The 55480-nt window shown below is 57.8% G+C and carries 63 protein-coding genes (1 of these 63 cut by a window edge); 41 read left to right on the top strand and 22 right to left on the bottom strand.

The window, feature by feature from the left end; all coding sequences use genetic code 11:
• Positions 1–225: 225 nt before the first annotated feature.
• The 11 genes from FDY93_RS10805 to FDY93_RS19965 all read left to right on the top strand — a co-directional run bounded on the left by FDY93_RS10805 (position 226) and on the right by FDY93_RS19965 (position 6499).
• Positions 226–612 (top strand): tautomerase family protein, encoded by a 387-nt coding sequence (locus FDY93_RS10805; RefSeq protein ID WP_138235772.1) that lies wholly within the window; start codon positions 226–228, stop codon positions 610–612.
• An 85-nt stretch (positions 613–697) separates the two neighbouring features.
• Positions 698–928 carry a hypothetical protein gene (locus FDY93_RS19600; protein WP_220446166.1) on the top strand — a complete coding sequence of 77 codons (231 nt, stop codon included), beginning with the start codon at positions 698–700 and terminating at the stop codon, positions 926–928.
• A gap of 5 nt (positions 929–933) precedes the next feature.
• Complete coding sequence (locus FDY93_RS19605; protein ID WP_220446167.1) at positions 934–1146, top strand: GNAT family N-acetyltransferase; 213 nt, start codon at positions 934–936, stop codon at positions 1144–1146.
• Between the two features lie 85 nt (positions 1147–1231).
• Positions 1232–1720, top strand: a complete 489-nt coding sequence (locus FDY93_RS10815) for a GNAT family N-acetyltransferase (RefSeq protein ID WP_138235773.1) — start codon at positions 1232–1234, stop codon at positions 1718–1720.
• A gap of 259 nt (positions 1721–1979) precedes the next feature.
• Entirely contained in the window at positions 1980–2519 is a 540-nt protein-coding gene (locus tag FDY93_RS10820) for a hypothetical protein (RefSeq protein ID WP_138235774.1), read from the top strand.
• 63 nt (positions 2520–2582) lie between these two features.
• Positions 2583–3248 carry a phytanoyl-CoA dioxygenase family protein gene (locus tag FDY93_RS10825; protein WP_138235775.1) on the top strand — a complete coding sequence of 222 codons (666 nt, stop codon included), beginning with the start codon at positions 2583–2585 and terminating at the stop codon, positions 3246–3248.
• A 118-nt stretch (positions 3249–3366) separates the two neighbouring features.
• Positions 3367–3609, top strand: a complete 243-nt coding sequence (locus FDY93_RS10830; protein WP_220446168.1) for a 2-hydroxymuconate tautomerase — start codon at positions 3367–3369, stop codon at positions 3607–3609.
• Positions 3610–3989: 380 nt separating this feature from the next.
• Entirely contained in the window at positions 3990–4385 is a 396-nt protein-coding gene (locus FDY93_RS10835; protein WP_138235776.1) for a DUF1801 domain-containing protein, read from the top strand.
• Positions 4386–4548: 163 nt separating this feature from the next.
• On the top strand, positions 4549–4785 hold the full coding sequence (locus FDY93_RS10840) for a hypothetical protein (RefSeq protein ID WP_138235777.1): 237 nt from the start codon (positions 4549–4551) through the stop codon (positions 4783–4785).
• Positions 4786–5330: 545 nt separating this feature from the next.
• Entirely contained in the window at positions 5331–5999 is a 669-nt protein-coding gene (locus FDY93_RS10845) for a M15 family metallopeptidase (protein ID WP_138235778.1), read from the top strand.
• A gap of 143 nt (positions 6000–6142) precedes the next feature.
• Positions 6143–6499, top strand: coding sequence for an MmcQ/YjbR family DNA-binding protein (locus FDY93_RS19965; RefSeq protein WP_138235779.1), 357 nt, complete (start codon positions 6143–6145; stop codon positions 6497–6499).
• 67 nt (positions 6500–6566) lie between these two features.
• On the opposite strand, the gene FDY93_RS10855 is transcribed toward FDY93_RS19965, so the two are convergent.
• Complete coding sequence (locus tag FDY93_RS10855) at positions 6567–7577, bottom strand: hypothetical protein (RefSeq protein WP_138235780.1); 1011 nt, start codon at positions 7575–7577, stop codon at positions 6567–6569.
• A 77-nt stretch (positions 7578–7654) separates the two neighbouring features.
• Here FDY93_RS10855 and FDY93_RS10860 point away from each other — a divergent pair, with 77 nt between their 5' ends.
• From FDY93_RS10860 to FDY93_RS10900, 10 genes are all read left to right on the top strand, one after another.
• The gene (locus FDY93_RS10860) at positions 7655–8311 is read left to right on the top strand and encodes a phosphoribosyltransferase (RefSeq protein WP_138235781.1); all 657 of its coding nucleotides are present in this window, start codon (positions 7655–7657) and stop codon (positions 8309–8311) included.
• A 139-nt stretch (positions 8312–8450) separates the two neighbouring features.
• Positions 8451–8897: a dienelactone hydrolase family protein gene (locus FDY93_RS10865; RefSeq protein ID WP_220446169.1), complete on the top strand. Its 447-nt coding sequence runs from the start codon at positions 8451–8453 to the stop codon at positions 8895–8897.
• A 4-nt stretch (positions 8898–8901) separates the two neighbouring features.
• Positions 8902–9114, top strand: a complete 213-nt coding sequence (locus tag FDY93_RS19610; RefSeq protein ID WP_220446170.1) for a hypothetical protein — start codon at positions 8902–8904, stop codon at positions 9112–9114.
• A gap of 3 nt (positions 9115–9117) precedes the next feature.
• Positions 9118–10083 carry a ribose-phosphate diphosphokinase gene (locus tag FDY93_RS10870; RefSeq protein ID WP_138235782.1) on the top strand — a complete coding sequence of 322 codons (966 nt, stop codon included), beginning with the start codon at positions 9118–9120 and terminating at the stop codon, positions 10081–10083.
• A 1-nt stretch (position 10084) separates the two neighbouring features.
• Positions 10085–11899 carry an adenosylcobalamin-dependent ribonucleoside-diphosphate reductase gene (locus tag FDY93_RS10875; protein ID WP_138235981.1) on the top strand — a complete coding sequence of 605 codons (1815 nt, stop codon included), beginning with the start codon at positions 10085–10087 and terminating at the stop codon, positions 11897–11899.
• Between the two features lie 124 nt (positions 11900–12023).
• Positions 12024–12704 (top strand): HAD family hydrolase, encoded by a 681-nt coding sequence (locus FDY93_RS10880; RefSeq protein WP_138235783.1) that lies wholly within the window; start codon positions 12024–12026, stop codon positions 12702–12704.
• A 69-nt stretch (positions 12705–12773) separates the two neighbouring features.
• Positions 12774–13229 (top strand): GFA family protein, encoded by a 456-nt coding sequence (locus tag FDY93_RS10885; RefSeq protein WP_138235784.1) that lies wholly within the window; start codon positions 12774–12776, stop codon positions 13227–13229.
• A 96-nt stretch (positions 13230–13325) separates the two neighbouring features.
• Positions 13326–13697, top strand: coding sequence for a VOC family protein (locus tag FDY93_RS10890; protein WP_138235785.1), 372 nt, complete (start codon positions 13326–13328; stop codon positions 13695–13697).
• A gap of 478 nt (positions 13698–14175) precedes the next feature.
• The gene (locus FDY93_RS10895; RefSeq protein WP_138235786.1) at positions 14176–14499 is read left to right on the top strand and encodes a hypothetical protein; all 324 of its coding nucleotides are present in this window, start codon (positions 14176–14178) and stop codon (positions 14497–14499) included.
• Between the two features lie 187 nt (positions 14500–14686).
• Positions 14687–16075: a glutamine synthetase family protein gene (locus FDY93_RS10900; RefSeq protein ID WP_138235787.1), complete on the top strand. Its 1389-nt coding sequence runs from the start codon at positions 14687–14689 to the stop codon at positions 16073–16075.
• A gap of 85 nt (positions 16076–16160) precedes the next feature.
• On the opposite strand, the gene FDY93_RS10905 is transcribed toward FDY93_RS10900, so the two are convergent.
• Complete coding sequence (locus FDY93_RS10905; RefSeq protein WP_138235788.1) at positions 16161–17429, bottom strand: 6-phosphofructokinase; 1269 nt, start codon at positions 17427–17429, stop codon at positions 16161–16163.
• 364 nt (positions 17430–17793) lie between these two features.
• On the opposite strand from FDY93_RS10905, the gene mpl reads away from it, so the two are divergent.
• The 5 genes from mpl to FDY93_RS10930 all read left to right on the top strand — a co-directional run bounded on the left by mpl (position 17794) and on the right by FDY93_RS10930 (position 23561).
• The gene (gene mpl / locus FDY93_RS10910) at positions 17794–19191 is read left to right on the top strand and encodes a UDP-N-acetylmuramate:L-alanyl-gamma-D-glutamyl-meso-diaminopimelate ligase (protein ID WP_138235789.1); all 1398 of its coding nucleotides are present in this window, start codon (positions 17794–17796) and stop codon (positions 19189–19191) included.
• A gap of 31 nt (positions 19192–19222) precedes the next feature.
• Positions 19223–19849, top strand: coding sequence for a flavin prenyltransferase UbiX (locus FDY93_RS10915; RefSeq protein WP_138235790.1), 627 nt, complete (start codon positions 19223–19225; stop codon positions 19847–19849).
• 16 nt (positions 19850–19865) lie between these two features.
• Positions 19866–20138 (top strand): Rdx family protein, encoded by a 273-nt coding sequence (locus FDY93_RS10920; protein WP_138235791.1) that lies wholly within the window; start codon positions 19866–19868, stop codon positions 20136–20138.
• Positions 20139–20204: 66 nt separating this feature from the next.
• On the top strand, positions 20205–22853 hold the full coding sequence (locus FDY93_RS10925) for an efflux RND transporter permease subunit (protein WP_138235792.1): 2649 nt from the start codon (positions 20205–20207) through the stop codon (positions 22851–22853).
• A 60-nt stretch (positions 22854–22913) separates the two neighbouring features.
• Positions 22914–23561 carry an esterase/lipase family protein gene (locus FDY93_RS10930; RefSeq protein ID WP_171018963.1) on the top strand — a complete coding sequence of 216 codons (648 nt, stop codon included), beginning with the start codon at positions 22914–22916 and terminating at the stop codon, positions 23559–23561.
• Here FDY93_RS10930 and yjgA read toward each other — a convergent pair.
• The 12 genes from yjgA to FDY93_RS10990 form a co-directional block, all read right to left on the bottom strand.
• Positions 23528–24058: a ribosome biogenesis factor YjgA gene (gene yjgA / locus FDY93_RS10935; protein ID WP_138235793.1), complete on the bottom strand. Its 531-nt coding sequence runs from the start codon at positions 24056–24058 to the stop codon at positions 23528–23530. The genes FDY93_RS10930 and yjgA overlap by 34 nt on opposite strands.
• A 37-nt stretch (positions 24059–24095) precedes the next feature.
• Positions 24096–25463, bottom strand: a complete 1368-nt coding sequence (gene mgtE / locus FDY93_RS10940; RefSeq protein WP_138235794.1) for a magnesium transporter — start codon at positions 25461–25463, stop codon at positions 24096–24098.
• Between the two features lie 73 nt (positions 25464–25536).
• Positions 25537–25806 (bottom strand): HPr family phosphocarrier protein, encoded by a 270-nt coding sequence (locus FDY93_RS10945; RefSeq protein ID WP_138235795.1) that lies wholly within the window; start codon positions 25804–25806, stop codon positions 25537–25539.
• Between the two features lie 69 nt (positions 25807–25875).
• A complete protein-coding gene (rapZ, locus tag FDY93_RS10950; protein ID WP_138235796.1) occupies positions 25876–26736 on the bottom strand; it encodes an RNase adapter RapZ in 861 nt (286 codons plus the stop codon).
• 117 nt (positions 26737–26853) lie between these two features.
• Positions 26854–27315, bottom strand: a complete 462-nt coding sequence (gene ptsN, locus FDY93_RS10955) for a PTS IIA-like nitrogen regulatory protein PtsN (RefSeq protein ID WP_138235797.1) — start codon at positions 27313–27315, stop codon at positions 26854–26856.
• A gap of 51 nt (positions 27316–27366) precedes the next feature.
• The gene (gene hpf, locus FDY93_RS10960) at positions 27367–27660 is read right to left on the bottom strand and encodes a ribosome hibernation-promoting factor, HPF/YfiA family (protein WP_105101695.1); all 294 of its coding nucleotides are present in this window, start codon (positions 27658–27660) and stop codon (positions 27367–27369) included.
• Between the two features lie 181 nt (positions 27661–27841).
• The gene (locus FDY93_RS10965; RefSeq protein ID WP_138235798.1) at positions 27842–29320 is read right to left on the bottom strand and encodes an RNA polymerase factor sigma-54; all 1479 of its coding nucleotides are present in this window, start codon (positions 29318–29320) and stop codon (positions 27842–27844) included.
• 241 nt (positions 29321–29561) lie between these two features.
• Positions 29562–30287, bottom strand: a complete 726-nt coding sequence (gene lptB, locus FDY93_RS10970) for an LPS export ABC transporter ATP-binding protein (protein WP_138235799.1) — start codon at positions 30285–30287, stop codon at positions 29562–29564.
• Positions 30288–30356: 69 nt separating this feature from the next.
• On the bottom strand, positions 30357–30920 hold the full coding sequence (gene lptA / locus FDY93_RS10975; protein WP_138235800.1) for a lipopolysaccharide transport periplasmic protein LptA: 564 nt from the start codon (positions 30918–30920) through the stop codon (positions 30357–30359).
• Positions 30907–31470 carry an LPS export ABC transporter periplasmic protein LptC gene (lptC, locus tag FDY93_RS10980; RefSeq protein ID WP_138235801.1) on the bottom strand — a complete coding sequence of 188 codons (564 nt, stop codon included), beginning with the start codon at positions 31468–31470 and terminating at the stop codon, positions 30907–30909. Before lptC ends, lptA begins: the two co-directional genes overlap by 14 nt.
• Positions 31471–31548: 78 nt before the next feature.
• Positions 31549–32121, bottom strand: coding sequence for a KdsC family phosphatase (locus FDY93_RS10985; protein ID WP_138235802.1), 573 nt, complete (start codon positions 32119–32121; stop codon positions 31549–31551).
• 39 nt (positions 32122–32160) lie between these two features.
• A complete protein-coding gene (locus FDY93_RS10990) occupies positions 32161–33132 on the bottom strand; it encodes a KpsF/GutQ family sugar-phosphate isomerase (protein ID WP_138235803.1) in 972 nt (323 codons plus the stop codon).
• A gap of 459 nt (positions 33133–33591) precedes the next feature.
• On the opposite strand from FDY93_RS10990, the gene FDY93_RS10995 reads away from it, so the two are divergent.
• From FDY93_RS10995 to hisD, 5 genes are all read left to right on the top strand, one after another.
• Positions 33592–34263, top strand: coding sequence for an MlaC/ttg2D family ABC transporter substrate-binding protein (locus tag FDY93_RS10995; RefSeq protein ID WP_246068548.1), 672 nt, complete (start codon positions 33592–33594; stop codon positions 34261–34263).
• A gap of 116 nt (positions 34264–34379) precedes the next feature.
• Positions 34380–34616, top strand: coding sequence for a BolA family protein (locus tag FDY93_RS11000; protein WP_138235804.1), 237 nt, complete (start codon positions 34380–34382; stop codon positions 34614–34616).
• Between the two features lie 66 nt (positions 34617–34682).
• Positions 34683–35945 (top strand): UDP-N-acetylglucosamine 1-carboxyvinyltransferase, encoded by a 1263-nt coding sequence (gene murA, locus FDY93_RS11005; protein WP_138235805.1) that lies wholly within the window; start codon positions 34683–34685, stop codon positions 35943–35945.
• A gap of 133 nt (positions 35946–36078) precedes the next feature.
• Positions 36079–36717 (top strand): ATP phosphoribosyltransferase, encoded by a 639-nt coding sequence (hisG, locus tag FDY93_RS11010; RefSeq protein WP_138235806.1) that lies wholly within the window; start codon positions 36079–36081, stop codon positions 36715–36717.
• A gap of 72 nt (positions 36718–36789) precedes the next feature.
• Positions 36790–38106: a histidinol dehydrogenase gene (gene hisD / locus FDY93_RS11015; protein WP_138235807.1), complete on the top strand. Its 1317-nt coding sequence runs from the start codon at positions 36790–36792 to the stop codon at positions 38104–38106.
• Positions 38107–38215: 109 nt separating this feature from the next.
• Here hisD and FDY93_RS11020 read toward each other — a convergent pair whose 3' ends face one another.
• Positions 38216–39358: a S1C family serine protease gene (locus FDY93_RS11020; protein WP_138235808.1), complete on the bottom strand. Its 1143-nt coding sequence runs from the start codon at positions 39356–39358 to the stop codon at positions 38216–38218.
• Between the two features lie 170 nt (positions 39359–39528).
• Here FDY93_RS11020 and sat point away from each other — a divergent pair, with 170 nt between their 5' ends.
• A complete protein-coding gene (sat, locus tag FDY93_RS11025; RefSeq protein WP_205828019.1) occupies positions 39529–40719 on the top strand; it encodes a sulfate adenylyltransferase in 1191 nt (396 codons plus the stop codon).
• Positions 40720–40819: 100 nt separating this feature from the next.
• On the opposite strand, the gene FDY93_RS11030 is transcribed toward sat, so the two are convergent.
• Positions 40820–41272: a Z-ring associated ZapG family protein gene (locus FDY93_RS11030; RefSeq protein ID WP_138235809.1), complete on the bottom strand. Its 453-nt coding sequence runs from the start codon at positions 41270–41272 to the stop codon at positions 40820–40822.
• Positions 41273–41527: 255 nt separating this feature from the next.
• Here FDY93_RS11030 and zapE point away from each other — a divergent pair, with 255 nt between their 5' ends.
• The 8 genes from zapE (at position 41528) to FDY93_RS11070 (ending at position 48920) form a co-directional block, all read left to right on the top strand.
• Positions 41528–42667: a cell division protein ZapE gene (gene zapE, locus FDY93_RS11035; RefSeq protein ID WP_138235810.1), complete on the top strand. Its 1140-nt coding sequence runs from the start codon at positions 41528–41530 to the stop codon at positions 42665–42667.
• Positions 42668–42790: 123 nt separating this feature from the next.
• Positions 42791–43219, top strand: coding sequence for a 50S ribosomal protein L13 (gene rplM / locus FDY93_RS11040; RefSeq protein WP_138235811.1), 429 nt, complete (start codon positions 42791–42793; stop codon positions 43217–43219).
• Between the two features lie 15 nt (positions 43220–43234).
• On the top strand, positions 43235–43627 hold the full coding sequence (rpsI, locus tag FDY93_RS11045) for a 30S ribosomal protein S9 (protein ID WP_138235812.1): 393 nt from the start codon (positions 43235–43237) through the stop codon (positions 43625–43627).
• 514 nt (positions 43628–44141) lie between these two features.
• Positions 44142–44741: a ubiquinol-cytochrome c reductase iron-sulfur subunit gene (gene petA / locus FDY93_RS11050; RefSeq protein WP_138235813.1), complete on the top strand. Its 600-nt coding sequence runs from the start codon at positions 44142–44144 to the stop codon at positions 44739–44741.
• On the top strand, positions 44738–46939 hold the full coding sequence (locus FDY93_RS11055; protein WP_138235814.1) for a ubiquinol-cytochrome c reductase: 2202 nt from the start codon (positions 44738–44740) through the stop codon (positions 46937–46939). The genes petA and FDY93_RS11055 overlap by 4 nt, the downstream gene beginning before the upstream one ends.
• A gap of 122 nt (positions 46940–47061) precedes the next feature.
• The gene (locus FDY93_RS11060) at positions 47062–47691 is read left to right on the top strand and encodes a glutathione S-transferase N-terminal domain-containing protein (RefSeq protein WP_138235815.1); all 630 of its coding nucleotides are present in this window, start codon (positions 47062–47064) and stop codon (positions 47689–47691) included.
• A gap of 23 nt (positions 47692–47714) precedes the next feature.
• Positions 47715–48107 (top strand): ClpXP protease specificity-enhancing factor, encoded by a 393-nt coding sequence (locus FDY93_RS11065; RefSeq protein WP_138235985.1) that lies wholly within the window; start codon positions 47715–47717, stop codon positions 48105–48107.
• Positions 48108–48305: 198 nt separating this feature from the next.
• Positions 48306–48920 carry a Yip1 family protein gene (locus FDY93_RS11070; RefSeq protein WP_138235816.1) on the top strand — a complete coding sequence of 205 codons (615 nt, stop codon included), beginning with the start codon at positions 48306–48308 and terminating at the stop codon, positions 48918–48920.
• A 117-nt stretch (positions 48921–49037) separates the two neighbouring features.
• Here the strand turns inward: FDY93_RS11070 and FDY93_RS11075 are convergent, their stop codons facing one another.
• Together FDY93_RS11075 and FDY93_RS11080 are read right to left on the bottom strand one after the other, a co-directional pair.
• Positions 49038–51047 carry a M48 family metallopeptidase gene (locus FDY93_RS11075; protein ID WP_138235817.1) on the bottom strand — a complete coding sequence of 670 codons (2010 nt, stop codon included), beginning with the start codon at positions 51045–51047 and terminating at the stop codon, positions 49038–49040.
• 14 nt (positions 51048–51061) lie between these two features.
• Positions 51062–51658, bottom strand: coding sequence for a LemA family protein (locus tag FDY93_RS11080; RefSeq protein WP_138235986.1), 597 nt, complete (start codon positions 51656–51658; stop codon positions 51062–51064).
• A 330-nt stretch (positions 51659–51988) separates the two neighbouring features.
• Between FDY93_RS11080 and FDY93_RS11085 the strand changes: the two genes are divergently transcribed.
• Entirely contained in the window at positions 51989–53167 is a 1179-nt protein-coding gene (locus FDY93_RS11085; protein ID WP_281282510.1) for an acetyl-CoA C-acyltransferase, read from the top strand.
• Between the two features lie 80 nt (positions 53168–53247).
• Here FDY93_RS11085 and FDY93_RS11090 read toward each other — a convergent pair whose 3' ends face one another.
• The 4 genes in view from FDY93_RS11090 to FDY93_RS11105 are tightly spaced (at most 55 nt apart) and all read right to left on the bottom strand, a layout consistent with a single transcriptional unit that may run on beyond the window.
• Positions 53248–53847, bottom strand: coding sequence for a BON domain-containing protein (locus tag FDY93_RS11090; protein WP_138235819.1), 600 nt, complete (start codon positions 53845–53847; stop codon positions 53248–53250).
• Positions 53848–53850: 3 nt separating this feature from the next.
• Positions 53851–54444, bottom strand: a complete 594-nt coding sequence (locus FDY93_RS11095; RefSeq protein ID WP_138235820.1) for an SIS domain-containing protein — start codon at positions 54442–54444, stop codon at positions 53851–53853.
• 28 nt (positions 54445–54472) lie between these two features.
• The gene (locus FDY93_RS11100; protein ID WP_138235821.1) at positions 54473–54832 is read right to left on the bottom strand and encodes a YraN family protein; all 360 of its coding nucleotides are present in this window, start codon (positions 54830–54832) and stop codon (positions 54473–54475) included.
• 55 nt (positions 54833–54887) lie between these two features.
• On the bottom strand, positions 54888–55480 hold the end of the coding sequence (locus tag FDY93_RS11105; protein ID WP_138235822.1) for a penicillin-binding protein activator. It continues 1324 nt past the right edge of the window; only the last 593 of its 1917 coding nucleotides appear in the window; its start codon lies beyond the right edge, outside the window — the gene reads right to left on this strand; the stop codon is at positions 54888–54890.

Genomic DNA, 55480 nt, shown 5'->3' on the forward strand with positions numbered 1-55480 from the left:
GCAATTCACTTCTTGGCGGGAGTAAAATGCCCCTAGTATCGCAGATCACCTCCAGTTTTAGGTGATGTGTCGCGGTTAGTATATGAATCCGGGGTGCATAACAAACAGTGGCAGAGCGACAGCCAACGCTACGCACCTTTTGTGTTACTCGCTGGTGCTCAAACATTAACACAAAATGCGCTCCGCGCTGCCTGCGCTGGGCGTTACACGTTCTAAGGAGTCGACATGATTGTAATTTATGGAATCAAGGAAAAACTTAATCCAATAAAAGCAAAGTTGTCTGATGTTATTCATGGTTGTATGCAATCTGTTCTCGGTATGCCGGAGGATAAACGAGCACATCGATTCGTGCCCTTGGAACAAGATGATTTCTATTATCCGGGTGGTAGAAGTGATGGCTACACTGTCATCGAAATAAACATGATGGCAGGTCGCAAGCCTGAGACTCAGAAAAAACTTATTAAAGCTCTATTTCAAGAAATCGAAAGTCAGCTTGCTTTGTCTCCGATTGATGTTGAAATTACGATCAAAGAACAGCAGCCATATCAGTGGGGCTTTCGAGGCATAACAGGTGATGAAGCAAATGACCTCAAGTACAAAGTAAACGTGTAACAAGCGGCAGCAGTTCGCAGCCCATGGCTGCCGGACTCGCTACGCTCGCCGCTGTGCCGGGCATTAGTAGCTACGAGCTGAGAATATGGAGATTCAGAAAGCAGATTTGCGTGATGCTGAAGAAATTTTGAAAATTCAGCATGCCGCCTTTCAATCGGAGGCTGAGATTTACAATGATTTTGAAATCCCTCCTTTAACGCAGACCGTGGATGATCTAAGAGCTGATTTCGCCAATAAGACGGTTCTAAAGGTGATAAAAGGCAAGATGATAGTGGCGAGTGGCCAATATTATTCGTTGCGGGAACCTGTCATATAGGAAGAATGGCTGTACTGCCGGCGTTTCAAGGTCAAGGCATAGGTTCCATGCTATTGTCAGCACTTGAAAATTCCTGCTCAGATGCCTTGCGTTATGAATTATTTACCGGTGAGCGCAGTGAATTCAATTTATCTGTGTATAAACGTAGAGGCTACCAGGAATTCAAGAGAGCAAGTTTAGGTAAAACCACTATCATTTTTTTGGAGCGGGGTGCGTAGGCCGCTACTAACAAGCCGCTGCTGAGCACGGCGTTCGGTGTCATAAGTGGTAGTAAATTTGCGCAGTTTTCAGGAAGAAAATTCTATGAATTTAAGGCATGCAGAAGGGCAGGATCTTCCAAGAATTGTAGATATTTACAATTCTTCAATCGCATCTAGACGGTCCACAGCTGATACTGAGGTGGTAACGATGGAATCACGGCTTCAGTGGTTTCGCAAACATCATCCGGAGAGTCGGCCTTTACTCGTATACGAGCAAGAAACAGAGATCGTTGGGTGGATAAGCTTTGAAGATTTCTACGGCAGACCTGCCTATCGGCATACGGCTGAACTGAGTATCTACATTGCTCCTGAGAATCAGGGCAAGCAGCTTGGGAAAAGGTTATTACGGGCTGCTGAAGAAATGGCGCCGGAACTTGGTTTGCATACTCTGGTTGGGTATGTCTTCGCACACAACACTCCGAGCATGCGTCTACTGCACGCGCATGGGTTCCAGGAATGGGGGCGACTTCCTGATGTCGCAAAAATGGACGGTCGCAATTACAGCCTTTGTATCATGGGTAAGAGGCTTTAGGATGGCTTCAATACCGAACACCGAACGCCGCGCTGCACAGGACGGCCAACGCTATGCACCTTTGTGCTGGTCGCTACGCTCCCATTTTCGCACAAATGTGCATAGCATTGTCCAAACGTGAGCGCGGCGTTCAGGCTGTAGAAAAGCTCGAGCACTTCTTCCGTAGATTAGTTTTTCGTGCGGAGAGTGCTCTGAAATGTTTCTCGCCATGTGAATCAGGTACAGAATTCGCATAGAAGCCAGATTATCTGCACATAATATGAACAGCAAAGGGGCCGGAGCTTTTCTACAGCCTCATTATCTGTCAGAAGGAATTGAACTCATGAGAATCGTCTGGTTTTTATTGATATTGGTATTTTCATTCTCCGCAACCGCTGATCCAAGTAATGATTTTGAAAAGCTAAAATCTCTAGTTGGAGAGTGGAAGAAGGAGGGAAGTGATAGCAAAGATTTCTATATTTCATTCCAAAGTAGTGCGAACGGTAGTGTGCTTATAGAGAACTGGATTTATAAAGGTGCTTCACATTCCTTCACCGTGTATCACCTAGATGGAGAGAGCTTGCTTGCGACGCATTATTGCCCGCAGGGAAATCAGCCTAGGTTGAAACTCGGAAAATCGAGTGATCCAAATAGTATTTCCTTCGAATTTCAAGATGCTACAAACCTTAAAAGCCTTAAGGATAGTCATCAGCACTCGCTTTCTTTTGAGTTTTTAGATAACAATACAATTTTAAGAAATGAGAGCTACAGTAAAGCCGGCAAGCTAACCCCAGCGAGCCTAAATCTAGTCAGGCAGTGAGGCCAGTTAACAAGGTAAGCTGTCCCTGCCGGCGGCGTTACGTGTCTTTGAGGTTCCGTCTCTGTGTCACTAAATGAATCTGGATATAAGTTAATAAAGAATTTTCTAAGTCTTGAGATGGCTACCTCCATCATCAACGAGGTCGACTCAGAACTAGTGAGAAATCGAGGTGGCGGCATTCGCAATGCTGAAAAGAAATTTAACTTGATCAACGTGTTTGCTTACTCCGACGAAATGCTTTGTCAGGCTGAAAAATATTTAACCGGAAAGGCATCGCTTGTCAGGGCAATTCTTTTCGATAAATCACCGGAGAACAACTGGCTCGTCACTTGGCACCAGGATAAAACCGTGGCTGTATCATCCAGGTTCGAAGCTGAAGGTTGGGGACCCTGGAGCGTAAAAGAAGGAGTTCACCATGTCCAACCACCTGTCGAGGTGCTGAAAGATATGGTTGCCTTCCGTATACACTTCGATGAATCAAATTTGGAAAACGGCTGCCTTAAAGTAATACCTGGGAGCCACGCCTTGGGTATCCTTTCTCAAGACCACATACATAATGTTGATAAATCTGAGGCTGCCGTTATTGTAGAGGCTCCGGCATTGTCGGCTTTGGTCATGCGCCCTCATTTATTACACGCTTCAAATAAGGGTGCTAAGCCATCGAGGCGGCGTGTTCTACACTTGGAATATAGTAGCTATAAGTTAAAAAATGGTGTCCAGTGGGCGTAAATACGTAACAAAGAGCTGCGGGCCGAAAACTTATTTTACGCACTTTTTACGCGGTCGCTATCGCTGCCATTTTCGCGAAAAAGATGCGTAAAGTAAGCCGCGACTCAACGCGGGTTATGTGTCAGTCAGCATCAAATATACGATGAAGGTTTTTAGTATGCCGTATGTAAACGTACAAATCACAAAAGGTGCAAGCAGGGAGCAGAAGAGAAGATTGGTAGAAGAAATCACTGCTTCCCTGGTCACGAATCTGGGTAAGAAGCCAGAGCATATTCATATCGTACTTCAGGAGATCGCAGAGGAGGATTGGGGCTATGCAGGTATGCTAACTGATGACTGGAAAGAGCGGCAGAATAAGTAGCGTCAGGTATATCGGCTTCAGTTTTGCCCGTTTCGGAGAGCATGTACACCATACAATACCTAGCTGTGATGCTCCAGGAGTGCGGCCTTCCGCAGGTGTAGCAAGCAGAGTAAATCCCGGACAAGGCTGATGCCAGTGCCAACTTGGACCAATGATTGGGCGGCCACAGATTGGATGATGCGGTGCATTGACTGTATCGAAGAAAAGACGATTTACGGTCACAGAACGTCAGTGGCCGAGCCCGCCCGGAAGAATTCGATGCTAAAAAGTTGAATGCGTGATTATGTAAAGCGGGTTTGGTTAAATCTTAATTATTACAACGAACACGAAAAAAACAGAAAAGATCAGTAGACTCATTAAGTAAGGCAGGAGAACCAAATATGAAAAACATCAAGCCTTTGTCTGCGAAGAAACCGCCAGTACCAGATGATAATCATGAAATCATCGGAGAATGGATCGCGAATACCAAGCCCGCTCTGAACCCTGTCGCTTCAAGATTGGACAAGGTAATCCGGCAGGAACTTAAGGATCCCAGGTACGCAATCAAATGGGGCAAGGCCTATTACGGTTCTACACAGTTCGGATGGTGTATTGAGCTTGTGGCTTATGACGTTTCTGTGAATGTTGTTTTTCTTAATGGAAGCCAGCTCGATAACCCACCAGAACTTGGTGATGAAACACGCTACGTGAAGGTCAGAACTCTCGAGGAGGCGCAATCTACCCAAGTTCTTGAGTGGATCAAACAGTCATGCCGAATGTCAGGCTGGGCTTGGTGATATCGCTTAATTATGCGCCTCCAGCTTTGACTGTTTCCTCCCCGGTCGGTCGTAGATCAGGGCGACCGCGCGACGAGGTCATGGCTCTGGGAAATTTCAACTTAATCAACTCTAGAAAATGATTATAGGTCTCTGTTGGTATCAAAAGAATGAGTGGGAGAGAATGAAGTCTCTCTCGGTAGATCCGGATAAATTGGATGATAACTATGAGAGTTGGAAGAAAAATGCAAATTTGACAATTCTTTCTCTAAGAAGAAGTGGAGTGGTGGTTAAAAAGGTCTCTGTCAAGGCTCATGAGCTTGTGATCTGGTGTAATGAGCGAGGAAAAGTGGTCGATGGCGAGGCCAGGGCGGCCTACGCATCATTCTTGTTGGATCAGCGCAAGATCCGAAATCTATAACAAGGTCGGGTATTTTTCTCGGGGCCTTAGGCCCTTCACAGGGCAGCTTGCCTTGTGTATGTTTTGCGCAGGTCGGTACGCCCCCATCATTGCTGGCGGCGTGTGTGTCAGGGAGAAATATAAGAATGAAGTGCGTTTTATTAGCGATTGGCTTTGGGGGCTGTCCACTTCCGTAAGTGCAGTAAACAGTTCAAGTTTCTCGATAGACTTGGGCTTTGACCATGGAGGCATCGGCGTGAGATCCTTCAAGAACCAGGGCCGGGGTAAGTACTTTGGGGTTAATAAGATTCATTAAGATAACTCAGTTACAAGATGACTTTTACAAAGAAGCACTAATTGATTATGCAGTTGAGTAGAAGCTGATAGGTTTCTAATCAGGACGTTTTTTACTTGCGCTTCGTTTTGTGGTCGTAACATAAGTTGTGGTGTAAAGTGCGGAATCCTATCTTCGGAAATTCCCCCCTTTTTTGTGAAAAAGTATGCTCGAATGCTTCGCCATGCTGTGCACGGTTCTTTAGGTTCAGTCGATTTAATACTGGTGGAATATGGAAATAATTGAACTTTCGGATAAAAGGGTAAGGGATCTTCCCGTTTTTGATAATGGTGAGTGCTTGATCGACCTTAAAGAAGTTGATGAACTTTTATATGGAGAGCCACCGGAATCTGCTGATACTGAACCCGACTATCATTTCTTGCGCGAGTCGGTAGTAATTTCTCTTGTGCGAGCTCAAAAGAAGCTTCCTGATGGTTGGAAGTTTCGGGTCTACGAGGGTTACCGAAATCCAAGTTTTCAGAATAAGTTGTTTGAAGAGCAGCTTGGTAGGATTGAAGAGTCTTGGCCTGAATGGTCAAGTAGAAAGATTTATGAGTATGCATCAAGACTAGTTTCGCCCACTAAGTCATGGGATGGGGAAAGAGTAGTCTCTCCACATAGTACTGGCGGTGCAGTTGATGTTGAAATTATTGATGCTGACAACTGTGTTATAGATTTTGGAATGGAGATACGAGATTGGTTTAAAGTTGATCCGAGAATATGTACAACCGCTGCTGAGGGAATATCCTCTTCTGCAAGACGTAACAGAGCTTTGTTAAAGAGAGTCCTGGAGGATCAGGGGCTTGTTAATTACGCCAGAGAATGGTGGCATTTTTCATATGGGGATCAATACTGGGCATTTTTAAGCGGGAGGCAGTATGCAATTTATGATGAGGTCTAGGAGCCCGAGCTTAGTGTCAGAGCGCTCGTATCATTATGCGTTGCAGGCCGACAGTTCACGTTGCGCAGTACTGCTATTGTCACGAAAAAGCGGACAAAGTAAGCCGTGGGCGAACGCGGTGTTAACACGAGGATTAGCCAACAATGGACGTCGCTGAAACCAAAGAGTACTGCAGATCATTTTCTGGGGCTCGGGAAGAGGAGTTGGGTTATCCAAGGAATATTCTCTCTTTCAGCGTCGGGGGTAAAAAATTTGCTTACTTCAAGACTAGCGAACCCGAGCAATGGAGATTTAGTGTTCGGGTCAGTTCTGACCGGTACCTCGAACTTACTGACCAGGTAGGAATAAATCCAGCTAGATACATGCATAGGTTTCATTGGATCACAATAGTTGATGTGGGTTCCTGGCCTTCTGAGCTTGTCAGAGAGTTAGTCCGATGGTCTTACGGGAAGGCAGTATCTGGTTTGTCAAAAAAAGCCCGAGAGGCTGCTGGTGCTTAGCGGATTAGGAGTGGGCGTTTATCCGATAAAGGCCTCATTGTACGCGCCTGTTTGATCCGCACATTGCTCAGTTTCGCAGCTGGCGGCGCGCCGCGGCGTCAAGGTATATCCGCGTCATGCGCTGCCATTTTTTTGTAGCGGTTACTTCATTGTCCAGTAGATGTGCTGCCGCAAGTTGCGCACGCAGGAAGGCGCGGTAGCACTGGTAGAACCGCACTAGGGCTGAATCCGGCGCGCCATCGTCTGAGTAACTGCTGACGATCAATCCGCATAGGTCCGGGCGCCCCAACAGCTCGCATTCGAGGGCCAGATAACAAAGTTCATCCAGCGGATTCAGGCAGCGCAGATCGCGATTGAACTCAAGGCAGTCAATGATCTGTGGCGGCTCAGTCAGGAAGCAGTGTTCGGGACGCAGGTCGCCATGTCCCTCCACAATATGCCCATTTTCAGCGCGCCCGCCGATCAGTGCGCTGTGGGCATGAATGAAATCCACCAGGGCGGCGGCCAGTCCATCAATCTCTCCGCCATCCAGCGCCAGTTCTGGTGCGCGCAGCCCCAAGCGTACGGTTTCAACGCGCTGTCGCAACCGCGCCAGGTATTGGGTGGCGCTCAGTGGTAGCGACGCGGCAGAGCGATGGAAATCCCGCAGTCGCTGCAGCAGCGGTGCCAGCGAGTGCGCGCTGACACGGTCTATCTGCTGCGTCAGGCAGTCTTGTTCCCGCAGGCGGCGCATTTTCACCAGCCATTCTACCGGTGTGCCAGAAGGGCCGAGGGAAAGGCGGCCGCCAGCGCTCAGCCGCAGCGGCACCAGATCCAGGTAAACCCCATCCGTAAGCCGCCGGTTGAGGCGCAGTTCCTCGCTGCAGACCCCATAGCGTTTGTCCAAGCTGCTGAAATCCAGGTAGTGGAAGCACACCGGCTTTTTCATTTTGTAAACGAACTTGTCGGTCAGGAACAGCCGCGCCATATGGGTTTCTTCCAGACGTACCGAGCTGGTCCCCTCCGGATAGCTGTCTGGAGAGAGAAGGAAACGGGTCTTCTGTTCCAGGCCCGGAAGTTCGGCGTTGGCTGTGTGCATGGTTTGAATCGGCAGTTCGGTCCTGTTTGCTAGTCTAGTTGTATTACTCCTTCGCCAATTTCTACCGGCAGGTTGTTATGGAGCCGTTTGAAAATCGCATTGAGGCGGGGCGCCGGCTGGCGGAACTCCTCGGTGACTACCGCGACCGCGACGATGTCATCGTGCTGGCACTGCCGCGAGGCGGGGTGCCGATTGGGCTTGAGGTGGCGCGCCGGCTACACGCGCCGCTGGACCTGATGCTGGTGCGAAAATTGGGAGTGCCTGGTCACGAGGAGCTGGCCATGGGGGCGATCGCCAGTGGCGCGCGGGTGCTCAACGAGGAGGTCATCATCAACTGCGGTATCAGCGAGGCTGCGCTGGAGCGCGAGACCCACGCAGAGGAGGCGGAGCTTGCGCGTCGTGCGCGGCGCTACCGGGGCGACCGGCCCTGGCCGCAGCTCGAAAACCGTTGCGTCATCCTGGTGGACGATGGCATTGCCACTGGCGCCACCATGGCTGTGGCCGCGCGCGCCGTGCGGGCGCAGCGGCCGGCGGAGCTGGTAATCGCGGTACCGGTGGCGCCGCCGGCGACCATCGAGCGCTTTGCGCCGCTAGTGGATCGCTTCGTCTGCCCGTTGCAGCCGATGTCATTCTGGGCTATTGGCGCCTGGTACCGGGATTTCTCCCAGCTCAGCGACGAGCAGGTCATCGACATGATGCAGGAGGCGGGCGACTTGGAGAGCGGGCAGCCTTGAGCGAGGAAACAGCCTTGAGCGAGGAAACAGCCTTGAGCGAGGAAACAGCCTTGAGCGAGGAAACAGCCCTGAGAGAGGAAACAGCCTTGAGCGGAGAAACAGCCGTGAGCGGAGAAACAGTCGTGAGCGGAGAGCAGCCATGAGCAGAAACGTGCCGCGCAGCGAGGTGCAGATTGATACCGGCGCTGGGCCGTTGGAGGGCTTTCTGGCGCTGCCAGCGGGTGGCCAGTCGCTGGTCCTTTTTGCCCACGGCAGTGGCAGTAGTCGTTTCAGTCCCCGCAACACGATGGTCGCAGGGGCGCTCAATACGGCCGGTATCGGTACGCTGTTGTTTGATCTGCTCACCGCGGATGAACACCGGATTGACGAATTCACCCGGGAGTATCGCTTCGATATCGACCTGCTGACCCGACGCTTGGTGGATGCGCTGGATTGGGTGAAAGCCGGGCCGGAAACAAAGGACCTGCACCTGGGGCTGTTTGGCTCCAGTACCGGTGCGGCTGCGGCGCTGATGGCAGCGGCCGAACGGCCGCATTGGGGGGGAGGCGGTGGTATCGCGGGGCGGGCGCCCGGACCTGGCGGGTGACGCATTGCCTAGGGTGGCGGCAGCGACGCTGATGATCGTCGGCGGCGAGGATTATCAGGTAATAGAGCTCAACCGCGCCGCCGCTGCGCACATGCGCTGCGATCCTGTACTAAAGATTGTGCAAGGGGCCACCCACTTGTTCGAGGAGCCCGGCACCCTGGAGACGGTGGTGGCGCTCGCCATCGACTGGTTTCAGCAAACACTGCAGGATCGTTGACCTATGCGCCCGCTCAAGCTGTTCAGCCTCGACGCCGGTGCCGATTTTGCCCTGGACGTCGCCACCGCGCTCGGTGTGCCACTCGCCGCGCATGAGGAGCGTGAGTTCGTCGACGGCGAGCACAAGCTGCGCCCGCTGGATGACGTTGAAGGGGCGGACGTCTATCTGGTGCAGTCGCTGTACTCGGATCGCGCTAGCAGTGTCGATGACAAACTGGTGCGAATGTTGTTTTTTGTCGGAGCCCTCAAGGACGCCGGCGCCGCCCGCGTTACCGCGGTGATTCCCTACCTGTGTTACGCGCGCAAGGACCGCCGCACCAAGCTGCACGACCCGCTTTCCAGCCGCTATCTGGCATCCCTGTTCGAAGCCCTGGGAACCGACTGTGTGGTGACCCTCGATGTACACAATCTTGCCGCCTTTGAGAATGCCTTTCGCATCCGCACTCTACATCTGCCGGCACAGCCATTGTTCGTGGATTTCGTCGCTGAGCGGCTGCAGGGTGATGGAAACCCGCTGGTGGTGGCGTCGCCAGATGTGGGCGGCGTCAAGCGCGCGGAGGCCCTCCGCCAGGCCCTTGGCGAGCGTCTGGGTGGCGAAGTGGGGCGGGCATTTGTGGAGAAATACCGCAGCGGTGATGAACTGTCGGGGGGTGTGCTGGTGGGCGATGTTGACGGTGCCAGTGTGGTGATAGTGGACGACCTGATTGCCGGCGGTGGCACCGTGCGGCGGGCGACGGAGTCTCTGAAGCGCGGCGGTGCCGCACGGATACTGGTGCTGGCGAGCCACGGCCAGTTTTGCGGCAGCGCCCTTGCGGATTTGGCGCAACTGCCCATCGATGTGCTGGCGGTCACCAACTCGCTGCCGCAACCGGTCGGCACACAGTTGCAGATAGTGGACTGTGCGCCGCTGCTGGCGGAGGCGATCCGCCGGCTTCATCACGGTGGCCCGGCGACGCAATTGAGTGTCTGACATGGACTACTTTGAGTCCGAGATCTCCCAATTTATCTGGGAAACCAAGTATCGCTACCGCAACGGTGAGCAGATCTTTGATACCACTCTGGAAGACAGCTGGCGGCGGCTGGCGCGGGCGCTCGCAAAAGTCGAGATTAAGCGCGGGCACTGGGCGCTGCGCTTTTTTCGCAATCTGGAGGATTTCCGCTTTTTACCCGGTGGGCGCATCCTCGCTGGTGCAGGTACGGATCACCGCGTTACCCTGTTCAATTGCTTTGTGATGGGCACGATTGAGGACTCGATGGAAGCGATCTTCGAGCGCCTCAAGGAATCGGCGCTGACCATGCAGCAGGGGGGCGGCATTGGTTGCGACTTTTCCACCCTGCGCCCGGCCGGAAGCCGTGCCCACCACACCGGCAACATTGCCTCGGGGCCGGTTTCCTTCATGCGCATCTGGGACGCCACCTGCGCGACGCTGCTTTCTACCGGCAGCCGGCGCGGTGCGATGATGGCCACCTTGCGCTGTGACCACCCGGATATCGAGCGCTTTGTCGATGCCAAGCGCGATCCACGAGAGTTGCGCCACTTCAATCTATCGGTGCTGGTTAGCGATGATTTTATGGCCGCGGTGGATGACGATTGCGAATGGGATCTGATATTTCCTGAGCGGTTGCTGGAAGGGCAGGGCAGGGAGCAGGTGTTGCGCGGATGGAGCGGCGAGCCAAAGCCGTTGCCATGCCGGGTGCTAAAGCGTGTTCGTGCGCGCGAACTGTGGCAAAAAATCATGCGTGCAAACTACGACAGTGCCGAGCCGGGGGTATTATTTGTCGACCGGATTAATACTCACAACAATCTTTACTACCGCGAGCAGATCAGCGCAACCAATCCATGTGGCGAAATTCCACTGCCACCCTACGGCGCCTGCAATCTTGGCTCGGTAAACCTGATGCGTTTTGTCCAGGCTCCGTTCTCCGCGCGAGCGGATCTGGACTGGTTCGGGATTGACGAGTGTGTGGCCGTGGGTGTGCGGATGCTGGACAACGTGATCGACCTGTCCCACTACCCATTGCCATCACAGAAAAAGCAGGCCCGTGGTAGCCGCCGCATTGGTATTGGCATCACCGGTCTTGCGGATGCACTGATTGCCCTGGGGCTGCATTACGACAGCGATCAAGGGCGTGCGCTTGCCGCGAGGGTGATGGAAACCGTGCGCGACAGCGCCTACCGGACCTCCATTGCGCTGGCGGCGGAGAAAGGGGCATTCCCTTTGTATGAGCGGACCAAATTTCTTGCCGGTGCGGATGTGTGTGCCCTGCCCGAAAAATTGCGTAAGGGGATCGCCGACAAGGGGATTCGCAACAGCCATCTGATTGCCATTGCGCCCACCGGCACCATCAGCCTGCTGGCCAATGGGATTTCCAGCGGTATCGAGCCGGTATTCGATTTTCACCACCGTCGCAGGGTGCTTACCTCGGAGAGCGATTACCGCAGGTTCGACATCGTCGATCCGGTATGGAAGCTTTGGTGTGAGCGCGGAGGTGACCCCGAACAGTTGCCCTCGGCATTTGTTTCCGCACGCCAGCTGTCGCCGCTGGCGCACCTGCGCATGCAGGCGGCTCTACAAGCCTATGTGGACAACGCCATTTCCAAAACCGTGAATGTCCCAGAGGATTTTCCGTTTACTGAGTTTGAGTCCCTCTACCGAGAAGCGTTTGCGCTTGGCCTCAAAGGTTGTACCACCTTCCGCCCAAATCCGGTCCGCGAATCGATACTCATTAGCGCCAGTGAAGTAGCGGCGAGTCATTGTTGCGATATAGAGCGCGAAGGCGACTGATCATCTTGATCTAAACCTCAAGCTCCTTCATTATTCCAAGGGGCCGGGTAGGAAGCGGTTTACCGTTCCGGTGGTTTAAAAGTACGGAGTCCATTTCTTTAGCTGCCAATAGAACGGAATTCAAATGCAACTACGAGCCATTTTATTTGACCATGATGGCACACTGGTCAATTCAGAACCTGTTCACTATAGAATCTGGGCGCAGGTTCTACAGCGCTACGGGTTTACATTAACAGAGCAGCAATATAAGGCCTGCTATGCCGGTGTGCCCACCCCTGCCTCTGCGGTAGATTTGGTGCAGAAATTTGGCATTGATGTATCGCCTGATCAGCTCGCAGAAGAAAAGAGCGCCGCCACACAGGAATACCTTGAGCGGCAGGCATTTCCCTTGATGCCAGGAGTGGAAGAGGCCATATCATATTTTTACCGCGCAGGACTTAAACTTGCCGTTGTAACTGGGGCGAGTGCGAGCGGCGCGCAAACAACTCTTAGAACCAACAATTTCAACGACTATTTTACTGTGGTCGTTTCCGGGGATGATGTCCGGGCAAGTAAGCCCGCGCCAGACTGTTATATTCTGGCGCTCCAACGGCTTGGTGTTTCAGCCGCAGAGTGTCTGGCCATCGAAGATACTCAGCACGGGCTCGAAGCGGCCTTTCGCGCTGGTATTGACTGCTTGGCACTACCTACAGATATGTCCCGGTCTCAAGACTTTAGTCTTGCAGAGACGGTTCTCACTGGTATGCCGGAAGCGGTTGAGTACGTACGTAAAGTTCTCTGTGGCATGGAAACTTCGCAGCCCTAGGTGCAGAATTTCTTCATCGCTGTTTTTTTGCGCGTAGATCAGTTACGGGAAACTGGGAGATAGATAATAGTGAGCAACGTACCTCGTATAACGAAAGGCAGTTGCCGTTGTGGACAGGTGGAGTTTGAAATTGCATCCCCGCCATTGATCACGATGGCGTGCCATTGCACCGGATGCCAGAAAATGACCTCCAGTGCGTTCAGCCTGAGTTCGCTGTTTCCGAGTGCGGCGTTCTCGGTGACAGCTGGTGAGCCGGTAATCGGTGGGTTGCATGGTAGTACTCGTCATTTTTTCTGCGGGCATTGCATGAGCTGGCTGTTCACAAGGCCTGACGGTATGGATGACTTTGTGAACGTGCGCTCTACGCTGCTGGATGGTTCACAGAGCTTCCAGCCATTCCTGGAAACATACACGGCGGAGAAACTGACGTGGGCTGTTACCGGTGCAAAACACAGTTTCAGCGAATTCCCTCCGCAAGAAGAGTTTCCGGAATTGCTGCAGGAGTATGCCAGCGAAAATTCATAGATGCCGAGTTGGAGGATGTATCGCTGCGCACGGCAGCGTCATTGCTTCGCTGATGGTCTTGATTCTGTTGCCTTTTTCACACCTAAGGGGATTTGAATGGATCTTGAGTTTCAGCCGGGGAAAAATATCGCCTTGAAAATCCCGGCACATGAGTATCAGAATACGGTTCGTTTCTATCGGGATGTGCTGCGGCTTACGGAGTTGACGCCCGATGGTCCGGATGAGACCCCGAGGTTTGAGTTTGGCGGCAAGGTGCTGTGGCTCGATTGCATGCCCGGATTGAGCCAGTCTGAAATCTGGCTGGAAATCGTCACCAGTGATATCGACAAGGCTTCTGAGTATTTCAAAGAGCAGGGTTGCCATCGGCGGGACGAGATTGAACCGCTGCCGGAGGGGTTCAGAGCGTTCTGGATATCAAGCCCATCCAATATTATCCATCTGGTGTCATCGACAAGCGATGGTCTATAAGTAAGCTATAACCTGCGAGCCTGATCTGCATAATCAAGGAAAGAAAATGCAATTATCACAAAAGGAAGCATTGGAACGGTACGATGTATTTCGAGCTCGGGCGGAAGGGATAGTAAGGGAAGCCTAGCGGAAAACTTGAGGCGCGTTCAAATTTTTGTATCGGTTACTTAACCTCATGCCCACGTAGGCGATGTATTTTTTCAAGCGATTTTGGGCTCGGATTTCTCCAAGATTATGAATAGATTCTTGATTGCTGTAATTTTCCTGCTGTCTCAAAACTGCTTCGGAAGTAGCTTTGCGCAAGATGTTGTGGCAGCAGCTATTGACCGTACTAAGAGCGAATAGTTGCAAATGTCGCGACAGCAAATTTAGATGTTGCAAAGACATTTTGTGAGTTTACCCTTGGCCTTGAATTTGTTATGCATCCGGAATGGATTAAAGCTTATAGATCAGGTGAAAAAGTAATGGAGTATGAAACATGAAAAATCTTAAAATGGCACTGTTTGGTGTTCTCGTTGCCGTCGCCTTCACTGCGCATGCCAATGGATCATTCCGGCTTCCAAATGGCAAGCTTATCCAGGAAGGAAAAAGCAAACAGGAAATAATCTATATAGCCGGTGCTCCGATGTACCAAGAGGTGGAAACCATCGCGGTAGATGAAGGTGCTGGTGGGAACCCAATAAAACGGGAAATTTTAACATATCGCCTTCCCAGCTCTCTCGGTGGCATGTCATTGGTTGTGGTAACCATCGAAAACAACAGGGTGGTCGCTGTAGAGTCCAAGCAGGAAAGCAGGATCTAAACCGGGCTAAGGATGGCCGGGCCGCAAGTCAAGCGCGTAAGTGCTTGATTTGTCGTAGAGCTTTATAGGAATGGCTCCCTTGTTTTGCGGGCATCTTTTGTTCAGTCATGTTGCCATGGAAAGTCCAATTTCCACTTCGGCATTTTCCGCTACAATGCGCTGGACATTACTCATACCCGGAGTTCCCATGAGTCAGCCTGACGCACAATCCTGGCTGGATGACCTTCCCGCTGCATTTCACACCTATCTGAACGGACGCCGGCTGGATGAGGTGGAGTGCATTGTTCCCGACCTCAATGGCATGTCCCGTGGTAAGGCCATGCCGCTCAGCAAGTTCTCGCCAGACAGCCCGGTGTTCCTGCCCATATCCATTTTCTACCAGACCATAACCGGCCAGGATGTGGAGATGGATATCGAAAACCAGTGGGCCGAGAGCGATATGGCGCTGGTGCCGGATATGTCGACGGCAATGGCGGTGCCCTGGGCGAAGCAGCCGGCGCTGCAGATTATTCACGATCTGCAGGATCTGCAGGGCAATCCCATCGCTTGTGCGCCGCGCAATGTGCTGAAGCGGGTGATCGCGTTATATGCAGAGAAGGGCTGGAAGCCGATTGTGGCGCCGGAGCTGGAATTCTATCTGACCAAGCCGAATATCGACCCGAACGAGCCCATTGAACCGCCGGTGGGGCGCAGTGGCCGTTCGGGCACTTCCCTGCAGTCGTACTCAATGACAGCCATCGACGAGTACGGCCCGGTGATCGACACCATTTACGAATACGCCGAGGCCGCCGGCCTGCATATTGACTCGGTGATTCAGGAAGATGGCGCCGGACAGGTGGAGTTCAATCTTACTCATGGCGATCCTTTGTGGCTTGCGGACCAGGTGTTTTATTTCAAGCGCATCATCAAGGAGGCGGCACTAAAAAACGGGATGTTTGCCACTTTTATGGCCAAGCCCATGCGCGACCAGCCCGGCAGCGCCATGCACGTACACCAGAGTGTGGTGGATATCGACAGCGGCAGGAATATTTTCTCCGACGATGACGGCAATGCGACGGACCTGTTTCGCTATTTTATCGGTGGCACCCAGAAGCATATGCGCGAAGTGATGCCATTTATCGCTCCGAATGTGAATTCCTATCGGCGTTTTGAGTCCGAGGCGAATTCCAGTGCGCCGACCAATATCGGCTGGGGCTACGACAACCGCGCCACCGGCCTGCGGGTGCCCAATTCCGGTGCCCAGGACCGACGCCTGGAAAACCGGGTGATCGGCGTGGACGCTAACCCCTATCTGGCTATCGCCGCGAGCCTGATCTGCGGTTATCTCGGGATGATAAACCGCGTTGAGCCGGATGCACCAGCGGAATCGGAATTGGATGAAGAGCAGGAGGCGCGCTCTTACATCCCGATGACGTTCGATGAGGCGCTGCGTATTTTCGAGGGCGCGGAGGAAATCCATCAGGCGCTGGGAGAGGGGTTCTGCCAGCTGTACGCGGCAGTAAAAAGCGAGGAGATGAGACTGTTCCACCGGGAAATTTCCCCGTGGGAGCGCCAGCATCTGTTACTCAACGTATAGCGTTCTGCGGTAATTGCCGTCGCAATTAAAAAGCCCCCGCCTTCAACAGGTCGGGGGCTTTTTTTTGCGGGATAAAAACCTGGTGTCAGACCTTGAATTCTGCCGCCAGCTTTTTCTCCACCAGTACTTTCTTCAGGCGGGCATACTGGGGGATACCATTCTTGTAGGGTGGATAGTCTTCGCCCAGAATCAGTGGCTCAAGGTAGGCGCGGCCGGCGGGGCTGATGCCGAAACCGTCTTCGGAGATATATTCTTCCGGCATGAACTTTTCCACATTGGCCACTTCTGAAAGCGGGGCTTCGCCAATGCTCCAGCTATAGTCGGCTGTGCAGGTGCCGTTGCGCTCAATGGTAGGCATGATGGCGTTTTTGCCGGCCACGGCGGCTTCCACCGCGGCCTTGCCCACAGCGTAGGCCTGTTCCACATCGGTGGCGGAGGCAATGTGGCGGGCGGCGCGCTGCAGATAGTCGGCCAGCGCCCAATGGTATTTCAGGCCCAACTCGTCCTTGACCATTTTTGCCAGGGTCGGCGCGACGCCACCCAGTTGCTTGTGGCCGAAGGCATCGACGCTGCCGGCGTCGGCGAGGAAGGTGCCGTCTTCGTACTGGGCGCCTTCGGAGGCAACGATTACGCAATAGCCCTTGTCGTCGACGGTCTGCCGGACTTTGTTCAGAAACTTCTCTTTGTCGAATGCCACTTCCGGCAGCAGGATGATATGTGGGGCATCGCCTTCCTGCTCCTGTGCCAGCGCGCCGGCGGCGGCGATCCAGCCCGCGTGGCGGCCCATCACCTCAAGGATGAACACCTTGGTGGAGGTGGCGCACATGGAGGCCACGTCCAGTGCCGCTTCCTTGGTGGAAACCGCCACATATTTGGCCACGGAACCGAAGCCGGGGCAGTTGTCGGTGAATGGCAGGTCGTTGTCCACGGTTTTGGGAATGTGGATGGCCTGGATGGGGTAGCCCATCTTTTCCGACAGCTGGGAAATCTTCAGGCAGGTGTCGGCGGAGTCGCCACCGCCGTTATAGAAGAAATAGCCGATGTCGTGCGCCTTGAACACTTCAATCAGGCGCTCGTATTCGGCGCGATTCTGCTCCAGGCTTTTCAGTTTGTAGCGGCAGGAGCCGAAGGCGCCAGAGGGGGTGTGGCGCAGCGCGGCGATGGTCTCGTCGCTCTCCTGGCTGACATCGATCAGTTCCTCGCGGAGTGCGCCGACAATGCCATTCAACCCGGCGTAGACAGTGCCGATCTTGTCGCTGTGCTGGCGGGCGGTCTCGATGACTCCACAGGCGGAGGCGTTGATGACGGCGGTTACTCCGCCTGATTGCGCGTAAAAGGCATTCTTCTTCGACATGACTATCCTATGGCTGCAGTCGCGGTTTCTCGTCTTAAGTCACGCTTGCGCGTGGTGCTGGCGGGCGGCTTCTTGTGGCGGCCTCGCGCGGCGCGAAGTCTAATGTATTCATATGGCAATTGCATGGAATTGCAGAACTTCGACACGTACTGCCGGATTTGGCCGTGATAAGCTTGCGCGGCATCCATTTCCCGATCATGGCTGGCAGTATCCGCTACTGCCATATACACAAGCAAAATGCGCACCGGGCTTCATCTCGCGCGGGTCAGGCCTCCGGATTTGAGGGAATGATTGCGTGAACCGACAGTCTCAGCAGCTTCCCCACTAATGTTGCAACAGCATCGAACTGAGTGAATAAACTGGCATGCATATTCATATTTTAGGCATCTGCGGCACTTTTATGGGCAGCCTGGCCCAGCTCGCGGTAGCGGAAGGCCACAAGGTCACCGGCTCTGATGCCAATGTTTACCCGCCCATGAGCACCCAGCTGGAGCGCGCCGGTATCGAGCTGACCGAAGGCTACGACCCCGCGCAGCTGGAGCCGGCGCCCGATTTGGTGATCATTGGCAATGCGCTGTCGCGGGGAAACCCGGCGGTGGAAGCGGTGCTGGATAAGGGCTTGCCCTATACCTCCGGAGCCCAGTGGCTGTGTGACCACTTTCTTGGCGGGCGCTGGGTGCTGGCGGTATCCGGTACCCACGGTAAGACCACTACGGCGAGTATGCTGGCGTGGGTGTTGGACTTTGCGGGCATGGCCCCGGGCTTCCTGATCGGCGGTGTGCCGCGGAACTTCGAGGTGTCCGCGCGCCTCGGCGGCACGCCCTTTTTTGTGGTGGAGGCAGACGAGTACGACACGGCTTTCTTCGACAAGCGCTCAAAATTCGTTCACTATCGCCCGCGCACGCTGATCATCAACAATCTGGAATTCGACCACGCGGACATTTTTGACGACCTGGAGGCAATCCAGAAGCAGTTCCACCACCTGGTGCGCACCGTGCCCGCCAGCGGCCTGGTGGTGGCAGCGCAGGATGATGCAGTGACCCAGGTACTGGACAAAGGGTGCTGGAGCCAGGTGCAGCGTTTCGATGTGGAGCGGGACGATGGCGTGCGCCTGGGCGACTGGTGTGCGGTGAATATCGCCGCCGATGGCAGCCGTTTCGATGTGCTGCTGGAAGGCAAGCCGGTGGCTGCGGTGAACTGGCAGCAGACGGGCCTGCACAGTGTGAAAAACGGACTCGCCGTCATTGCCGCTGCCCGCCATGTGGGCGTGGAGCCCGCCATCGCGGCGGAGGCTCTGGGCGCCTTTGAAGGGGTCAAGCGGCGGATGGAATGCCTGGGGGAAATTCAGGGTATTCGCGTCTACGACGACTTTGCCCACCATCCCACCGCCATCGAAACTACGTTGAACGGCCTGCGGGCCAAGGTGGGGACGGAGCGGGTGATTGCGCTGATCGAGCCGCGCTCCAATACCATGCGCATGGGGCACCACCGCGAGCAGCTCGCACGGGCCTGCGCCGGCGCCGATCTGGTGCTCTGGTACCAGCCGGAGGGGATGAACTGGTCTCTGGATGAGGTGGTTCACCATTCCACCGTGCCGGCAAAGGTTCTCCACAGCATCGACGCTGCGGTAGAATCTGTTCTTGAACTGACCAGCCCCGGCAGTCACGTTATCGTGATGAGCAACGGCGGCTTTGGCGGTGTACACCAGCGGCTGCTCCGTGCCCTTGAGCACAAATACGGGCAGCAGACACACAGCGGATAGCCCCGCATTCCGGGGCGCAACGGATACTTCTTTGGCCGAGCCGATTTACTCCAAAACCGTCACCCTTGCGATTACCGGTGCGTCCGGTGCCCAGTACGGTTTGCGCTTGTTGCAGTGCCTGCTGGCGGCACAGGTGCGCGTGTGGCTGCTGCTGTCTGATGCCGCGCGGATCGTGATCAACACCGAAACCGAGGTGGTGCTGCCGGAAGACGAAGAGCGCACCGCTTCGTATCTGCGGGAACTCTACGGCGCGGCGGAGGACCAGTTGATCCTGTTTGGCAGGCGCGACTGGTTTTCGCCGGTGGCCTCCGGCACCGGTGCCGCCAGCAGCCTGGTGATCTGCCCGGCGAGCGGCGGCACTCTGTCGGCGGTGGCCTGTGGGGCCTCCAACAACCTGATCGAGCGGGCGGCAGACGTCGCGTTGAAAGAGCGCCGCCAACTGATTCTGGTGCCCCGCGAGGCACCCTATTCGGAAATCCACCTGGAAAACATGCTCAAGTTGACCCGCATGGGTGCGGTGATCCTGCCGGCGAGCCCGGGGTTTTACCAGAGGCCGCAGTCGGTGCAGGATCTGGTGGACTTTGTGGTGGCGCGGATACTGAGCCAGCTGGATGTTGAACAAACGCTGCTGCCCCCCTGGGGCAACACGGAAAACTGACTTGGACGGGGGCGTGATGGATAAGACCGTCACCATTCACTACTGCGTGCAGTGCAACTGGATGCTGCGCGCCACCTGGATGGCGCAGGAGCTGCTGTACACCTTTGCCGAAGACCTGGAGCAGGTGGCTCTGAAGCCGGGTACTGGCGGTGTATTCGAGATTCGTATTGGCGACCAGCTGGTCTGGGAGCGAAAACGCGATGGCGGCTTTCCGGGGCCGAAAGAACTGAAACAGAAAGTGCGGGATATTCTTTTCCCCGAGCGCGATCTCGGCCACGTGGACAAGTAACCGCGGGTATTCCCAAAAACGCTGCACCTCCGGTGCCTCTTTTGTATTAGAAAAAGCGAACTGATTATGTTGTTGGGCTTGAAGACCTGGTACGAAAAACTGATTCTCGGCCATCCGAAAATCGTGTTGGCTCTCGTGGCGCTGCTGACCATTACCGCTGCCGCGGGCCTGCCGCGGCTGAAGCTGGATGCCTCGGCGGACTCCCTGACTCTGGAAACCGACGACTCGCTGGATTTCTTCCGCGAAATTTCCGAGCGCTACAACTCCGGCGATTTTCTGGTGGTCACCTACCGCTATAAAGATGGCGACCTGTTCAGCGAGGAATCCCTGGCGACCATGCGCCGGCTGCAGGACGAGCTGGCTATGGTGAATGGTGTTACCGGCGTGCAGTCGATCCTGAACGTACCGCTGTTGTACAGTCCCAAGCTGTCCATCACCGACGTTGCCGACGGTATCCGCACCCTGTCCTCTCCCGGAACCGAAAGGGATCTGGTGCGCCGCGAGTTTCTTGAAAGCCCGATCTACAAAGAGCTGATTCTGAGCCCTGATGGCGAGACTACCGCCATGATGCTCAACCTGGAGCTGGACAGGGAAGGGCTGGATCTGGTGCGCGAACGCGACGCCCTGCGCCGCCTGCGTAACAGCGACGGTTTGAGTGCGGAACAGACCCAGCGTCTGGAAACCGTTACCGCGGAATACCTGCAACACCGCACCGCCCAGGAAGCGGCGGCGCGCGAGCGGGTGAAGGAAGTACGGAAAATCCTCGCGCACTACGACGGCAATGCCGAGCTGTTCCTCGGCGGCCTCACCATGATCACCTCGGACATGATCGCGTTTATTCAGAGCGACCTGGTGGTGTTCGGTGCGGGTATTCTGGCGTTTATTGTCATTACCCTGCTGCTGATTTTCCGTCAGCCCCGCTGGGTTCTGTTGCCGCTCATTACCTGTGTGACCACTGCCGTGATCATGTTGGGACTGCTGTCGTGGCTCGACTGGCGCATGACGGTGATCTCCGCCAACTTTGTGGCTCTGCTGCTGATTATTACCCTGGCCATCACCATTCACCTGGCGGTGCGCTATCGGGAGTACTTTGCCGAGCACCCGGAGTGGGATCGCTTCCAGCTGGCCTCTGCCACTGTGGCGTTCATGGCCAAGCCCTGCATGTACACCGGCCTCACCACGATGGTGGCCTTTATCTCCCTGGTGGTCAGCGGCATCCGCCCGGTGATCGACTTCGGCTGGATGATGACCATCGGTGTGACGCTGGCGCTGGTGCTTTCCTTCCTGATCCTGCCCGCCAGCCTGATGCTGCTGAAGAAACGCGATGGCGGCCTGGGCGAGGACAACTCCCACGCGTTTACCCAGGTATTCTCACGCTTTACTGAAAACCACAAGGGCATTGTGCTGGGCGTGGCCGCGCTGGCGGCGGTGATCAGCGTAGTGGGCATCACCCGCCTGAAAGTGGAAAACCGCTTTATCGACTACTTCGACGACTCCACCGAGATCTATCAGGGCATGCTGGTGATTGACCAGCGCCTCGGCGGTACCATCAGTCTCGACGTGGTGTTGAACAGGCCAGAGCAGGCGGTACCGGAACTGGACGCGGAAGACGATCCATTTGGTGCCGATTTTGACGGTGCTGAAGGGGCGTCTGACGAAGAGTTCTCCGCAGCGGCAAGTGGCGATGAGATGGCCGCGGGTGAAGACTTGGCCGAGGAAGACCCGTTTGCCGCCGACGATCCATTCTCTTCCGGCGCATCTGCCAGCGAAGGGCCGGACCCCTACTGGTTTACCGTGGCTGGCCTGAACCAGATTGAACAGCTGCACGATTTCCTCGAAGCACAGCCTGAGATCGGCAAGGTGCAGTCCCTCGCCACCCTGTACAAGGTGGCCAAGGACCTGAACGACGGCGGCCTCAATGATTTTGAGCTGGCGGTGGCCCGCCAGAGTCTGCCGGAGGAGATCAACCAGGTGCTGGTAAACCCTTACTGGTCACCACAAGACCAGCAGGCCCGCATCACCATGCGGGTGATGGAAACCGATCCAAACCTGCGCCGCGACGAACTGATCCAGCGAATCTACAGCTATGTGGAAAATGACATGGGTATCGCGTCGGAGAATGTTCGCCAGACCGGTATGCTTGTGCTGTACAACAACATGCTGCAGAGCCTGTTCAAGTCACAGATCCTGACCCTGGGAGCGGTATTCGCGGGCATTCTGCTGATGTTCCTGGTGCTGTTCCGCTCGCTGTGGCTGTCGGTCATCGCGCTGGTGCCGAATATGCTGGCTGCCTGTGTGGTGCTGGGCGGTATGGGGCTTGCGAATATCCCGCTGGATATGATGACCATCACTATTGCGGCGATCACCGTGGGCATCGGCGTGGACCACGCGATCCACTACCTGTACCGCTTTCGCGAGGAGTTTGCGAAAGACGGGGACTATGTGGCGACCATGCACCGCAGCCACGCGACCATCGGTCGCGCTATGTTCTACACCGCGATCACAATCATTGCCGGCTTCTCGATTCTTGCGCTGTCCAAGTTTGTGCCGTCGATCTATTTCGGCCTGCTGACCGCGCTCGCCATGTCCGCGGCGCTGTTGGGTTCCCTGACCCTGTTGCCGCTGCTGCTGGTGCTGATCAAGCCGCTGCCGAAGCCGGTGGAAAACGCACCGGCGGGAAAGCTTGTGACAGAGGCTGAGGCGTGCACCGGATAATTGCGTTCTAATCTTACGGGGTAGCGGAGAGCAAATCGCTCGCGTCTGGATGATACGAAAATGCCAAAAGGCCGGGTTGCCATACTGATTCCCGGGATTTTCGACCGGGGCAAGTCGATGCTCAGGATGCAGCGCGCCCTGGGGCAGGCGGGATTTACCGCACACACCATCAAGCTGAAGGCCAACAGCGGCTGGTATGGGATGGAGCCGATGGCCTTGCAGTTGCGGGATCTGGTGGCGGAAGTAACCGGCAATGGCGAGACCTGTGCGCTGGTGGGGTTCAGCATGGGCGGGATCGTGGCGCGCTACTATTTGCAGCGGCTGGGCGGCACCGCCAATGTGCACAAGTTCATTGCCCTCTCGAGCCCGCACTTTGGCAGCCTGTGGGCCCATCTCCTGCCCTATAAGGGCGGGCGTCAGCTGCGCATCGGCAGTGAGTTCCTGAGCAACCTGAACAGGGATGCGGCGGTGCTGGAAGACGCCGCTCCGGTTTCCATTTGGACGCCCTACGATGCCACCATCGTGCCGAACTCCAGCTCCCGCCTGCCTTTTGGTCGCGCATACCAGGTATCCGTCAGTCTCCATCGCTGGGTGCCCCAGAACCCGGAGGTCATCGACATTGTGGTTGCGGAGCTGGCGGAGGTCTTCGGGGGCGCGGCTGCCGATAGCCGCGGTCAGCTTTCCTGCACGAAAAAATCCCGCAGATAGCGAAACAGCTTGCGCTGGTTGGTTGGTGGCTTGTTGCTGGCTTTTTCCTTGCCGGCTTCGCGCAGCAGGTTGCGCAGCTGTTGGTGGTCGGCGCTCGGGTGCTCGTTGAAAAACGTGCTCAGCGCCTCATTGCCCTGATCCAGTAAGCGGTCTCTCCACTCCTCCGCCAGACGATCAAAGCGCAGGCGCTGCAAATCCTGCTCCTTGTGGCGGTTCAGCACGGCCTCGATCGCGTCCACATCCGCATCGCGCATCAGTTTGCCGATGAACTGCAGCTGCCGACGTTTGGCCTCGTGCGACTTGATGCGGTGGAAGGTGGCGATGGCGTCCTCTAATTCCGCATCCATCGGCACTTCCGCCAGTTTGGTAGCGTTGAGTTCGGTCAGCCGCTTGCCCAGGTCCTGCAGCTGCTGCATTTCCTGCTTGAGGCGCGTCTTGCTCTTGGGCTGGTCACCATCAAATTCTTCATGATTCTGAAAGTCGTCGGAGTTGTGCATGTACATTCTCTGAATGGCAAAAGTTCAGCGGCCCGCCTCAGGCGAAAAACCAGGTCGCAAGGCCGAGAAAGGAAAGGAAACCCACCACATCCGTCACCGTGGTAAGTACCACGCCGCCCGCCAGCGCGGGGTCTATGCGCAGGGCCCGCAGCGCAACCGGCAGCAGGGTGCCGGCGAAGGCGGCGGTGACCAGGTTGATCGCCATGGCCGCAATGATAATCCACGCGATACGCAGATCCCCAAACCACAGTGCGGCGATCCCGCCCATGACCGACGACCACAAAATCCCGTTCAAGGCGCCGGTGCCGATCTCGCGCGACAGCAGCCAGCGCAGGTTACTGCGCCCAACCTGGCCCAGCGCCATGCCGCGGATGATCACCGTCAGCGTCTGGCTGCCGGCCACGCCGCCCATACTGGCCACAATAGGCATCAGTACCGCCAGTGCCACCACCTTGTCGATGGTTCCCTGGAACAGGTTGATGACCCAGGACGCCAGCAGCGCAGTGAGCAGGTTGATCCCGAGCCAGATGGAGCGCCGCGGCGCGGTGCGTTTTATCGGCGCGAAGGTGTCTTCCTCTTCGTCGAGACCGGCGAGGCTCATCAGCGAGTGGTCCGCGTCTTCGCGGATCACGTCCACCACATCGTCGATGGTGATACGTCCGAGCAGGCGGTTGTTTTCATCCACCACTGGTGCGGTAATCCAGTCGTACTTGGCGAACAGTTGTGCCACCTCGTAGTCCGGCATGTCTGCGGGAATCGGTTCCACGTCTGTGGTCATGATCTCGCGCACGGTAACCGATGGGTCCGCGGTGAGCAGCCGTGTCAGCGGCAGCAGGCCGATGAACCTGTCCTGGCGGCTGACCACGAACAGGTTGTCGGTGGATTTTGGCAGTTTCTCGTGGCGGCGCAGGTAGCGCAGCACCACATCCAGGGTGAGGTTCGGGCGCACGGAGACGGTGTCCGTGTCCATCAGGCCGCCGGCGGTCTCTTCGTCGTAAGCCAGTACGCTCTGCACCCGCTGGCGGTCGCTCTCACTCATGGCGGAGAGTACTTCCGCCATTACCCGCTCCGGCAATTGCTGGAGTATGTCGGCGATGTCGTCTGCGTTCAGGCCCTCCATAATGGCCACCATTTCTTCGGTGTCCATGATGGAGAGGATCTGGGCTTTGACGTCGTCCGCCAGCTCCTGCAGAACCTCGCCCTCGACTTCCCGGTCGATCAGCTTCCACAGCACCTGGCGAATGCGCGGAGGGGAGCTTTCCAGCAGCTGGGCAATACTCTGGGGGGAGAGGGATTGCAGCATCCGCTGCACTTCGCGCCCGGTGCCACTGTCCAGCGCCGCATACAGCTCGCCGAGCTGATTCTGCGCGTGGAAATTAATGTCGGCGGTGACGGGGTTGGGCACGGGGATACCTGATCAGGGGGGAACGGCGGGTGGCGGCATTATACCGGCGCTCAGGCCGAAATCATGTAGAGTGTTATTCGCCCTCACCGAAGCGATCGTTGATCAGTGTGCAGATGGCTTCGTGCGCGGCGTCTTCATCGCGACCGCAGACTTCCAGCTCCAGCTCAACACCCTTGCCGGCCGCCAGCAGCATCAGTGCCATCACGCTTTTGCCATCCACCGCCTTGCCCTGGCAGTGCACCTTCACGTCCGAGGAAAAACGTGCGCAGGTCTGGGCGAGCTTGCTGGCGGCGCGGGCGTGGAGCCCGAGTTTGTTGATGATGGTAATGCGGCTTTTCTGCATAGGGTTGTTCTGGCGCTGTGTGTGCTGATGTTGTTCTTTTATGGCAAATGCCCGGCTTATGAGACCGGTTTATTTCTGCTGCTCGCGGTGGCGGACCTGGATGTTTTTGAATTCGCTGGAAAAGTGCTTGGCCAGCTGTTCCACCATGTACACCGAGCGGTGGCGGCCTCCGGTACAGCCGACGGCGACGCAGGTATAGCTGCGATTGCTCTGCTGGTATGAGGGCAGCCAGCGCTCGAGAAATGTGGTGATGTCGCGCTGCATTTCCTCGGTCTCGTCGTGTGCGCGCAGAAACTCCGCCACTTCCGGATCGAGCCCGGTTTTGTTGCGAAGCTCTGCGACCCAATAGGGGTTAGGCAGGCAGCGCAGGTCGAACACCAAGTCCGCGTCCACCGGTACACCGTGTTTGAACCCGAAGGACTGGAACAGGATCGCCATGCCCGGGGAGTCTTTGCCCACCACGCGGGTTTTAACCTGGTCGCGCAACTGGTGCAGGCTGAGGCTGCTGGTGTCGATCACCAGGTCGGCCATGGCTGCCAGCGGGGCGAGTAGCTCCTTCTCGTGGTTGAGGGCTTCCAACAGGTGGGTGCGGCTGTCGCTGAGGGGGTGCTTGCGGCGGGTTTCGCTGAAGCGCTGCACCAGCACCGGCGAGCGGGCATCCAGATAGATGACATCGCACTCAATGCCGCTTTCGCGCAATTCGTTGATAACCCGGGGAGCCTGGCGCACATCGTGCCAGAGATTGCGGGCATCGATACCCAGGGCCAGGTGGGTGGTTTCCTGGGGTGGGTGCTCGGTGACGCGGCGAATCAGCTCCGGCAACAGGCTGGCGGGGAGGTTGTCGATGCAGTTGAAGCCAACGTCTTCCAGCAGTTCCAGGGCAGAGCTCTTTCCTGAGCCAGAGCGGCCGCTGATGATCACCAGTCGCATAGAACAAGCGCTCCTTGCTGATTCAGTAGGGCGAGGGGCGCTGCCGCAGGCCGCTGCCCGGGATGGTTATCTGCAGCCGTCCGGTGGCGGCCGGGCGGCGGACAAAGTCGAGGGCTATTATGCCGCCGCCGCGCTGTTGATGGCCAGTGCGTAGAGCTCGTCACTGGTGGTGGCTTCGCGCAGCTTGTCGCGCACGCGGCTGTCGCTGAACAGGGCGGCGATTTCCGCCAGCGTATCCAGATGCTCCTGGTCGGAATCCTCCGGAACCAGCAGGGCAAACAACAGATCCACCGGCTGGCGGTCGATGGCATCGAAATCTACCGCGGGTGAAGTGGTGCAGAGGACGCCGATGGGGCGCTCGCAGCCGGGCAGGCGGCAGTGGGGGATGGCGACCCCCTCGCCAATGCCGGTCGAACCCAGGCGCTCCCGGGCCACCAGCTGGTTGAAGACGGTATCGGAATCCAGGTTGGGGTATTGTTCTGAGATCGCCTGCGCGATGTTGAGCAATAGCTTTTTTTTGCTGCTCCCCGCCAGGTGGCACAGGCTCAGGCGGGGAGAGAGTAATGCTTCCAATGTCATAACTTACTGGTGATCTGACAGTGCAGGCCAGCCGTTTCCCGGGGGTAACGTCTAGCGGTGACTGCGTAATTTCTCTTTGTGTTTCAGCAGCTGCCGGTCGAGTTTGTCGGTGAGCGAGTCGATCGCCGCGTACATATCTTCCGATTCCGAGTCGGCAAAAATGTCCTTGTTGCCGTTCACATGAACCCGCGCTTCTGCTTTCTGGATAAGTTTGTCGACGGAAAGTATGACCTGGGCGTTGGTGATCAGGTCATTGTGGCGGGAGAGCTTGTCCAGCTTGGTCAGGCAGTAATCGCGAATGGCCGGGGTAAGGTCTACATGGTGGCCACTGATGTTGATCTGCATGGATTTCTCCTCATCGGGTACAACACAAACCGGTCGCACCCCCGCACAGGGCGGCAACCCTACTAGGAAGTGCGCCAGAATGGAAGGATACACTCAATGTAAGGGTATTGGTCGGGCAGAAAATGATCGAAGAGTGGTCCTGCGACAGTAAATTGTGACTCACGCGTCGCAGCTGGTCGACCTATACCAGCCGCTTGCGCTCACTGGATGAGGGAATGCCCATGGACTCGCGATATTTGGCCACGGTGCGGCGCGCCACCTGGATGCCCTGCTTGTCCAGCTCCTGAGTGATCTTGTTGTCTGACAGCGGCTTGCGCGGTTGCTCGGCATCCACCAGTTTGCGGATCAGGGCGCGGATGGCGGTGGAGGAGGCGTCCTCACCGGAATCGGTGCTCACGTGGCTGGAGAAGAAATACTTGAGTTCGAACACACCGCGGGGCGTGAGCATGTACTTCTGCGTGGTTACCCGCGAGATGGTGGACTCGTGCATACCGATGGTCTCGGCGATGTTGGCCAGCACCATGGGCTTCATGGCCTCAGGCCCCAGCTCGAAAAAGCCCTGTTGTTTCTCGACGATGCAGCTTGCCACCTTAAGCAGGGTTTCATGGCGACTCTGGAGGCTCTTCAGGAACCAGCGCGCCTCCTGAAGATTGTCGCGCAGGTAGTTGTTCTCGGCAGAGTTATCGGCGCGGCGAATGAGCGCGGCGTAGGCGTCGTTGATGCGCAATTTGGGCGTGGTTTCGGGATTCAGCTCCACCAGCCAACGCTGGTCGCGGCGGCTGACGATCACGTCCGGCACCACGTACTGAGGTTCCTCGCCACCAAAGGCCTCTCCGGGATAGGGGGTGAGCGTCTGAATCAGGCGCATCACCTCGCCGAGCTGAGTCTCGCTCAGGCGGGTGCGGCGGCTTAGCTGGCGGAAGTCGCGCTTGCCCAGCAAGTCCAGGTGCTGGCCTACCACGACCAGCGCCTGCGCCAGCCAGGGTGTGTTTTCCGGCAATTGGCGCAATTGCAGCAGCAGGCTCTCGCGCAGGTCGCGGGAGCCGCAGCCCACCGGTTCGAACTGCTGGATGGTTTTCAGTACCGCGAGCACCTCTTCCACGTCCACATCCAAAGATGCTGCGAGGTCTTCGATGTTGATGTCGAGAAAACCATTGGGTGCAATGGCGTCGATCAGGGTCTCGCCGATCAGCTTGTCGATCGGGGTCAGTGGAGTGAGGTTCAGCTGCCACAGCAGGTGGTCCTGCAGGCTCTCCACCGCCGCGTTGCGCTGCTCCAGCGCGTATTCCTCGCCCTCGCCTCCAGCGTGACTGCTGTTGGTGTAAATGTCGTCCCAGCGGGTGTCTACCGGCAGGTCATCGGGGATATCGCTGTTCCAGTCGCCGTCGGCGCTGGACTCGGATTCACCGTTGAGGCTTTCGCGGTTGCTTTCGGCGCCATCGTGGGCCTGGTGCTCAATGGTAGCGGGGGTGTTCTGCTCCTGCAGTTGCTCGCCGGCGTGCTCGTCGAAGTCCGATTCCAGCAGCGGGTTGCTGTCGAGGGCGGATTGGATTTCCTGTTGCAGCTCCAGCGTCGACAGCTGCAGCAGGCGGATCGCCTGTTGCAGTTGCGGCGTCATTGTCAGCGAAGTGCCGAGTTTTAACTGGAGTGACTGCTTCATAGGGGGTGTGCCGATATAAAATGCTGGCGTTGCGCCGCTGCGACACATTTGATGCTTGTGCGGCGGCAGATTGCTCATCGCCTGCAGACTACCCCGGGGTAGTGCGGAACACAAGTGGCAAGGGGTGCGAAAACAAGCAATAAGCGTGCCGAAAGAGTTATCTGTTTCGGTCGCTTCGGTCAGAATTGTGATGGGAATCGGTATTCCGGGGTGAAATGCTGATGATTTCACCCGGATGGCGTCAGATGGTGAACTCGTGTCCCAGGTAGACGTCTTTCACCTGTTTGTTCTCGGCCACATCTTTGGGGTCGCCGGATGCGATGATGTGACCCTCGCTGACGATGTAGGCGGTCTCGCAGATATCGAGGGTCTCGCGCACATTGTGGTCGGTGATCAGCACGCCGATACCGCGGTCCCTGAGGTGGCGGATGATCTGCTTGATGTCGTTCACGGAGATGGGGTCCACACCGGCGAAGGGTTCATCCAGCAATACGAAAGCGGGGTTGGTGGCCAGTGCGCGGGCGATTTCCACCCGGCGCCGCTCACCGCCGGACAGCGCCATACCGAGACTTTCGCGGATATGGGTGATGTGGAATTCCTCCAGCAGTGATTCCAGCTGTTGGCGGCGCTGGCTGCGATCCAGATCCCGGCGGGTCTCGAGAATGGCGAGAATATTGTCTTCTACCGACAGGCGGCGAAACACCGAGGCTTCCTGCGGAAGGTAGCCGATGCCCTTGCGCGCGCGGCCGTGCATGGAGAGGCCGGTGATGTCTTCCTGGTCGATCATTACCTGGCCGGCGTCGGCCTGCACCAGACCGGCAATCATGTAGAAGCAGGTGGTTTTGCCGGCGCCGTTGGGGCCGAGCAGGCCGACCACCTGGCCGCTGGACACACTCACCGAGACATCCTTAACGACCTTGCGCTTCTTGTACTGCTTGGCGAGGTGGAGCGCTTTGAGCGTCGGCATAGTGAGTTCCGCTAACTGCGCGGCGGGTTCGCCGCTTTTTCTGACTGTTCGGGTTGTGTGGGTGGGCGGTTACTGGCCGTTTTCAGCCGGCTTGGACTCTGATTTGGCTTCGGGCTTCCAGATCATTTCCACGCGTTCCTTTTCCGACTGGCCCTGGGCCTGCATCTGCTCGCTTTTCAGGTCGTAGTCAATGCGCTCGGCGGACAGGGTGTTGCCATCGCGATCTACAAAGGCTTCTCCACTGAGTTGCAGGGCGTCGCTGCTCACCAGGAATTCGATACGCTTGGCGCGGGCCTTGACCGGGCTGGTGCTCTCTTCCACCTGTTGCTGAAAGTGGGCGGGGGCGCCGGTGGCAACCACCTTGTTGATCTCCCCTTTGGCGTTGCCGTGAACTTCCACACGGTCGGCGCGAATCTGCAGCGAGCCCTGGCTGATGACCACGTTGCCGCTGTACACAGACAGGTTTTTGTTGCGGTTGGCCTCCAGTTTGTCGGCGGACACCTTCACCGGTTGCTCGCGGTCGTTGGGGAGCGCGTGAACCTGAGGCGCCAGCAGTAGTGCGGCGGCAACGGCAGCACACAGGACACTGGCGGTCGCCGGCAGGCGGACACGGCGCAAATCAACGGGGTTCATAGCTGCTTTCCACATTTGACAGAATTTCTACCTTGTCCTGTTTGAGATCGGCCCGCAGTCCCTTGCCGGTGGTGCGGTTGGCACCGTCGGTAATGGTAACAACTTTGTCCGTTTCGGCGAATTCTTCGCGGGGTTTGATCGTGATTTTTTCCGTGCGCAGGGTGATGCCCGGTTGCGGTAGTTCCATGATGGAAACATCGCCCTCCAGCTCGACTTTCTGCCCGTTGTCATAGGCAACGCCAGTGTGTGACTCGGTGCGCCATTTGGTGTCTTCGCCTTGGTAGAACACCATGCGGGGTTCCGTGAGGTCCGCGCGGTCCCGGCGCGCAAACTGGAAAAAGGTAACGCGCTCGGCATCCACCTCGTAGGCGAGCGTGCCTTCGAGGCTGAAATGGCGCGTGCGGGCGTCGCGGATAATCAGGTCCGCCGCCTTGCTGTGTTCCTGCTGGGTCGGGCGCTTGCCAAGCAGTTGCTCAGACGGGCTTTCGGTAAACCACAGTCCCAGGGATATGAGTGCGACCACGATGACAAGTGGTAACCAGGTGCGCATGCTGTGTCCGTTTCCTTGTGTGGCAGCCGGGGTGGCGGCCGCCGGATCAACCCTTTATATGGGCTGAAGGTTCAGTTTTCAGGTGTCGCTGGCGAGATAGGGGGCCAGTGCGGCGTCAAACGTTCCCTGTGCCCGCATGATGCGGTCGCAGACCTCCCGTACGGCGCCGAGGCCGCCTTCGCGCTCGGTGACGAACAGGGCGCGCTCTTTGACTGGGGCGGCGGCGTTGGGGACGGCGACAGGGCAGCCTACCCGGGTCATCAACTGCAAATCAGGATAGTCGTCTCCGACATAGGCGATCTGGGCGAGATCGTAGGGCTCGTTGGCAAAGAGTTCCAAAAAGGCGCTGTACTTGTCTTCGCGGCCCTGAATCAGGCGGGTGATGCCCAGGTCGTGCGCGCGCTTTTCCACCACTGCACTGCGGCGGCCGGTGATGATGGCTACGCCCACTCCGGATTTCTGCAGCATTTTGATGCCGTGTCCATCCAGGGTGTGGAAGGTTTTTAGCTCATTGCCGTGATTGTCAAAATACAGCCTGCCGTCGGTGAGAACGCCATCCACGTCAAGTATCAGGTGGCGCACCTTGCTCAGTTTGAGTTCGATGCTCAGGTCGCGGTCGCAGCCCTGGTGCGAGGGGGAGTGCTGGCTCAAACGGGTGTCCTTCTATCTATTCGCTATTTCGCTGTTGTGTCAGATGACGCCGGCGCGCAGTATGTCGTGCATGTGCAGCAGGCCCACCGGATGGTGTTCCGGATCTTCCACCACCAATGCGGTGATCTTGTTGTCCTCCATAATGCGCAGGGCTTCTGCGGCGAGGATGTGGGCGCTCACGGTTTTCGGTCTGCGGCTCATCACCTTGCTCATGGTGGCGGTGTCCAGCTCGATCTTCTGGTCGATGACCCGGCGCAGGTCACCGTCGGTGAAGACGCCCTGAAGCTGGCCGTCGCTGTCTACTACGGTCGTCATACCGAAGCCTTTGCTCGTCATTTCCAAGAGTGCCTGGGAGAGCGGTGTTTCCGGGGAAACCTGCGGCAGTTCCTGACCCGCGTGCATCACGTCCTCCACCTTCAGCAGCAGTTGGCGTCCGAGTGCGCCGCCCGGGTGGGAAAAGGCAAAATCCTCCGCGGTAAAGCCGCGCGCCTCCAGTAGTGCCACCGCCAGCGCGTCGCCCATCACCAGCGTTACCGTGGTGGAGGAGGTGGGGGCCAGATTCAGTGGGCAGGCCTCGGTTTCCACCGAGATGTCCAGGTTTACATCGGCGGATTGAGCCAAGGGGGAGTCTGGCTTGCCGGTCATGCTGATCATGGGAATGCCCAGTCGCTTCAGCAGCGGCAGCAGGGTCAGTACCTCGGCGGACGACCCGGAATTGGAAATGGCAATGACCAGATCCTGGCGGGTGATCATGCCGAGATCGCCGTGGCTCGCTTCGCCTGGGTGCACGAAAAAACTCGGTGTGCCGGTGCTGGCAAGGGTGGCGGCAATCTTGCGGCCGATATGTCCGGACTTGCCCATGCCGGACACAATGACACGCCCTGGGCAGCCCAGGATCAGTTCGCAGGCGCGGTTGAAGTCATCACCAATACGCCCTTCGAGCGCGGCTACGGCGGCGGTTTCCATGGATATGGTGCGGCGTCCGGCCTGGATGATCAGATCTTTTCCCATGACATCTCTCGTGTGGAATTCCCGGGGCAGGCAAGGGCGCTATCGGCCGGTATCTGCGTCCATATACTGGAGGGCGCGGGGCGTGCGGCCCTGTCTGTTGCGACCAGCGGCAGCCCGTATTCGTTCCGCTGGCCCGCGGGCTGACGTGCTAACCTTTGTAGTATCCGCGGAGGCAACGTAGAGGTTCGCGTCACATATCGGTTGCGGGCGCGGCTGAGGGACACTTGCGCTGACGCCGCCGAGATAGACGTTGCCGTCAGGCGGGGGTGAAAGTGACCCAGTGCCGCTTGTTCGCGGCGGCGCCATGGTATAGTTTGCCGCCGCTATTGTCAGCTGCTGCGTCGGACGGGGCCCGGATTTCACCTTGTCAGTACTCGCCAGTGAGATAATTCCGCATCGCTGCGACACTTTTTGGTGTTGTGTGCATCCAAGGGACGAATTGCCAATGGGAGATTTTCTGTGAGCGCACTTTTCATGACCAACCAGACCGGAGTTTTTCAATCCGCGATTGCGCGCGGGGCCAGGGCGCTGCTTGCCACTGTTCTGCTGTGCAGTCTGGCACCCTTTGCCAGCGCCGCTGAAAACCCCTATGCCACGATCGAAAATGTGTCCAATCAGCTGCTGGGGGTGATTCGCTCCGAGGGACAGCAGGTCAGCTCGAATCCGCAGGGCTATTACGCCTCCGTGGATCGGGTGCTGGCACCGGTGGTGGATTTCGATTTCATCGCCCGCGGCGTTATGGGCAGCTATGCGAAGCAGGCCACGCCCGCGCAGCGCGCAAAATTTTCCAGCACTTTCCGGCGTGACCTGGTCGCGACCTTTGCCCGCGGCGTCGCCACGTTCGGCAATATGGATGTGAAGGTGGTGAATCCCGGTTCTACCCCCAGTGGCAATCGGGTCAATGTGCTGCAGGAGGTGCGCAGTCCCGAAGGTTTGACCAAGGTTTCCTACACGCTGGTGCGCAACAAGAGTGGCCAGTGGAAACTGATCAACGTCATCCTGAATGGCGTCAATCTCGGCAAGACATTCCGCGGTCAGTTTTCCCAGGCCATGCAGGCGAATGGCGGCGACATCGACCGGGTGATTGCCAGCTGGTCTGCGGCCGACAAGGTTGCGGATGGCGCGCGCTGAGCACACATCAATATCAGGGCGCAGCCCGCGGAATCGCGGCTGCGCCGGCGGGCGCTTTCCAGTACACTTCGCGCCGGCTCTAATTCCGACTGAAATTCCCACCTGTATTTACTTTTATGCAACCAGATCAGATCAAGGCCCTCATTGAAGGGCAGATTCCCGGCAGCCAGGTTACCGACGTGTCTTTCGAAGGTAGTCACCTGCATTTGACCATCGTCAGTGAGGCCTTCAACGGCCTTTCCCGGCTTAAGAAGCAGCAGCTGGTTTACGGCGCTCTGTCCGACAGAATTGCCGACGGCACCCTGCACGCGGTGCAGATGAAGACCCTCACTCCGGAAGAGGCCGGTCAGTAACCTCTTTCCCCTGCCGGGCTCCGGGCTTGCCAGGGATTATTGTTTCGCTACGGGAAACCAGTTCGAATGGACAAACTGATTATCGAAGGGGGCAGCCCCATCTCCGGAACCCTGAAAATTTCCGGAGCCAAGAATTCCGCACTGCCGATTCTGGCCGCGACCTTGCTGGCCGATGGCCCGGTGCAGATTCACAATCTCCCGCACCTCAACGATATCACCACCATGATTACCCTGCTGCGCTGCATGGGGACCGAGATTACCGTCGATGAGCGGCTCGGGGTAGAGATTGATCCGCGCTCTGTCAACGATCTGACGGCGCCTTACGATCTTGTGAAAACCATGCGCGCGTCCATTCTGGTGCTGGGTCCGCTGCTGGCGCGTCACGGCGTGGCCAATGTGTCTTTCCCCGGTGGTTGTGCCATCGGCAGCCGCCCGGTGGATATCCACCTCAAGGGGCTAGAGGCGATGGGGGCGGAAATCACGATCGACGAAGGTTTTATTCGCGCGCGCAGCAATGGTCGCCTCAAGGGGGCCAACATCGTGATGGAAAAAGTCACCGTCGGCGGTACCGAAAACTTGTTGATGGCGGCGGCGTTGGCGGAAGGCACCACGGTGCTGCACAACTCGGCACGGGAGCCGGAAATTGTCGATCTGGCGGATTTCCTGACCGCTATGGGGGCGCAGATCGAGGGTGCGGGTACCGACACCATCCGCGTGCACGGCGTGCCGCGGCTGAACCCCTGCTCCTTCACGGTAATGCCCGACCGCATCGAAACCGGCACTTTCCTGGCCGCCGCCGCTGCGGCTCGCGGTCGTGTGCGCCTGACTCACACCCGCGCGGATATCCTCGATGCGGTGCTGGTGAAGTTTGAGGAGGCTGGTGCTCACATCGGTATCGGTGACGACTGGATCGAGCTGGATATGAAGGGCAACCGCCCAAAAGCGGTTAGCTTCCGCACGGCACCTTATCCCGCGTTTCCCACCGATATGCAGTCCCAGTTCACTGCGATGAATGCGGTGGCGGAAGGCAAAGCGACGGTGGTGGAAACCATTTTCGAAAACCGTCTGATTCAGGTGCACGAACTCAATCGCATGGGCGCGAACATCGTGCTTGAGGGCAACACCGCCATTGTGACTGGGGTTGAGAAGCTCAAAGGGGCGCCGGTCATGGCGTCGGATCTGCGCGCTTCCGCGAGCCTGGTGATTGCCGGTATGGTTGCCGAGGGCACCACGACGGTGGATCGTATTTACCACATCGATCGCGGATACGAATGTATCGAGGAAAAACTGCAGCAGCTGGGTGCCAATATCCGTCGCGTGCCAGGCTGATTTACCGCTGCGCTAGATGCTTGCTGTCTAGCGCTATTCTGGATTTGTATTGGCGCGGGAAACCAAGAGTGGAGTAAGCTCTTGCCATTCTTCTGCCCGGCACCGGCCGGGCAATTCAACAATCATAAACGTTATGCAGATCACGATTGCCCTGACCAAAGGGCGTATTCTCAAGGAAACATTGCCGCTGCTGGCCGCCGCCGGTCTTGAGCCGCTGGAAGATATTGCCCAGAGCCGCAAGCTGATATTCCCGACCAATCAGGACAATGTGCGCCTGCTGATCCTGCGTGGTTCCGATGTGCCCACTTATGTGCAGCACGGTGCCGCGGATCTCGGTGTCGCCGGCAAGGACAACCTGCTTGAGCACGACACCAGCAATATCTACGAGCCGCTGGACCTGAAGATCGCTCGCTGCCGGTTGATGACCGCGGGCATCAAGGGTGCCGCTCTGCCGAAGGGGCGTATCAAGGTGGCCACCAAGTTTGTGCAGTCCGCCAAGCGCTATTACGCTGCCCAGGGTCGCCAGGCCGACATCATCAAGCTGTATGGGGCGATGGAACTGGCGCCGCTGATGGATCTCGCGGACGAGATTGTGGATATCGTCGATACCGGCAATACCCTGAAGGCCAACGGCCTGGAGGCTCGGGAGCATATCGCGCATATCAGCAGCCGCCTGATCGTGAACAAGGCGTCCATGAAAATGAAGTACGGCCCGATCAATACACTGATCGAGCGGTTGAGGCATGCGGTTTGTGCGCGGGAAACCGCTTGATTTGCGGCCGACGGCAATTCGACGCGATGTTTAATGTGGCCTGTGGCTGCGCTGTAATTTCGACTGAAAACCATGAGTGAATTTTCCATTTGTCGGCTGGACGCCGGCAGCCCCGACTTCTCGCAGGCCCTTGAGCAATTGCTGGCATGGGAGTCGGTCGCGGACCAGAACGTGATCTCTGCCGTGACAGAAATCCTGCGGGAGGTTAAGGCGCGCGGCGACGCCGCGGTAATTGAGTACACCAACCGGTTTGACCGTCGGGACCTCAAAAGTGCCGGCGACTTCTGCCTCGACCGCGCAGCGCTCACCGATGCGCTGGAGCGAATTTCCGCGGAAAAGCGCGCGGCGCTCGAAACTGCCGCCAAGAGAGTGCGCGATTACCACGAACACCAGCTGCAGTCATCCTGGCAGTATCGGGAAGCTGACGGCACCGTACTCGGCCAGCAAATCACGCCGATGGAGCGGGTGGGTATTTACGTGCCCGGTGGCAAGGCGAGCTACCCGTCCTCGGTACTGATGAACGCGATTCCCGCGCGGGTGGCGGGTGTAGACGAGATATTGATGGTGGTGCCGGCTCCGGACAACCAGCTCAGCGATCTGGTGCTCGCGGCCGCGGCAATTGCCGGCGTCGACAGGGTCTTCACCATTGGCGGCGCCCAGGCCGTGGCCGCGCTGGCTTACGGCACCGAGACGGTTGCGCGGGTGGACAAGATCGTTGGTCCCGGCAACATATTTGTCGCCTCCGCCAAGCGCGCGGTATTCGGCCAGGTGGCCATCGATATGATCGCCGGCCCCTCCGAGATTCTTGTGATCTGCGACGGCAAGACGGATCCCGACTGGATTGCCATGGACCTGTTGTCCCAGGCGGAGCACGACGAGCAGGCGCAGTCCATTTTGCTCAGTCCCGACGCAGCGTTTCTGGACGCGGTGGCGAATTCGCTGGAAAAACAGCTGGAAACGCTTCCCCGTGAGGCGATTGCCCGTCGCTCCATTGCCGGCCGCGGTGCGCTGATTCTGGTGCGCGATATCGAGCAGGCGATTGAGGTATCCAACCGCATCGCGCCGGAACACCTTGAGGTTTCCGTCGACGATCCGGAGCAGTATCTGCCGCGTATCCGCCACGCCGGTGCAATTTTTCTGGGGCGCTATACCGCGGAAGCGCTGGGTGACTATTGTGCGGGGCCCAACCACGTGTTGCCCACCAGTGGTACTGCGCGCTTTTCCTCACCGCTGGGGGTTTACGATTTCCAGAAGCGCAGTTCCATCATTTACTGTTCGCCGCAGGGCGCCGATACGCTTGGCCGAGTGGCCGCGACCCTGGCAAAGGGGGAGGGACTGGACGCGCACGCACGCTCGGCGACCTATCGCGTGACCGAAGGCGGTGTGTGAGAAGTGAGCCGGAGGGGCGGTGCTGAGTCTCCGCCCGCTATTGAACCCCGAGATCTGTGCCGGCCGTTAAATCCCGTCTATCCTGAGGCTTCGCCCTGTTTGTTGCGGGTTAACTCTTGCTCGGGGACTGGGGTTTTTCCGAAATCGTAGCCTGGGTGTTTTGGATCTCCCCCTTTCGGATGTAAGTGATAGTGACCACTTCCCCGGGCCTCAATATAGCCATGGCGGCGACGCCGTGCAGGCCGTCATTGATCGGATCATTGTTGATGTGGGTGATCACGTCACCGGGTTTGAGCCCTGCCTGGTGCGCCGGACCCTGATTGTAAATGGCGGTGACGATGACGCCGTTGGTCGATGCCAGGTTGAATGACCGCGCCAGTTGAGGTGACAGTGTCTGCGCCTCGATCCCCAGCCAGCCCGGCACCACGCGCCCGAATTCGATGATGTCTTGCATGATCTTGAGGGCAATGTTGGCGGGGATGGCAAAGCTGATTCCACCGGAGGAGCCGCTCTGGTTCAGGATGGACGTGTTGATGCCCAGTAGCTTTCCTCTGGCATCCACCAGTGCGCCACCGGAGTTGCCCGGATTCACCGCCGCGTCAGTTTGGATAAAGTTCTGCAGGTAGCTGCCGGTGCCGGTCTTGCTAAGGTCGCGGCCGGTGGCACTGACGATCCCCTGAGTGACAGTCTGGCCGACGCCGAAGGGGTTGCCGATGGCCAGCACCACGTCCCCCACCTGAGCCTTGTCCGGATCGCCCACCTCGATGGTGGTGAGATTGGGCAGGTTGATTTTCAGCACTGCCAGGTCGAAATCGGAATCCGACCCCACCAGGGCCGCCTGGGCTTCACGCCCGTCCGATAGCACCACCGCAATTTCCTCTGCGCCGGAAATGACATGGTAATTGGTGAGAATGTAGCCGTCGCGGTCAACGATTACCCCGGAACCCAGGTTGGACTGCATGCGCTCCCGCTGCGGGATGTTCATGTTATCCAGCAAGCGCCGGTATAACGGGTGGTTGTACAGCGGGTGGCTGCGCTCGGACACGGTTTTGCGGGTGAAAATGTTGACCACCGCCGGGCCCGCCAGGTTGACCGCGCTGGCATAGGACACCGGGCCCTGAAATTCTGCAATGGCCGGAGCCTGCTCCGGTTTCCCGCGAAGATGGGGGAACAGCAGCAAGAGTGCCGCGGCAACGCCGAGGCCGATGGCTGTGGGAATGGCCCAGTCTTGCAGAAAACGTTGTAGTGACACCGGCAGCTCCTTGGTTTGTGGCCATTATACGTGCTTTATGTCCCTTTGCCTTCGGCTGCCTTATCAAGAGTTCTAAGGCTCATGGCGGTCGGTGCTTGGTGCGGGTGGTGGAATCCGTATAATGTGGCGCTCGAAATTTTGGTCTGAATCCCTATATCTCAGGAGTTACTATGTCACTGGTTCGCCCACATGGCAGTGTCGAGCTGCAGCCCCGTTTCGTTTACGATAGCGAGCGTCACCATCAGCTGATTCACGAGGCGGAGTCTCTGCCATCCATCGTCATCAGCTCTGCGGCCGCGGCGAATGCAGTGATGCTGGGCGCCGGCTATTTCAACCCGCTGCACGGTTATATGAACCTGGCGGATACCCTGAGTGTGGCGGAAACCCTGCGCACTGTTGACGGCCTATTCTGGCCGGTGCCGGTGGTGAATATGGTGGAAGATGCCTCCGCGGTTGCCGGCGCCAAGCGTATCGCTCTGCGCGACCCCAATGTCGAGGGCAATCCGGTGATTGCGGTGATGGATGTGGAAGCCATCGAAACCGTGAGCGATGAACAGGTGAACACTATTGCCGAACACGTGTTCGGTACCCTGGACGACGCCCATCCGGGCGTGGCGACCTTCAAGGCTGCTGGTCGTCAGCTGATCTCCGGTCCCATTGAGGTGCTGAACTTCAGCTACTTCCAGTCGGATTTCCCCGACACCTTCCGCACCGCCGTGGAAATCCGCAACGAGTTCGTCGAACACGGCTGGAGCAAGGTGGTGGCTTTCCAGACCCGCAACCCCATGCACCGCGCCCACGAGGAGCTGTGCAAAATGGCACTGGACGCGGTCGGCGCTGATGGTGTGCTGATTCACATGCTGCTGGGCAAGCTGAAAGCCGGCGACATCCCCGCGCACGTGCGCGATGCGGCCATTCGCAAAATGGTGGAAGAGTACTTCCCGAAAAATACCGTGATGGTGACCGGTTACGGTTTCGACATGCTGTACGCGGGACCGCGCGAAGCCGTGCTGCACGCGGTGTTCCGTCAGAACTGTGGCTGCAGTCACCTCATCGTTGGTCGCGACCACGCCGGGGTGGGTGACTACTACGGTGCCTTCGACGCGCAGACTATCTTCGATGAGAAGGTGCCGGAAGGTGCGCTGGAAATCGAAATTTTCCGCGCGGACCACACCGCCTACTCCAAGAAACTCAACCGTGTTGTGATGATGCGCGATGTCCCGGATCACACCAAGGATGACTTCATCCTGCTGTCCGGCACCAAGGTACGCGAGCTGCTGGGCAACGGTATCGCACCGCCCCCTGAGTTCTCGCGCCCGGAAGTGGCCCAGATCCTGATGGACTACTATCAGAGTCTGTAAATGGCCAGGGTCGGCGAGCACAAAAAAGGCGGGATTCCCCGCCTTTTTTGTGCCTCGGATTTGCCGCCGGACACACTTCAATGTGTGGCGCCGGCCTGGGTCAGCGGTTGATCGCATTTACCGGTGCGGGTGACGGCGCCTGCGCTTCCTTTTCGATGCCGTAATCTTCGGAGAGAGCGCCTTTGGTTGGGGCCCAGTCGCGCGGAGGGAGTACGCTGAGGTGCTCGTCGTTGTCGCTGAGGTTACCGCTGCCGGCTTCCAGCATCTGGCGCCCGATGTCCTGATTGGACAGGCGCATGGCGCTGGTGGCGAGGTGCTCGTGCACTTCCTTGTAGCTTTGGGTCAGGTTGTTGACCAGTTGGGCGGTCTGGTCAAAGTGTTCATTCACCTGCTGCTGGAAGTCCTCCAGTCTGGTGTTGGCTTCCTTCAGGCGCAGTTCCAGCTCCTGGGTGCGGTCGATGTTCTGACGGCCGCGGGTGGCGAAAAACGCGAGCAGGGCGCCCAGGGCCAGGCCGAGTACGCCGACCAGAATTAATACCGAAGTTGAGTGCACGTTACTATCTCCTCAAATTGAAAGTGGCACCGGCCGTCCATGACAGTGCCCCTATTATACGCAATTCCCGCCGCCGCGCCGCGATCCGGTTTGTGCCAAGTCGCGACGGATTTGGTAAAGTGCGCGCCGGCCGGTGTTGTGCCGGCGAATCCGGAATCACCCACCTGAATTCCCGAGGTGCAGCCCGCGGCAGCGGATTGTATCCATCCCCTGGCAATGTCGCCCCCGATTGTTTTTTTGAATGGTTTCGAATTGATGGTCACGGAACAGAACCTGTCCGCCCCCGCACGACTTACGCCGCTGGAGCGCTATCAGCGCGATTTGCAGCGCCCCGACTTTGTGGCGGACCCGGCGCAGAAGGCCGCTGTGGTCGAGCTGCAGGATCTTTATGTGCGGTTGATGGCGGCCGAACGGCGAGCTGGCAGTTTGCTCGGCAGTCTGCGCCGGGTGTGGCGGCGCGGGCGCCGCCCGGAGCAGGGGCTTTACTTCTGGGGGGGAGTCGGGCGCGGCAAAACTTATCTGATGGACGCTTTTTTTGAGTCCTTGCCCTTTGAGCAGAAACAGCGCACCCACTTTCACCGGTTTATGCGCGATGTGCACCGGCAGTTGAAAACCCTGGCCGGAGAGAAAAATCCGCTGGAAAAGGTGGCAGACCGGATAGCGGATCGCGCGCGGGTTCTGTGTTTTGACGAATTCTTTGTGTCGGACATCACCGATGCCATGATCATGGCCAATTTGCTGCAGGCGCTGTTCGAGCGCGGCGTCACCCTGGTGGTCACCTCGAACATCGTACCGCAGGGTCTATATAAGGATGGACTGCAGAGGGCGCGCTTCCTGCCGGCGATTGATTTGCTGCTGGAGCACACCAAGGTGGTCAATGTCGACAACGGTGTGGATTACCGGCTGCGCGCGCTGGAAATGGCGGAGCTCTACCACTATCCACTGGGAGCGGAGGCCGATGCGAGTCTCGCGTGCTCCTTCCACAGCCTGATTGTTGAAGGGTGTGAGGTGCGAGAAAAGGTAAAGCTCGATGTTGAGGGGCGCCCCATCGTGGCGGTGCGGGTGGCCGACGATGTGGCCTGGTTCGGATTCAGCGAGCTCTGCGATGGGCCGCGCTCGCAGAATGACTACATCGAGCTGGCGCGGGAATTCCATACGGTGCTGCTGGCCGATGTACCGCGTTTTGACGAGCGCATGGAGAGTCAGGCGCGCCGCTTCATCAATCTGGTCGACGAGTTTTACGACCGCTGCGTCAAACTGGTGATTTCCGCCGAGGTGCCGGTGGAATCCCTGTACGGGGGGCGACACCTGCGGTTCGAATTTGAACGCACCGTGAGCCGCCTGCAGGAGATGCAGTCGCGGGAGTATCTGGCGCGGGCACACCGCCCGGAATAGGGCGTTGGGCTGGTCACAAGTTGCGCAACTTTGTGCTTGAAAAGCCCCGGGCGCTTATGTAGTATTCGCGCTCTTTTCGTGGGACGGGCCCCATTCGGGGACCATATACAGGTGTTTTATAACATGAAGACTTACAGTGCCAAGCCGGAAGCGGTCACTCGCGACTGGTACATTGTTGACGCTGCGGACAAGACTCTCGGCCGTATTTCCGCCGAGATCGCTCACCGCCTGCGCGGCAAGCACAAGCCTGAATACACGCCCCACGTGGACACCGGCGACTACATCGTAGTCATCAATGCCGAGAAGGTCCGCGTGACCGGCAGCAAGGCCAAAGACAAGATTTATCATCATCACTCCGGTTACCCGGGTGGTCTGAAATCCATCAGCTTTGAGAAGCTGATCGACAAGGCGCCTGAGCGCACTATTCAGAGTGCGGTGAAAGGCATGCTCCCGAAAGGCCCTCTGGGTCGCGCCATGTTCAAGAAATTGAAGGTGTACAAGGGTAGCGAACATCCTCATGCGGCCCAGCAGCCGATTGAACTGTCGATCTAAACGGAAAGCATTCTCATGGCAACTACTCAATACTACGGTACCGGCCGCCGCAAGACCTCCACTGCTCGTGTATTCATTCAGCAGGGGCAAGGTAACATCAGCGTTAACGGTCGCACTCTGGACGAATATTTCGGCCGCGAAGTGGCTCGCATGATCGTGCGTCAGCCGCTGGAAATGGTCGATATGGTCGAAAAATTTGACATCAATGTCACAGTGAAGGGCGGTGGTTCCTTTGGTCAGGCGGGTGCTATCCGTCACGGCCTGACCCGCGCTCTGATGCAGTACGACGAGTCCCTGCGTCAGCCGCTGCGCGCAGCTGGCTTCGTAACTCGCGATGCTCGTGCCGTTGAGCGGAAGAAGGTCGGCCTGCGCAAAGCGCGTAAAAAGCCGCAGTTCTCCAAGCGTTAAGCAGATATTTTTGTGTTTTTTTGGCCCGGCAACTGCCGGGCTTTTTTTTGTATGCGACTCTTTCGGCGCTCAAGCGCCGGCGCACGTTCTGTATAAAATGCCGCCAGTTCGCTGCGGGGTCGCGGGCGTTCGCCCCGGGTTTCACCTTGTATCGGTTTGGCATTTTCTTTAACATTGCGCGAATTTATATCCGCTTGCACTTGGGGTTTGGCCACTTTGTTCTAAGGCCAAGCAGGCGGGCCAGTTGTAGGGGAGTTTCTGTTTTAAGTCTCTGATTTTGCAGTGGTGAGCCAATTGCCGCTGTACGGGTGCTCTGTTCTCTCTGGTCTCGGATCGTTTTCTCGAACCATTGGGCTGCACCGTCGCTGTCAAATGCGGATTACCCTGAAGCACCGTAACTGGCCGTGTGGATTTATTGCAGAGATTTTCCGGATTTTTTTTGGGTTTGGGCCAGTCAGCTTCGGGCTTACGTTCGTGTAGGTCAGGCGGGGCGCTGTGATGGGAGAACTACGTCATGAGTGATGACGGTGTAAATGTGGGGCGTCGTCGATTTCTGACCGCTGCTACCTCTGTTGTGGGTGCTGCAGGTGCGGTCGGGGTCGCAGTACCTTTTGTCGCCTCCTGGAATCCGAGTGCCAAGGCCAAGGCCGCTGGCGCGCCAGTCAAATACAATATCAGCAAACTGGAGCCGGGCCAGATGGTCACGGTCGAGTGGCGTGGCAAGCCGGTTTATGTGGTGCGCCGCACCCAGGAAACGCTGGATAACCTCGCCAAAGTCGCTCCGCTGCTGCGCGACCCGGAATCCACCGAGTCCAACCAGCCTCCTTACGTGAATCCTGAAAACCGTGCCATCAAGCCCCAGACGCTGGTACTGGTAGGTCTGTGTACCCACCTTGGCTGTGCGCCGATGTTCCGTCCGGAAGTGGGCGCTGCCGACCTGGGTGGCAGTGAGTGGCTGGGCGGTTTTTTCTGTCCTTGCCACGGCTCCAAATACGATATGGCCGGGCGTGTGTTCAAGGGTGTGCCTGCACCCACCAACCTGGATGTGCCGCCGTATTCCTATGAAAGTGACGAAGTCATCGTAATTGGTGTGGATCAGGAGGGCGCCGCATGAACTGGTTAACCGCTTTGGGGGATTGGGTTGATCAGCGCCTGCCGATCTACCGCGCGTGGGATACCCACATGGGCAAGTACTACGCGCCCAAAAACTTCAACCTCTGGTATTTCTTCGGTGTGCTCTCGATGCTGGTCCTGGTGAACCAGCTGCTGACCGGTATCTGGTTGGTCATGAGCTACAACCCTTCTGCCGAGGGTGCCTTCGCCTCTGTTGAATACATCATGCGCGATGTGGAAATGGGGTGGATCATCCGCTACCTGCACTCCACCGGTGCCTCCGCCTTCTTTGTGGTGGTGTATCTGCATATGTTCCGCGGTCTGATGTACGGCTCCTACAAGCCGCCGCGCGAGCTGGTGTGGATTTTCGGTATGTGTATCTATCTGGTGCTGATGGCGGAAGCCTTCATGGGCTACGTGCTGCCCTGGGGCCAGATGTCGTACTGGGGTGCTCAGGTGATCGTTTCCCTGTTCGGTGCCATCCCGGCCATCGGCGAGGATCTTGTGCAGTGGATTCGCGGTGACTACCTGATCTCCGGTATTACCCTGACGCGCTTCTTCTCGCTGCACGTGATCGCGCTGCCGCTGGTTCTGGTACTGCTGGTTGTGCTCCACATTCTGGCACTGCACGAAGTGGGCTCCAACAACCCCGACGGTATCGAGATCAAGAAGAACAAGGATGCCAACGGCATCCCGCTGGACGGCGTTCCCTTCCATCCTTATTACACCGTACACGACCTGGTCGGTGTGGCTGTCTTCCTGTTCGCCTTCTGTGTGGTGGTGTTCTTCTTCCCGGAAATGGGCGGTTTCTTCCTAGAATACGCCAACTTTGAAGAGGCCAACCCGCTGAAGACCCCGCCGCATATTGCTCCGGTGTGGTACTTCACGCCGTTCTACGCGGTGCTGCGCGCAGTGACCATGGATATCGGCCCGCTGACCGCAAAATTCCTCGGCCTGGTGGCCATGGGTGCGGCGATTGCGATCCTGTTTGTGCTGCCCTGGCTCGACAAGAGCCCGGTGAAGTCGATCCGCTACAAGGGTGTTCTGCCGAAACTGCTGTTGCTGGTGTTCGCTGCGGTGTTCATCATCCTGGGTTACCTGGGTGTGAAGTCACCAACTCCGGGACGTAACTTCCTGGCGCAGGTCGCAACCCTGTTCTACTTCGCCTTCTTCGTTACCATGCCGATCTGGACTAACCCCACTACCCGCAAGGGAATGGCTTCCTGGATCGTCAGCGGTGCGTTCGGTTTCATGTTCCTGTGGATGGCGGTAGTAAACTGGAAAGCCAGCCTGTTCGTGTGTGTGCTGTCATTGGTGTTTGCGGCTTTCTTCGCAGCACTGCCATGGCTCACCAGCCGCGACGTGGTACATCCGGTGCCGGATCGTGTCACCAGCCCCTCTGGCAGCAAGTCCTTCATCCTGCTGTTTGGCGGCATCATTGCGGTAATGTTGCTGGCATTCGTGCCCATCAAAGCGGTGGGTGCGGAGAGCTCCGTTGAGCTGGACCACATCAATATTGATTTGAATGACAAGCCGTCGCTGCAGCGCGGGGCCAAATACTTCGTCAACTATTGTATGGGTTGCCACAGTGCCAACTTCTCCCGTTGGGAGCGCGTTGCCACCGATCTGGACATTCCCAGTGAGCTGATGATGCAGAACCTGGTGCTGGGCGACGACAAGATCGGCGACCTGATGCAGATCTCCATGCAGCCCGAAGATTCCAAGGTATGGTTCGGCGCCACTCCGCCGGATCTCACTCTGGTGGCCCGCGCGCGCTCTCCGGAATGGCTTTACACTTATCTGCGTAGCTTTTACAAGGATGACAATCGCCCTACCGGTGTGAACAACAAGGTATTCCCGAATGTGGGGATGCCCCATGTGCTGATGGAGCTGCAGGGACTGCCGGAATGTGCGCCTGGTCCGAAACGCGACCACGGCAGGGTTGTGCGTGACGAGATGGGCAACCCCATCATGGACGCCAACTGCGGCAGCCTGCAGGTCAACAAGGTCAAGGGTTCCATGAGTGGCGAAGAGTATGATCAGGCGGTCTACGATCTGGTCAACTTCATGGAGTACGTCGCGGAGCCTATGGCGGAAACCCGCAAACGCATCGGTTTCTATGTCCTGGCGTTCATCCTTGTATTCTTTATCTTTGCCTGGCTGCTGAATCGCGAGTACTGGAAAGATATTCATCACTGAGCGATTGCCAGATTGATTTTTCCGGGTGGTGGGCCGCCGGTTTCCGGCATCAGGCCCGCCGCCCGTTTTCCGTTTAAGAATGATGGTCGGAATTTCGACCAGTAGACCGAGGTAGTTCCACAATGGGTGTGCCGACCAACAAGCGCTCCTCAATGACTTTCTTTTCCGATGGTCGTTGTCATTTCAGCCACCGGGTGCGTATCGTTCTCGCCGAGAAAGGTGTAACCGTAGACATCGTTGATGTCGACCCCGAAGACAAGCCGGCGGAATTGGCTGAGCTCAATCCCTACAATTCTCTGCCCACCCTGGTGGACCGCGAGCTGGTGCTGTTCGAAACCAAGGTGATGATGGAGTACCTGGACGAACGCTTCCCGCATCCGCCGCTGCTGCCTGTGTATCCAGTGGCTCGCGCCCAGAGCCGCCAGATCATGTACCGTATCGAGCGCGACTGGGTGCCGCTGGTAGACAAGATTCTGGCTGGCGGCAAGGATGTGGCGTCCGCGCGTAAAGAGCTGCGCGACAGTCTCGTGGGTATCGCGCCGATGTTTACCGACCTGCCGTACTTCTTCAATGAAGAGTTTTCTCTGGTGGATTGCTGCATGGCGCCGCTGTTGTGGCGTTTGGACCAGTTGGAAATCGCGCTGCCGAAAACCAAACAGGCCAAGCCGTTGCTGGATTACATGGATCGCCTCTTCGCCCGCGATGCCTTCCAGCAGAGTCTGACCGAATTCGAGCGCGAAATGCGCTCCTGAGGTGCTGATTGAACAAGCTGCCGATGACATCCAACCGCCCCTATCTGCTGCGGGCGTTTTACGAGTGGATCACCGATAACAAATGCACCCCCTATCTTCTGGTGGACACCCACCTGAAGGGAGTGCTGGTTCCCCAGCAGCATGTCAATGAGGATGGACAGATTGTCCTGAATGTCTCTGAAAGTGCGGTGATGGGATTGACGATGGATAACTACGCCATCCGCTTCAATGCCCGCTTCGGTGGTGTACCGACGGATATCCAGGTGCCTGTGGGGGCAATCGTGGGTATCTACGCGCGGGAAAATGGCCAGGGTATGGTGTTTGAACCGGAGGAAACTCCGGAACCGCCGGAACCCACACCGCCGGCCACATTCAAGAAACCGGCGAAAAAGCCGTCTCTGCGGGTGGTCAAGTAACCCAAAGTATTAAAAAGGGTCCGTTGATACGGACCCTTTTTTTTGTCTAAACGACGCAGATACCGGGTATTCTGCGGCAGTCTCGGGGGTTGCTGCCCCCAAGTGGCGGAAAATTTGACGCCGTATTCCTGTTATTGATTGGTGAATTGGCTTCGGTCTTCCGATACTGCAAGCAAGCTGTACGCAGGAGGGACCCTTGTGAAATTACTCAGCCACACCATCGGTATATTCACCAATCCGGACAGGGAATGGCGCGCCATTCGTGCCGATAAGCATTCATTCGTCCAGGTATTCCTGAGCCATGTGCCGATTCTCGCACTGATTCCCGCTGTCGCCGGGTATATCGGCGTCACCCGGGTAGGGTTTGAGCTCGGTGGGCATGTAGCGAAACTGACACCGGCAAGTGCCGCTGCGCTGGCGGTAATTACTTATCTGGCACTTCTGATCGGAATTTACCTGGTGGGTGAGTTCATCAACTGGATGGCTAAGGCCTATGGTGTGGAGGGCGATGAACCCACGCGTCACTATGAGGGCACCGCGCTCGCTGTGTTCGTCACCACTCCAGTACTGCTGGCGGGCATTGTGCTGTTCTATCCCCATCTCTGGCTGGTGGTTGCGGTGATGGGGCTGGCGGCGCTTTACTCGGTCTACCTGTTGTACGAGGGCATTCCCATCCTGATGAACATGAGTAAGGAGCGGGCCTTCTTGTACGCCAGTGCAGTGCTGACCATCGGCCTGGTGGGATTGGTTACCATAATGATCTGCTCTGTGATCATCTGGAGCATGGGTGTCGGGCCTGTGTATCAGCACTAGGAGAGAAAAAGGGCTCCTTGCGCAATCTTATAGGTCTTCTGCAACAAAGCCGGCGGTATGCCGGCTTTGTTGCTTTCACCATTCTACTCTTGATCTGCCATATACCGGGCGCCCGGATCAGGAGGTCGCCGCCGCACAGATGCTGCGCTCGTCATGCTGCAGCGTTGAAGCAGGGATGTCGACCAGTGGTGGCATAGGGCAATCGAGGCAGTCGGCGATGGCTCGCAGCAGCTCGATTTCCTGTGCGCGAATTTCGCCGTCGTGCGCCAGTGTGGTGGCGAGCGCCTTCAGCAATACCGGTTTTTTCAGCGGTGCGGTGTCGCGGGCGATGGCGAGGGCTTTGTCCAGTCGTTGCAGGTTGATATCCCCTGCCGCGGGCAGTGGCACCGGAGTCTGTGCCAGCGTTTTGAGCCCCGCCTCGTAGGCGCGTTTGGCGCTCAGGTAGTCGGTATTTCCAGCATGCGCCATGGCCGCCAGCAAGAAACGCTGGGCGTCCGTCCGCGCACTGTCGCGGCTGCCCGCGGTCGTTTTGCGCTGCTGGTCCGGATTGGCCTCCAGGCCGTGGATCAGCACCCGGTACAAGGCCCATTCCCAGATCTCCACTCTGCCATCGGCGCGCAGCAGTTTGATCAGGTTGCGTTTGAAGATCTGGTACTGCTGCGGTGCCAGTGCCTTGAGCGCGGGCACACACAGATCCAGGAGTGGCAGTCGACTGGTCGCGGGCAATGGTGCGAGCGACGGCTGCAACCGGTCGAACTCGCGCAACACCGCCGGATGTGCAGACTTCTCCAGTACCGCGCGCTGCAGCGTAAACTGGCTGGGCGCCATCAAGAGCCCATAGACAAGGGCGCGCGCCGCGAAAGGGTCGTGCGCGGCGGCTTTCAGGTCTGCCGGAATTTGCGCCAGCAGTACGCTGCCCAGCGTCACCTGCGCGGCGGATGGTTGTGCCACATTGTTGTCCACCGCCGTCAGAACCCGGCCGAGGCGCGCGCGGTACTGGCTGCCGGGGGCGGAATCGGGGGAGGGGTGTCCTGCCGCCGCGGCGGCTGGCTGAATGTTCGCTGAGTGGATTCCGGAGATCTGTTCGCTGTGCGAATCTCCGGTTGTTTCTGTAGCGGGGTAGTCCCAGCCTTTCCACTGGGGGTCCAGGCGGCCGATACGCTCGGCGAGTGGCGGGTGAGTGGCAAACAGGCCGAGGAAGGAGTGTTTCATACCGCTGGCGAAATACATATGGCTGAATTCGCTGGCGTTAACGGCGCGCAGGTGCGAGCCCTGCTGGCGACTGCCAATCTTTTTCAGTGCGCCGGCGATGCCCTGATTGCTGCGGGTAAACTGCACCGCTGAGGCATCGGCCAGATATTCCCGCTGGCGGCTTACTGCCGACTTGATCAGATTGCCGAAAAAGGTGCCGGTGTAACCGATGGCGACGAGTCCGACACCCACGCCGAATAACGCCGCGCGACCGCGGCTGTCGCGGCCGCTGCCCCAGTAACCGCCGCGCAGCAGCCAGCTACCTATCAGACCGATAATCAGAATACCGTGCAGCAGGCCGACGATGCGGATATTGAGGCGCATGTCACCGTTGAATATATGGCTGAATTCGTGGGCGACTACGCCCTGCAGTTCGTCGCGGCTCAACTGTTCAATACTGCCTCGGGTAAGGCCGATCACCGCGTCTGACGGCTGGTAGCCGGCGGCGAACGCATTGATGGCGTCGTCGTCGAGTACATACACCTCCGGTACCGGGGTACCGGAGGCGAGCGCCATTTCCTCCACCACATTCAGTGCGCGCTGCTCCGCCAGATCCCGCGGGGCGACGTTGATCTTGCGCCCGCCGAGCGACTCCGCTACAGCGCGGCCGCCGGCGGCCAGTTGGTGCAGCCGGTAAAAACTGGCGAGCGCGATGACCGCTGTAATGGCGATGGCAATCCCGGCAACGGTATCCCACCCCAGTGCCGCGAGCATCCCGGTGAGACTGCTTTCCGGTCCCGCTGAGCCGGAGGCGCGGCTGATAAAGGCGAAGAACACCGTGGTAATGGCGATAAGCGCGAGTACCGCTGCGGCAAACAGCGCCACCAGCAGAGTGGTGTTGCGGCGCGCCTTGTCCTGATATTCAAAGAAGTTCATGGGCGGGCGTCAGATCAGAACTGCACTCGGGGCGCGGCCTGAAACGCCTCTGAGTCCGCGAACTCCAGCAGCTTGCCGTTCTCACGATGGCCAAAGAAGCCGGCAAAAAACACCGGCGGGAAGCTCTGGCGGTAGATGTTGTAGGCGGTGACGCCATCGTTGAATGCCTGTCGCGCGAAGGCCACCTTGTTCTCGGTGCTGGTCAGTTCTTCCATCATCTGCTGGATAGTCTGGTTGGCCTTCAGGTCCGGGTAGGCTTCCATCACCACGTTCAGGCGGCCGAGAGCGCTGGTGAGCAGGCTTTCGGCATTGCCCAGGTCGGCGATGGCGGCGGCGGAGCCGGGATTGTTGGCGGCTGTCTTCAGGCCGGCGAGAGCCGAATTGCGCGCACTGATCACCGCTTCGAGGGTTTCCCGCTCGTGCTTAAGATAGCTCTTGGCGGATTCCACCAGATTGGGAATCAGATCATAGCGGCGCTTCAGCTGCACTTCGATTTGCGCAAAGGCGTTCTCGTAGCGGTTCTTGAGGGAAACCAGGCGGTTGTAGATGCTGATGACGTAGAACACCAGTGCAGCGAGAACTACCAGCCAGACAATGGTCGAAATATCCATAAATGCGCACTCTCTTTGGTTGTGCAGTTGTGCAGTTGTGCTGTTGCGGATGAAGCTGTTGCGATCGGTCAGGGCGATTGGGCCGGATGGGTTCATCCGGCAATTGCGGCAGATACTAACATGGCGGCTATCGCCTCGGGGCGCAGTGGCAATCGTTCTGGAGCATGGCGTTTTTCGCCTGGCACATGGCGACTACAACGAAGGGTGGATGGTATTGATTGCCGGAGTGTGAGGTATAATCCACCGCAAAATAAACAATCATCGCAATACCGGTCAGCCTGAGGCGGCGAATTCCGTTACAACTGGAGAGGATTCAGCATGAGTGAGCAAATTAAAGATCCGGTGGTCATTGTCGGTCTTTCCCGTACCCCTCTGGGCGCGATGCAGGGTGCGCTATCTGGTTTGAGTGCACCGGAGCTCGGAGCTGTTGCCATCCGCGCCGCCCTCGCCGATGCTGCTGTGGCGCCGGTGGATGTAGATGAAGTGCTGATGGGGTGTGTCCTGCCCGCGGGTCTCGGCCAGGCGCCGGCGCGCCAGGCGGCACTGGGAGCCGGTATTCCTGAGGGCACACCCACGACCACCGTCAACAAGGTGTGCGGCTCAGGCATGAAAACCGTAATGATGGCCCGCGACGCACTGCTCGCCGGTGACGCCAAAGTGATCGTGGCCGGGGGTATGGAAAGTATGAGCAACGCGCCCTACCTGTTGCCAAAGGCCCGCGGCGGCATGCGTCTGGGCCACGGCGAAGTGCTGGATCACATGTTTACCGACGGACTGGAAAACGCCTACGACGGCCAGTTGATGGGCAATTTTGCCGAGTGCACCGCGGACAAGTACAGCTTCACCCGCGAAGAGCAGGACAATTTTGCCCTGGAATCCCTGGCGCGGGCCAATACCGCGATTGAGACCGGAGCCTTCAAGCGGGAGATCGCTGCGGTGACCGTGTGCGGCCGCGGTGGAGAGGTGGAAGTAACCGTGGACGAGGGACCAGGCAATGCGCGCCCGGAAAAAATCCCGCAACTGCGTCCCGCCTTTCGCAAGGACGGCACGGTGACGGCTGCCAATGCCAGTTCCATTTCCGACGGTGCCGCGGCACTGGTGCTAATGCGTGAGAGTGAGGCCAAGGCGCGCGGCTTGAAAATACTGGCGGTACTGCGCGGTCAGAGCCAGTTTGCGCATGCGCCGGAGTGGTTTACCACCGCGCCGGTGTCCGCCATGGCCAGCCTGCTGAAGAAGGTCGGCTGGCAGGCGAGTGATGTGGACCTGTTTGAAATCAACGAGGCCTTTGCCGTGGTCACCATGGCGGCGATGAAGGAGCTGGATCTGCCCCGCGACAAGGTCAATGTGAATGGCGGGGCCTGCGCGCTCGGACATCCTCTGGGTGCCAGCGGTGCGCGGGTGATCGTCACACTGCTGGCGGCACTCGAAAACCGCGATCTGAAAAAAGGTGTTGCGAGCCTGTGTATCGGCGGTGGTGAGGCGACGGCAGTCGCGATCGAACGTCCCTGATCTGTTCTTTTCGCTAGGGAACACCAACAAAAAACGGAGGCTGCAGCCTCCGTTTTTTGTTGGTGGCGTGGATGATCAATCTAGTCGATATACTCCACGGCCTTCACCACTTTCTGCACGCCGCCCACCGTGCGTGCCACTTCCGCGGCGTTCTCCGCTTCCTGCCGGGTAAGCAGTCCCATCAGGTAGACCACACCATTTTCTGTGACCACCTTGATACGCCCGCTGTCGACTTCCTTATCTGCCATCAATACGCTCTTGACCTTGGTGGTCAGCCACGCGTCGCTGGTGCGTGCGAGCATGGAGGTGGAGCCGCGTACCTGAATCTCGTTGTAGACCTGGCGCACCGTGTGCACTTGCTGTGCGGTGCGCCCGGCGAGATCGCGCAGTTCATTGCTGGATACCTGACCGGTGAGCAGCACCACCCCGTTAAATGCCACTACATCGATATTTGCGGCTTTCAGGTCCGGATGCGCTTTTCCGATGTTCACTTTGGTGATGGTTTCCAGCCGCTGGTCGTCAATATAGGTGCCGAAGGTCCGCTCACCCGGATCCGGTTGTATCGGGCCGTCGTGGGTGGCATCCAGCACCGTGGCGCAGCCGGCGAGCGCAGAAATTACGCACGCGGCGACGGCGAGCTTGAGCGGGTTGAAAATTTTGGTTCCTGTCGTTGATTGCATGGTTCAGTCCTCGTATCCACCAAACAGGCTGCTGTCGATGAGATCGCACAGGCAGAACAGGGTGAGCATATGTACCTGATGTACCTCGGAGGGAACCTCGGAAGGCACATGCAGCTCAATATCGTGCACATCCAGTAGTGCCGTGCAGTCTCCCTCGCCCTCACCACCGGTCAGTGCGAGTACGCCCATATCGCGATCGTGAGCAGCGCGAATTGCTTGCACCAGGTTGGAGTCGCGGCCGTCGGTGCTGAGGATCACCAGCAGGTCACCGGGATGGCCGAGTGCGCGAACCTGGCGCGCATAGGATTCGGCGCGGCCGTGATTGCGGGCCACGGTGCCAGTGGTGATGGCGTCGCCATTCAGGGCCAACGCTGGCAGCCCGGGGCGCTCGCGCTCGAATCCGCCCATCAGCTGCGCAGAGAAACTCTGCGCGAGCGCGCCGCTGAGCCCATTACCACAGATCAGTAGTTTGTTTTCAGCGAGCAGCGTGTGCACGATCATTTCGCTGGCTTCGGCAATCAAAGGTGCCAAAAGTTCACCGGCATTCATGGTGGCTTCAATGCTGCGGTGAAACAGGGTTACAACGCGCTGTTCCATCGTTTCTGTGGTTTCCTTTTGGGTAAGCCTATTGCCCGAAGGCATTTTTAATCCAGTCGATATTCAGTGTGCCGGCGATTTTATCCTGTTCGATGCTGATCACATCAAACCGGCAGGGGCAGTCGAGACGGCGATACTGCAGGTAGCCGCTGGCGGTGGCGAGCAGTTTCTTCTGCTTGCGATAGTCAACGGATACACCGGCGCCGCCAAAACTGCGGTTGCGCCGGAAACGCACTTCTACAAACACCAGCGTGGTGCCGTCGCGGGCGATAAGGTCTATTTCGCCAAAGCGACCGCGAAAATTCCGTTCGACGATGCGCAGGCCGGCTCCGGCAAGGTGCCTCTCCGCCAGCGCTTCCATCTGGTTTCCAATACTCGTGGTATCCATGAAATTCCCTTTCTATGGATTGTTGCGTCTACTGTTATGTCATTTCCCGCTGCGATCAATCAATGCGCGCGCTGCTATCGGAGATGGGGGTTCCGCTTGCAGACGTAGTGATTGGTACCGGCTTGCCGTCGTCGATTTTCGCCCAGATCTGCTCGCGCACTATGCGCCCATCGGCTGCCAGACTGAGCGAGCCGGTGAGCCCATACACTCGCTGGTTGGGGAACTGACGCAGCATCGGCAGGCGCGGATAGAGACGAAAGGCATCGGCACCCAGTGCGTACAGGCGCGCGAAGGCCGGTGACGGGTTTGCCCGTTTCACGATGTTGCGCTTGGTCTGGTTGTCGTCTTCAAACAGCCACGGTAGCGCGGTGAAGCGCACCCCGTTGATATCGCGGTCGCGCTGCGGGTCCACATTGCCGGCAAATACTTGCGAGGTGGAAAACACCGGCAGTGCACCAGCGTAGAAGAAAGACAGCATGGGTTTTATCTGGCGCGCCTGCTGCGGCTGGGCCAGCACGAACAGCATATCTACATCGCCGCGGCGGCGAGGTGTGAATTTGAGTGGGGCGGCGAGCTTGCGGCGCAACTCCGCTTCGCGATTTTTACTCTCCGGAATCAGCAGCGCGTCGCTCACCAACTGGGAAAAAT

This window comes from Microbulbifer harenosus (assembly GCF_005771435.1).
Lineage (GTDB): Bacteria > Pseudomonadota > Gammaproteobacteria > Pseudomonadales > Cellvibrionaceae > Microbulbifer > Microbulbifer harenosus.

Excerpts from the sequence above, each read along its gene's own strand:
- FDY93_RS10805 (WP_138235772.1), top strand. The coding sequence starts at position 226 with ATGATTGTAATTTATGGAATCAAGGAAAAACTTAATCCAATAAAAGCA.
- FDY93_RS19600 (WP_220446166.1), top strand. The coding sequence starts at position 698 with ATGGAGATTCAGAAAGCAGATTTGCGTGATGCTGAAGAAATTTTGAAA.
- FDY93_RS19605 (WP_220446167.1), top strand. The coding sequence starts at position 934 with ATGGCTGTACTGCCGGCGTTTCAAGGTCAAGGCATAGGTTCCATGCTA.
- FDY93_RS10815 (WP_138235773.1), top strand. The coding sequence starts at position 1,232 with ATGAATTTAAGGCATGCAGAAGGGCAGGATCTTCCAAGAATTGTAGAT.
- FDY93_RS10820 (WP_138235774.1), top strand. The coding sequence starts at position 1,980 with ATGAACAGCAAAGGGGCCGGAGCTTTTCTACAGCCTCATTATCTGTCA.
- FDY93_RS10835 (WP_138235776.1), top strand. The coding sequence starts at position 3,990 with ATGAAAAACATCAAGCCTTTGTCTGCGAAGAAACCGCCAGTACCAGAT.
- FDY93_RS10840 (WP_138235777.1), top strand. The coding sequence starts at position 4,549 with ATGAAGTCTCTCTCGGTAGATCCGGATAAATTGGATGATAACTATGAG.
- FDY93_RS10845 (WP_138235778.1), top strand. The coding sequence starts at position 5,331 with ATGGAAATAATTGAACTTTCGGATAAAAGGGTAAGGGATCTTCCCGTT.
- FDY93_RS19965 (WP_138235779.1), top strand. The coding sequence starts at position 6,143 with ATGGACGTCGCTGAAACCAAAGAGTACTGCAGATCATTTTCTGGGGCT.
- FDY93_RS10855 (WP_138235780.1), bottom strand. The coding sequence starts at position 7,577 with ATGCACACAGCCAACGCCGAACTTCCGGGCCTGGAACAGAAGACCCGT.
- FDY93_RS10860 (WP_138235781.1), top strand. The coding sequence starts at position 7,655 with ATGGAGCCGTTTGAAAATCGCATTGAGGCGGGGCGCCGGCTGGCGGAA.
- FDY93_RS10865 (WP_220446169.1), top strand. The coding sequence starts at position 8,451 with ATGAGCAGAAACGTGCCGCGCAGCGAGGTGCAGATTGATACCGGCGCT.
- FDY93_RS10870 (WP_138235782.1), top strand. The coding sequence starts at position 9,118 with ATGCGCCCGCTCAAGCTGTTCAGCCTCGACGCCGGTGCCGATTTTGCC.
- FDY93_RS10875 (WP_138235981.1), top strand. The coding sequence starts at position 10,085 with ATGGACTACTTTGAGTCCGAGATCTCCCAATTTATCTGGGAAACCAAG.
- FDY93_RS10880 (WP_138235783.1), top strand. The coding sequence starts at position 12,024 with ATGCAACTACGAGCCATTTTATTTGACCATGATGGCACACTGGTCAAT.
- FDY93_RS10890 (WP_138235785.1), top strand. The coding sequence starts at position 13,326 with ATGGATCTTGAGTTTCAGCCGGGGAAAAATATCGCCTTGAAAATCCCG.
- FDY93_RS10895 (WP_138235786.1), top strand. The coding sequence starts at position 14,176 with ATGAAAAATCTTAAAATGGCACTGTTTGGTGTTCTCGTTGCCGTCGCC.
- FDY93_RS10900 (WP_138235787.1), top strand. The coding sequence starts at position 14,687 with ATGAGTCAGCCTGACGCACAATCCTGGCTGGATGACCTTCCCGCTGCA.
- FDY93_RS10905 (WP_138235788.1), bottom strand. The coding sequence starts at position 17,429 with ATGTCGAAGAAGAATGCCTTTTACGCGCAATCAGGCGGAGTAACCGCC.
- mpl (WP_138235789.1), top strand. The coding sequence starts at position 17,794 with ATGCATATTCATATTTTAGGCATCTGCGGCACTTTTATGGGCAGCCTG.
- FDY93_RS10920 (WP_138235791.1), top strand. The coding sequence starts at position 19,866 with ATGGATAAGACCGTCACCATTCACTACTGCGTGCAGTGCAACTGGATG.
- FDY93_RS10925 (WP_138235792.1), top strand. The coding sequence starts at position 20,205 with ATGTTGTTGGGCTTGAAGACCTGGTACGAAAAACTGATTCTCGGCCAT.
- FDY93_RS10930 (WP_171018963.1), top strand. The coding sequence starts at position 22,914 with ATGCCAAAAGGCCGGGTTGCCATACTGATTCCCGGGATTTTCGACCGG.
- yjgA (WP_138235793.1), bottom strand. The coding sequence starts at position 24,058 with ATGCACAACTCCGACGACTTTCAGAATCATGAAGAATTTGATGGTGAC.
- FDY93_RS10945 (WP_138235795.1), bottom strand. The coding sequence starts at position 25,806 with ATGCAGAAAAGCCGCATTACCATCATCAACAAACTCGGGCTCCACGCC.
- rapZ (WP_138235796.1), bottom strand. The coding sequence starts at position 26,736 with ATGCGACTGGTGATCATCAGCGGCCGCTCTGGCTCAGGAAAGAGCTCT.
- ptsN (WP_138235797.1), bottom strand. The coding sequence starts at position 27,315 with ATGACATTGGAAGCATTACTCTCTCCCCGCCTGAGCCTGTGCCACCTG.
- hpf (WP_105101695.1), bottom strand. The coding sequence starts at position 27,660 with ATGCAGATCAACATCAGTGGCCACCATGTAGACCTTACCCCGGCCATT.
- FDY93_RS10965 (WP_138235798.1), bottom strand. The coding sequence starts at position 29,320 with ATGAAGCAGTCACTCCAGTTAAAACTCGGCACTTCGCTGACAATGACG.
- lptB (WP_138235799.1), bottom strand. The coding sequence starts at position 30,287 with ATGCCGACGCTCAAAGCGCTCCACCTCGCCAAGCAGTACAAGAAGCGC.
- lptA (WP_138235800.1), bottom strand. The coding sequence starts at position 30,920 with ATGAACCCCGTTGATTTGCGCCGTGTCCGCCTGCCGGCGACCGCCAGT.
- lptC (WP_138235801.1), bottom strand. The coding sequence starts at position 31,470 with ATGCGCACCTGGTTACCACTTGTCATCGTGGTCGCACTCATATCCCTG.
- FDY93_RS10990 (WP_138235803.1), bottom strand. The coding sequence starts at position 33,132 with ATGGGAAAAGATCTGATCATCCAGGCCGGACGCCGCACCATATCCATG.
- FDY93_RS11000 (WP_138235804.1), top strand. The coding sequence starts at position 34,380 with ATGCAACCAGATCAGATCAAGGCCCTCATTGAAGGGCAGATTCCCGGC.
- murA (WP_138235805.1), top strand. The coding sequence starts at position 34,683 with ATGGACAAACTGATTATCGAAGGGGGCAGCCCCATCTCCGGAACCCTG.
- hisG (WP_138235806.1), top strand. The coding sequence starts at position 36,079 with ATGCAGATCACGATTGCCCTGACCAAAGGGCGTATTCTCAAGGAAACA.
- hisD (WP_138235807.1), top strand. The coding sequence starts at position 36,790 with ATGAGTGAATTTTCCATTTGTCGGCTGGACGCCGGCAGCCCCGACTTC.
- sat (WP_205828019.1), top strand. The coding sequence starts at position 39,529 with ATGTCACTGGTTCGCCCACATGGCAGTGTCGAGCTGCAGCCCCGTTTC.
- zapE (WP_138235810.1), top strand. The coding sequence starts at position 41,528 with ATGGTCACGGAACAGAACCTGTCCGCCCCCGCACGACTTACGCCGCTG.
- rplM (WP_138235811.1), top strand. The coding sequence starts at position 42,791 with ATGAAGACTTACAGTGCCAAGCCGGAAGCGGTCACTCGCGACTGGTAC.
- rpsI (WP_138235812.1), top strand. The coding sequence starts at position 43,235 with ATGGCAACTACTCAATACTACGGTACCGGCCGCCGCAAGACCTCCACT.
- petA (WP_138235813.1), top strand. The coding sequence starts at position 44,142 with ATGAGTGATGACGGTGTAAATGTGGGGCGTCGTCGATTTCTGACCGCT.
- FDY93_RS11055 (WP_138235814.1), top strand. The coding sequence starts at position 44,738 with ATGAACTGGTTAACCGCTTTGGGGGATTGGGTTGATCAGCGCCTGCCG.
- FDY93_RS11060 (WP_138235815.1), top strand. The coding sequence starts at position 47,062 with ATGGGTGTGCCGACCAACAAGCGCTCCTCAATGACTTTCTTTTCCGAT.
- FDY93_RS11065 (WP_138235985.1), top strand. The coding sequence starts at position 47,715 with ATGACATCCAACCGCCCCTATCTGCTGCGGGCGTTTTACGAGTGGATC.
- FDY93_RS11075 (WP_138235817.1), bottom strand. The coding sequence starts at position 51,047 with ATGAACTTCTTTGAATATCAGGACAAGGCGCGCCGCAACACCACTCTG.
- FDY93_RS11080 (WP_138235986.1), bottom strand. The coding sequence starts at position 51,658 with ATGGATATTTCGACCATTGTCTGGCTGGTAGTTCTCGCTGCACTGGTG.
- FDY93_RS11090 (WP_138235819.1), bottom strand. The coding sequence starts at position 53,847 with ATGCAATCAACGACAGGAACCAAAATTTTCAACCCGCTCAAGCTCGCC.
- FDY93_RS11095 (WP_138235820.1), bottom strand. The coding sequence starts at position 54,444 with ATGGAACAGCGCGTTGTAACCCTGTTTCACCGCAGCATTGAAGCCACC.
- FDY93_RS11100 (WP_138235821.1), bottom strand. The coding sequence starts at position 54,832 with ATGGATACCACGAGTATTGGAAACCAGATGGAAGCGCTGGCGGAGAGG.